Below are 57671 nucleotides of genomic sequence, written 5' to 3'. Positions count from 1 at the left end.
GCGCGCGTTGCCCGGCAACATCGGCCAACGCTATCTGGTGCACTCGAATTTCGCGAAGCCGTACATGGTGTTGAGCCCCTCGAGCAGCATCACCAAGGACTACACGATGGTGCCGATGACAGTGGCGGAAGACGGAACAGCGCAATGGCCGCGAGGCTGTGTGAATGTGGGCGGCAAGATGACCTTCTGCGCGCCGTTGGTGTTCGCAACCGGCAGCACCGGCATGATCCGCCTCGAAATGGACAAGGCACCCAATTGGACCGGTGACGGCGATGTCGGCAATGTGCTCGATCAGGGCAACTACGAGACGGCCATCGGCAGCGGCCCGTGGGTGCATCGTTACGAGAAGGCACAAGTCACGATCGTCAAGGCGAAGCCGGACGCGAACCGCATCGTGGTCGGTTTGATGGCGATGCAGAACATCGACGTGCTGTTCGATTTCCCGCGTGGGCAGTTCGGTTTGTATGCCGCGAAGGAGAGCGAAGGATTCGCCCCGTGATATGCATCGGTCGATAAAGAAAGGCCGTGCGAAAAATTTCGCACGGCCTTTTTCGTTTAAGCCGGCGTCACAAGCAAACGTACTCGCGTCACTCCATACTGAGCGGATTCACGTGCCAGATGTTGCGCGCATATTCGCCGATAGTGCGATCCGACGAAAACTGCCCCATCCCCGCGACGTTCTCGATCGCACTCTCCGCCCACGCGCGCTTGTCGACGAAGCGCGCATCCACCTCGTCCTGCGCTTTCGCAAACGCGGCGAAATCGGCGAGCACCATATAGTGATCGCCCCAATCCACCAGCGTGTGAAAAATGTCCGAGAAGCGCAACGGATCGTCCGGCGAGAAGTAACCCGTGCGAATCTGGTCGAGCGCCATGCGCAGCTCCGGATTCTCCTCGTACACTTGCCGCGGCCGGTAGCCGGTGGCGCGCAGGCTGTCCACTTCGTCAGCGGTATGGCCGAAGATGAAAATGTTCTCGCGCCCCACTGCGTCGCAGATTTCGATGTTGGCGCCGTCCATCGTGCCGATCGTCAACGCACCGTTCAGCGCGAGCTTCATATTGCCGGTGCCTGACGCTTCGGTGCCGGCCATTGAAATCTGCTCGGACAGGTCGGCCGCCGGAATGATCAACTCGGCCACGCTGACGCCGTAGTTCGGCACGAACACCACCTTGAGACGATCGCCGATCAACGGATCGTGGTTGACCTTCTCGCTGACGTCGCCGATCAGCTTGATGATCGTCTTCGCCATGCGATACGCGGACGCGGCCTTGCCGGCGAACATCACCACGCGCGGCACCCAATCGCGCTCCGGATTCGCGCGAATCTGGTTGTAGCGCACGATCACGTGCAGCACGTTCAGCAACTGGCGTTTGTATTCGTGAATGCGTTTGACCTGAAGGTCGAACAACGCATCGGGATCGAAGCGCAGTTTGGTGTGATGCGCGAGCCGTTGCACGAGCCGCAGTTTGTTCTGCCGCTTCGCTTCACGAAACGCGTCGATGAACGCGCTGTCGTTGCGCAGGCTGCGCAGTTGTTCCAGCTCGAACAGATTGCTGCGCCACTGCGTGCCGATCTGCTGATCGATCAGCGACGACAGCGACGGACTCGCCTGCGCCAGCCAGCGCCGCGGCGTGATGCCGTTGGTGACGTTGGTGAAACGGTCTGGGTAGATACGCGCGAAGTCGGCGAAAATATTACGCGTCATCAACTGCGAATGCAGCTTCGACACGCCATTCACCTTGTGACTCGCCACGATCGCCAGATACGCCATCCGCACGCGCCGCTGGCCATATTCGTCGACCAGCGAAATGCGGCGGATCATTTCGCCGTCATGCCCCGAATGCTCGCTGACATGCTTGAGAAAGCCCGCATTGATCTCGAAGATGATCTCCAGATGCCGCGGCAGAAGCCGCGCGAGCATCTCGACGTCCCACGTTTCGAGCGCTTCGGGCATCAAGGTGTGGTTCGTGTACGAGAAGATCTTCGTGACGTGCTGCCATGCCTTGTCCCACGGCTGATGATGAACGTCCACCAGCAAACGCATCAGTTCAGGAATCGCCAGCACCGGGTGCGTATCGTTCAGATGCACCGCGACCTTTTCGGAGAAGCGCCCGAACGTGCTGTGCGTGCGCTGATAGCGGCGAATCAGATCCTGCATCGTCGCTGAAACGAAGAAGTATTCCTGACGCAGCCTCAGCTCGCGGCCGGCCGGCGTCGAATCGTCCGGATACAGCAGCCGCGACACGTTCTCGGACATGTTCTTGGTGTCGACCGCGTTGCGATAATCGCCACGGTTGAATGCGCCGAGGTCGAGTTCTTCGGTCGCGCGCGCGGACCACAGGCGCAGCGTGTTCGTCGCACTGGTCGCATAACCAGGAATCACCGTGTCGTAAGCCGTGGCGTTGACATGTTCGGTATCGATCCACTCGACATGCTCGCCGCGCTGCACCGTGCGTCCGCCGAAGTGCACCATGTATTTGATCTCAGGCCGCGGAAACTCCCACGGATTGCCCGCGCGCAACCAGTAATCCGGCGCCTCGACCTGCTCGCCGTCGACGATCTCCTGGCGGAACATGCCGTACTCGTAACGGATGCCATAGCCGAAACCCGGAATGCCGAGCGTCGCCATCGAATCGAGAAAACAGGCCGCGAGCCGGCCGAGACCACCGTTGCCGAGGGCCGCGTCCGGCTCGATATTGACCAGCGTTTCCATGTCGACGCCGAGATCCGCGAGCGCCTCCTTCACCTGATCGTGGATGCCGAGCGCCAGCAACGCGTTCGTAAACGTGCGGCCGATCAGGAATTCCATCGACAGGTAGTAGACGCGTTTGACGTCCTGTTCGTACTGCAGACGCGTGGTCTTCATCCAGCGCGCGACCAGCCGGTCGCGCACGGCAAGCGCGGCCGCGTGCAGCCAGTCATGGGGATGGGCGGTGACGGCGTCCTTGCCGACGCCGTACATCATGCGATTGGAAATTGAGCGCCGTAGCGCGTCGACGGTACTGTTGAGCTGGTCGAATTCCAGATCGACGGCTGTCATCGAAGCCTCCGGGAAAAAACGACGCGACATACGCGAACCGCATAGGTGACGGACGGGAGGCGCGTGCCGGTCAGGCGGGTTAACAAACAGAGTACGACATTTTACGGCGCGCGCACACCGGGGAGCGCGAGCGGGTGCTCACGCACATGCCATGCCCGCCGACACGCGCCGTATCGCGGGTCTTGCGCACGTGCGCGGTGCAGGCGCGGCCCGTACGCGGCACCGCACGCGTGCATCGGCCCGCAAAACAGGCACGCCGTGGCAGACCGTGAAAGCCGACTGAATGGGAAAGGCAACACGATTATCTTTTTCGACCTGTGACGTGCCGATGAATGCGTTGACCGGTTTGACGCGTGATCAAATCGCCGCGCGCCGTCTGCTGAACTGTTATGTGGAAACGATATGCGACATGGCACCGCCGCGCCGATTTGAAGATGCTGTGCGGACTTGACCGTTAGTTGCATCATGGACCTCCAACCCGCGGCCCCGCCTTGCCGGCCTCCCAGCACGATTTCCACGTCTCTGTAACAATCGCTTCATTCGCCGCGCATGCAACCTTGGCCGCCCGACTCAGGCCCCGCGCGCTTCGCCACCCAACCCTGCCGCTACCCAGCCGCGCTGTCCCGCCAGCGCGCCCGGCGCTGCGGCATGCGTAACCCGACGAGCCACGCCTTGTCCGACAAACCCAGCGCCACGACCGCCCAGCCCTTTCCCGCGGACGGCCCGATGACCGCCGCCAACCGCCGCGCGATGGCCGCGATCATGCTCGCGGTCGCACTCGCCACGCTCGATACCGCAATCGCCAACACCGCCCTGCCCGCGATCGCCGCGGATCTGCACGCCGCGCCGGCGGCGTCGGTATGGATCATCAACGCCTACCAGCTGGCGATGGTCGCGACCCTGCTGCCGCTCGCCGCGCTCGGCGACATCGTCGGGCATCGCCGGATTTATATCGGCGGCATTGCGCTGTTCACGCTGGCGTCGCTGGCGTGCTCGCTCGCGTCGACGCTGCCGATGCTGGCCGCCGCGCGCGTACTGCAAGGTCTCGGCGCGAGCGCGATCATGAGCGTCAACACGGCGCTGATCCGCTATCTGTACCCGCCGCATCGGCTCGGACGCGGCCTCGGCACTAACGCGTTGATCGTCGGCGTGTCGTTCGCGGTCGGGCCGACGGTGGCCTCGCTGATTCTGTCCGTTGCCGCATGGCCGTGGCTGTTCGCGGTCAACGTGCCGCTCGGTCTGCTGGCGCTGACCTTCGCGTGGCCCGCGCTGCCGCACACCGGACGCGGCAGGCACAACTTCGACCCGATCGCCGCACTCCTCAACGTGATCACCTTTGCCGCGCTGATCTTCGCACTCGGCGAAGCGGCCCAGCGCGCCTCGACGCAATGGGTGCTGAGCGCGGCGGCGATCGCCGTGCTGTTCGGCGTGTTGCTGATTCGCCGTGAAGCCGGTCACCCCGCGCCGATGCTGCCGGTCGATCTGTTCAGGCGGCCTGTTTTTGCATTGTCGGCGGTGACCGCGGTGTGCTCGTTCGCCGCGCAAGGGCTGGCGTTCGTGTCGCTGCCTTTCTACTTCGAGGATGTGCTGCATCGCAGCCAGGTCGAAACCGGCTTTCTGATGACACCGTGGCCCGTGGTGGTCGCGCTGGCCGCGCCGCTGGCGGGCAGCCTGTCCGACCGCTATCCGCCGGGGCTGCTCGGCGCGGTCGGCCTTGCGGTGATGTCGGCGGGGATGGCGTCGCTGGCGTTGTTGCCGGTGCATCCGCATGTGCTCGACATCGGCATCCGGATGGCGATTTGCGGCGCGGGCTTCGGCTTCTTCCAGTCGCCCAACCTGAAAGCCTTGATGGCGAGCGCGCCGCCGGAGCGCAGCGGCGGCGCCAGCGGCATCGTCGCGACGGCCCGGCTGCTCGGGCAGACCACCGGCGCTGCACTGGTCGCGCTGAGCTTCGGCATTGCCGGCCGGCACGGGCCCACACTCGCGCTCAGCGCCGGCGCCTTCTTTGCCGGCGCGGCGAGCCTTGCGAGCGGACTGCGGCTGTTCGCCCCTTCGCATCGCGCGGGCGTGCACGCGAAAGCGTCGGCGGAATAAACAAAACGGGCGCACTGCTGTGGCAGTGCGCCCGCTATCCCGATCGATCAATGCGCGGCGAAATACCCCTTCACCGCAGCGATAAACGTATCGATATCCGCACGCGACACATCCTTGTGCGTGACGAATCGCGACGCATACAGCATCTGCGTGAGGATGCCGCGCTCCTTGAGCCACGCTTCGAGCGGCGCGCAATGCTGCTGCGGAAAGTGCGCGAACACCATGTTGGTCGCGATCGACTGCACCTTGACCTGGTCGATCGCCTCCAGACCGGCCGCCAGATGCGCGGCGTTCGCGTGATCGTCGGCGAGACGTTCGACGTTGTGATCCAGCGCGTACAGGCATGCCGCCGCCAGCACGCCGGCCTGGCGCATCCCGCCGCCCAGCACCTTGCGCCAGCGATGCGCCACGTCGATCAGCGCCTGGCTGCCGACCAACACCGAGCCGACCGGCGCACCCAGGCCCTTCGAAAAACAGATCGAGATCGAATCGAACGGCTCGCACAGCGCCGCGACCGGCTTGCCCGATGCGACCGCCGCGTTGTAGACCCGCGCGCCGTCGAGGTGAGCCGACAAGCCATGCCGGCGCGCCAACTGCACCGCCTCGTCGACGTAACCCGCCGGCAGCACCTTGCCGCCGATGGTGTTTTCCAGCGCCAGCAGCCGCGTGCGCGCGAAGTGGTTGTCGATCGGCTTGATCGCGGCGGCGATCTTCTCGAGCGGGATCGAACCGTCGGCGGCATTTTCGAGCGGCTGCGGCTGAATGCTGCCGAGCACCGCCGCGCCGCCGCCTTCGTACTTATAGGTATGCGCCAACTGGCCGACGATGTATTCGTCGCCGCGCGCGCAATGCGCCATCAATGCCGCCAGATTGCTTTGCGTGCCGCTCGGGAAGAACAGGCCGGCCTCCTTGCCGGCACGCTCCGCGACCGTTGCCTGCAGACGCAGCACGGTGGGGTCGTCGCCCCAGACGTCGTCGCCCACTTCGGCGGCCGACATCGCCGCGAGCATGGCCGCGGTCGGACGGGTTACGGTATCGCTGCGCAAATCGATCATGGTGAGAGCCTTGTGTGTCCCTGTTAGTGTCAATGCATGACAGCCTGCGATGGGCGGCCCGCGCACTGCGTCATCGGCTTCGATGGACGGTCGCGGCGCCAACTGCCGAGCCACACAGTGTATTCAATTAGTCAACGCTGCGCTGGGAATCGGGCTAACAGGCGACGCGCGGTGTTTGCGCCCGTCCCCGGCTCATGCCGCCCGACTCATCAGCCCGACTCATCAGCCCGACTCATCAGCCCGGCTTATCCACCTGGCTTATCCACCCGGCTCATGCCGCCTGACTCATCCACCTGACTTCGGCAGCCACGCAAGCGGGTCGACCGGCTGGCCGTTCTGGCGGACCTCGAACTGGATCGACGCCACGCCCCGGCTATCCACGCCGACTTCGCCGATGGTCTGCCCTTGCGCGACAGCGTCGCCTTCCTTGACCAGCAGCGTGCTGTTCTGCCCATAGGCAGTAATCAGCGAGTCGTCGTGCTTGATGATGATGAGCGGACCGTATGCCTCGATACCCGTGCCCGCGTAGACAACCCGGCCGGTCGCGGCCGCCTTGACCGGGTCGCCCGCGTGGCCGCCAATCACGATGCCGTTCGATTTGCCCGGCGCAAACGCCCTCAGCACAGGACCCCGCAACGGCCACAGCAGCACGCCTTGCTGCGCAACGCCCGGCACGCCAGGTGTCGTGGCCAGGCCATTCGGGCCGGCCACATTGGCCGGCGGCGTGACCACACTACCCGACGCCATCGGCGGCGCCACCCGCAGCACCTGCCCCGGGCTGACCGCCGCATTCGCTGCGAGGCCGTTCCATGCCGCAATCTCCTGCGGCCTGCGGCCGTACGCCGACGCGATGCCCGCCAGCGTGTCGCCCGGATTGGCGCGGTAGTAACCGGCCGGCACAGGGACCGTGGCAAGGGTAGTCGGGCGAGACGGCGCGCTGCTGTAGAACGGCGTGCTTTCCCATGGCATCGACGTACAACCGCTGAACATCACGCCGAGCGTCGCCGAGATCAGCAACCGGGTCGCCGTGAATTGCCATTGTCTGGTCATGTGATTTTCCTCGACACGTTGATTCAATCGGATTCAATCAGCCCCAAGCATTCGTCATGCCGCCGGTACGGGCGCCACGGCGCGTACACGTATCCATTATGACGCCGTGCGCGTCGGCAAAATCCTCAGCGCGGGCACAGGCCAAGGCCTGCGAACCGTCAGACACTGCCGTCGGCCTCGACCACCAGAATGCGCGCCACACCGATCGGATGCGCCACATGTATGCGCGCCACACCGATCGGATGCGCCACATGTTCGGTGCCCACCGACGCGTAGAACACGTCGCCCGTTTCCAGAATCGCCGACTGTTCGACGCCGCCCTCGCGATAGCGCATCTCCACGCGGCCATCCAGCACGGCAAACACTTCCTCGCCGTCGTTGACGTGCCACTTGTACGGCTGATCGGTCCAATGCAGGCGCGTCGTGATGCCGCCCATGTTGGCGATATCGAGCGCGCCCCACGGACGCGTCGCGGTGAAGCTCCTGCTGCGGATGATCTTCATGGTGAATAGTGGGTTGAGAAGCCGTCGCTGCCGGCGCGTTATCCGTGCCGCATACCGAACCGCCCGGCCCGGCGGAGTCACACGTTTCGACCGACCCCATTATAGGTGTTGCGACAGGCACGACCGCCGCCGCCCGGCCATGCGAGCGCATTCGTGTGATTATTGAATCGTTTCAACCCTCGCCTATACTCAGTCATGCTGCCGCAACGCACCGTACGCAAACGCCTGGATCCCGCGAGGAGTTGAGGATGAACAAAGCCACGTTTCTGGCCGTGCAACTCAACGTCGACGATGTTGCGGCGTCGCCCGGTCTGGTCGAGTTGCTGAACACGCATCTGGTTTTCGCGGCGGACGTGGCCGAAGCCGCCGACGCGCTGGTCCAGCTGGCCAGCATCGCGGGATTGTCGAGCGGCGTCGAAGCCAGCGTCGAGATTCCGGCGCTGGCGATCGAACGGCTGCGCGAGGCGCTCGACAATCTCAGCGGTTACGACGAATCCTGGTTGCTTGCCCTCGAACCCAGCCGTGCACTATTCGATGAAATAGGCCGCCGGCATCGCACCTTGCACTAAAGCCGCGCTCGCGCAAACGCATCCGCACTGCCGCGCACCCCGGTGCTCAGACGCTAGCGCCGCCGGTCCGCCACTTTTCGCTCACCGCCCGAACCGCCAGATTGTCCGGCATGCCTGATTGTCGGCGCTGTCCGAAGGTTTCGGGTGAGTCCACCGGAGGAACCGCCGTGAAAAGTCTCCTGAACCGCCGCAGCGTGCTGGCAGGCCCATCGCATCTCGTGCAGATCGCGCGAGAGAACGCCGCCGATCCCATAGCGCCCGACGACGGCGAGGAAGCAGCGCTGAGCGCGGCGGCCGGCGTCACGCCCGTTGCCGCCGGTGCATCGACCGCGCCAGCCGCTGAGCCGGCGCGGCCGGTGACGACCTTACGGCCGGTGCCGGTGGTGCCCTCGCAGGTTAGCGCGCGCGGCGTGCAGATGGCCGACACCGCCGAAATCGAATGGCTGGCCGGAGAAGAAGCGCTGACGCCGTTCCGCGTGTTCCGCAGCTTCGCCTATTCGGTCAGCCTGCTGTTCCACGCGAAGGACCTGGCGTACTACGTCGCGCTGTATCAGGACGGCTCGCTGTGGCGCGCGCTCAAGGCCGCCGACCTGGAAGCCGCGGAAGCGGCCTTCCATCACTTCGAGGAACAGGCGACCCGGCTCTCGGAAGGCGAAACGCGCCGCGCGCAACTCGAGGCGCAAAACGAACAGCTTGCGCGCCTGATCGCGCGCTCCGAGGCGCAGGCCGAACGGCTGCGCACGGACCTGCAGCGGCGCGGCGCGCAGGAACAAACGGTATCGAACCGGCAGCATCAGGTGCGCAAGGAGGTCTCGCAACTGGAAGCGCAACGCGTGGCCGCGCAGGCGCATCTGAACAAGGCGCATCGGCAGATTCATCAGCTCAACCTGACCAGCAACGAAGGGATTCCGCATTTGCCGAACCGTTGATTTTCGTCCGGAAGCGCCTTGAACGCACCTTGAGATCGATCTGACGGCTAAGCAGCGCCGTAAACGACGAAACGCCGCCCGGCAATCCGGGCGGCGTTTTTTTGTTACCCGCCGCCAGTCAGCGAGGCGGCATTTCCATCAGTTTCGGCGCGAATCAGTTGCCGAAGTAGACCGAGTTGCGGTCATTGCCGATCACCGGACGGCCAGACTGCGAGGTGCCGGCGATCGGTGCGCCATAGCCGCTGTTCACAGCTTGAGCGGTGCCGTTCTGTGCATCGACGCGTGCTTGCGCGGCCTGCAGGTTAGCCGGGTAGTCGACATGATCGCCGATCGGGTTGTAACCCGCCTTTTCGAGCTGCACCAGTTGAGCGCGCACTTCAGCGCGGGTAAGCGGCTGGTTCGATTGAGCAAACGAGGCGACGGGAGCGACCAGAGCGGCGGCGACGACAACTGCAGAGATAAGAGTCTTCATGATGTAAACCTCCAGAACTTGTATTAGTGCGCTTTGGGCTCGTTGTCCCGTAGCGCTTAAGTAGAAGTTTAGGAGCGTCGACATCTAGGGGAAACCCCTAAAACGACGAAACTCTATTCCGAATTTCGCAATAGTAGGCGGCACGGTGTGCCGCGCCGCTATCTGTCCGATAGCTATAGGCAATAATGGTCCATCTCGATTTCGATCGCTCGCGCAACCCGGCGCGCCTTACGGCATACGCGCGCCGGGCCACGATTCAAACGCTCAGCTCCAGTTCGCGTGGAAGCTGCCCGGCTTGTCGATGCGCTCGAACGTATGCGCGCCGAAGAAATCGCGCTGAGCCTGCACCAGGTTCGCCGGCAGGCGTTCCGACCGATACGCGTCGAAATACGCCACTGCCGACGCGAATGCCGGCACCGGCACGCCCGCATTGATGGCGGCGATCACCACCTCGCGCAACGCGGACTGATAGTTCTTCGCGATGTCGCGGAAGTACGGATCGAGCAGCAGATTGGCGATTGCCTTGTCTTTCGTATAGGCGTCGGTGATCTTCTGCAGGAAGCGGGCGCGGATGATACAGCCGGCGCGGAAAATCTTCGCGATCGTACCGTAGTCCAGATCCCACTTGTACTCTTCCGAGGCCGCGCGCAATTGCGCGAAACCTTGTGCGTACGAAATCACCTTGCTGAAGTACAGCGCACGGCGCACCGATTCGATGAACGCATCACGCTCGGCGCCGAGCGGCCTCGCGGCCGGCCCTTCCAGCACCTTGCTCGCGGCTACGCGTTGCGTCTTCAACGACGACAACACACGCGCGAACACGGCTTCCGTAATCAGCGGCAGCGGCGCGCCGAGGTCGAGTGCGTTCTGGCTGGTCCACTTGCCCGTGCCCTTCTGCGCCGCGCGGTCGAGGATCACGTCGACCAGATCCTTGCCGGTTTCCTCGTCTTTCTTGCCGAAAATCTTCGAGGTGATTTCGATCAGGTAGCTGTCGAGCTCGCCCTCGTTCCATTCGGTGTAGACCTTGGCCAGCTCATCGTTCGACAGACCGACGACCTGCTTGAGCACCGCGTAGCTCTCGGCGATCAGCTGCATGTCGCCGTATTCGATGCCGTTGTGCACCATTTTCACGAAGTGACCCGCGCCGTCCGGTCCCATGTAGGCGACGCACGGCTCGCCGTCCGGCGCCTTGGCGGCGATTTCGGTGAGGATCGGCGCGACCAGGTCATAGGCGTCGCGCTGGCCGCCCGGCATGATCGAGGGGCCCTTCAATGCGCCCTCTTCGCCGCCCGACACGCCCGTGCCGATGAAATGCAGGCCGGACTTCGCGAGATCCTGATTGCGGCGGATGGTGTCGGTGAAATGCGTGTTGCCGCCGTCGATCAGGATGTCGCCTTTTTCCAGCAGCGGTTTGAGCTGATTGATCGTGGCGTCGGTGCCCTCGCCTGCCTTGACCATCAGCAGAATGCGGCGCGGTTTTTCCAGCGACTCCACGAACTCTTCCAGCGTGAAGGCCGGCACCAGCTTCTTGTCCGGATATTCGGCGATGAGTTCGTCGGTTTTCTCGCGGCTGCGGTTGTACACCGACACCGCGTGGCCGCGGCTTTCGATGTTGAGCGCCAGATTGCGGCCCATGACCGCCAGCCCCACCACGCCGATTGCCTGTTTGCCCATGTGAATTCTCCAGAGTCCAAAAAATGTCGAGGCGCCGCGCCGGAAAGAACGTCGGCGGGACGTCGAGGGTGAAAGGATAAAAGAAATGCCGGCTTGCCGCTCGTTGGCGCGCATTGACGCTCGGCGAGCGGGCTTGCCACTGCGTGCGGACCTCACGAAACTTCGTGCGGCGCCTGGCGATGCGTGTCATGACGCATCGCGTCTCACCACATTGCGCATTACATTGCGCACTGCGTCATGCACCGCATCACGCACCGCGCGGTGCCACGCCGGCACCGCGCGTAACCGAACGTCTGTCAGACCTTCGCCGCGCCCAGGCGTTTCCTGAAAACCAGACTGAAATTGTTGGCCGGCATCGCGATCGGCTCCTCGCACGCGAGTCCAACCGATGCGCCCAACGCCACCACGGCCTCCATATCGCGCACGCCCCACGCGGGGTCGCGGCTGCGCAATTGCTGATCGAACGCATCGTTGCTCGGCGAGGTATGCGCGCCGCCACGCTTGTAAGGGCCGTACAGATACAGTACACCGCCCTCGGCCAGCCGGCGGCTCGCTCCGGCGAACAGCGCTTGCGCCGCGCTCCACGGCGAGATGTGAATCATGTTGATACAAACCACGGCGTCGAGCTGAGCCAGCGTATCCAGCGTTTGTACGCCCCAATCCGGCTGATGCACATCGAGCGCGAGCGGCGCGTGCACGTTCGCCAACCCTTCGTGCGCGATCCACGCAGCAATCGACGCACGCGCATCCGCATCGGGATCGCTCGGTTGCCAGTCGAGCCCGGGCAACGCGCGGGCAAAGCAGACAGCGTGCTGGCCCGTGCCGCTCGCGATCTCCAGCACGCGGCCAGTGGCCGGCAACACCTCGCGCAACACAGCAAGGATCGGTTCGCGATTGCGTTCGGCGGATGGCGAGTGTTGCCGCAGCGCCGGATGGAAATCAGTCATGTTCACTTAGTTTAAGTACAGGGCGGTGCGCACGCGTACGGCGCGTCCGTGGGGCTGACCGTAGATTGCTTCGAGCTGTTCGATCGTCGTCAACATCGGCGTTCCTTTTGCGTGGCGGTTGCTCTTCGTGAGAGCGGCGCCGGGTGGGAATGCGATTATCGGCGATTTACGCGGGCCGCGCCTGACTCGGTCGTCCGCTCAGTCCAGTGCGAGACGGCTCGCCAGCGCGGTCAGCGTGTCGGCGCAGGACGCGGCGATTTTCAGCGACAGCAGCGGATCGGCGCGCGTGCGCCCCAGATTGATCGCGACGATCGGCTTGTTCTGCTTCTGCGCCCACACGCAGAAGCGGTAGCCCGAATAGACCATCAGCGACGAGCCGACCACCAGCACCGCGTCCGCTGCGTCGAGCGCGTGCGAAGCCGCTTCGACACGCTCGCGCGGCACGCTTTCGCCGAAGAACACCACCGCGGGCTTCAGCAAACCGCCGCAGTTCGTGCACGACGGGATGCGGAAAGCGTCGAGATCGTGCCATTCCAGATGTGCGTCGCCGTCGGCGGCGGTTTCGGCGGTGACGTTCAGCAACGCGGGGTTGTCGGCCTCGAGCGTCTGCTGGATCGACGCGCGCGAATGCTGCATCCCGCAATCCAGACACGTCACGCCGTCGATGCCGCCATGCAGTTCGATCACTTCGCGGCTGCCCGCCCGCTGATGCAAACCGTCGACATTCTGCGTGACGAGCGTGGGCACGTGGCCCGCCGTCTCCAGCCGGGCCAATGCGGTATGCGCGGCATTCGGCTGCGCGTCGGCCACCACCGGCCAGCCGACCATGCTGCGTGCCCAATAGCGCCGGCGCATCGCGGCCGTGCCGAGAAATTCCTGCAGCGTGATCGGCGGCGAACGTTTCCATTCGCCGTTGTCGTCGCGGTAGCCCGGAATGCCGGAGTCGGTGCTGATGCCCGCGCCGGTCAGCACGAACAGACGCGGAAAGCGCTGCACGAAGGCATGCAGGTCGTCCAGCGTGTGCGCTTCGTTGAAGGGTTCGATGGGTGCGGACTGAAGGTCGGTCATGACGGGAACAGGGTATGGCTGCGGCCTTGGCGTCAAACCTGAAACGCCGTTTAGCGGCGCCTGCGCGGTTTGCTCTGCCGTGCGTGCGCCTTTTGCGCAGTTCGTGCCTCTTGCGCCTCTTGCGCCTCTTGCGCCTTCAGCGCAGCTTGCCGCGCTTGCCATTCGGCGAGCGCTGACTGATAGCGCTCGAGCGCTTCATCGTAGAGATCGAAGACACACGGATTGCAGCCGCTATGACAACAATCGTCGAGGTCGGGCTGCACGGGCGGCACTGGCTGCGGGTCGTCGCTCGGTATGGCGCGGGGCACGGCGAATCGCTTTTTCCAATGGGCGGGAAGCGTCCAGTATAAGTTGATCTTCCGCGATGCGCGCGGCGGCGGTTCGACATCGACTCGCGAGATGAACCGTGCCTTCGATTCACATTCTGCGCGCCCCCTTCTTTCCACCCGCTCACGCCATTGGCGCCTGGCGCGGCCCTCAACCCCTGCCGACGAACGGCATCTTGCTCGCCATGATGGTCATGAACTGCACGTTCGCCGACAGCGGCAATTCGGCCATATGCAGCACCGCGTCGGCGACGTGCTGCACGTCCATCAACGGCTCGACCGCGATTTCGCCGTTCGCCTGCGGCACGCCGCGCGCCATCCGCTCGGCCATCTCAGTCGCGGCATTGCCGATGTCGATCTGCCCGCACACGATGTCGTATTTGCGGCCGTCGAGCGAAACCGCTTTCGTGATGCCGGTAATCGCGTGCTTGGTCGCCGTGTAAGCGATGCTGTTCGGCCGCGGCGCATGCGCGGAAATCGAGCCATTGTTGATGATGCGGCCGCCCCGCGGCGTCTGCGTTTTCATCAGACCGAAGGCGGCACGCGTGCAAAGAAACACGCCGGTGAGATTGGTGTCGACCACCGAGCGCCATTCATCGATATCGAGTTCGTCGATATCCACCGGCGAGCCGTTGCGGCCCGCGTTATTGAACAGCACGTCGAGGCGGCCGCGCCGCGCGCGAATCGTGTCGAACAACGCGGCGACGCTGCCGGCGTCCGTCACGTCGCAGGCCACGGCAAGCGCGTCGCCACGCAGTTGCCGCGCTTCGTCGACCACGGCGTCGAGCGGCGCCTGGCGACGGCCGGCGAGCACGACGCTATAGCCGTGTTCCAGCATCTTGAGCGCGCAGGCCCGGCCGATGCCGCTGCCCGCGCCCGTCACCAGCGCGACCTTCCTGATTCCCGCTTCTGTCACAACGCCCCTCCCGCTCCGTTTTTGGCCCTAGCACCATACAACAGCGGATCGCCCATCACAAATGAACGGCGCGGCCGTCGCGAGGGCATCGTGCCTTTCAACGTGCTTTCAATATTTGCCGTTCCTGTCCGCGTCCGCGCCGAACCGCGCATCAATGGTATCGTTTGCCGTTGCGCGTCACGCGCGCGATTCAGGTCCTTCCCGGGACGGAGGAAGGAAGACAGGAAGCACGCTTTATGAACGAACTCTTCACGCCGCCGCAAGGCGATGAGGCCACACCCCGGCGCCGCTGGCCACGCACCGGCTATCCCGCGATGCTCACCGCCACCGCCGCATGGCACGTATTCGTGGTGGTCGGATGGCTGCTGGCGCCCGCCGCGTGGCCGTGGTGGCTCGCCGCGATCTTTGCGAATCACGCTATTTTCACGGTGGCCGGGCTGTTGCCGCGCACCTCGCTGCTGGGCCCGAACTGGACGCGCCTGCCCGTTGACGCGCGCAACGCAGACGCGATCGCCCTGACCATCGACGACGGTCCCGATCCCGTCGTCACGCCGCAGGTGCTGGACCTGCTCGACGCCTTCAACGTGCGCGCCACCTTCTTCTGCATCGGCGCGAAGGCGCAGCGCTATCCGGAGCTCGCACGCGACATCGTCGCACGCGGGCATGCGCTGGAAAATCATTCGCAGGTTCACGTGCACACGTTTTCGATCACGTTTCCGGGCGCGCTCACACGCGAGATCGACACAGCACAGCGCACGCTCGAAGCATTGAGCGGCGAGCGGCCGATGTTCTTCCGCGCCCCGGCGGGATTGCGCAACATCTTTCTCGAACCGGTGCTGGGCAAACTCGATTTGCGGCTCGCGGCATGGACGCGGCGCGGCTATGACACGCGCGAGCGCGATCCGCAAGTGGTCGCGCATCGGCTGCTCACCGGCCTTGCCCCGCGCGACATCCTGCTGCTGCACGACGGCAATGCCGCGCTCACCATCGAGGGCAAACCGCTGATACTCGCCGTCCTGCCGCGCGTGATCGACGCGGCGCGCCGCCAGCGCCTGCGCTTCGTGACGCTGCGTGAAGCGCGGGTCGACGGCTGAACTGAGCACCCTTCACGCGCGGCACACCCGCGGACACGCAGCCCGCACGTCGACCTCACTGTTACACGCGGAAGTCCGCCGCCATGTCTTCGTCCGTGCGCGCCTCCAGCTCGCCGCTGCGGCAAGCCTTCAAGAAAGCGTCATAATCACGCTCCACCTGATCCGCGTAGCTGGCGGCATAGGCGGCGAGCGATTCCGCGAACTGATCGCCACGGCCGATATAGGCGCTGACTTCGATCGCCTGGCCGCTCGCCTTGGCATGCGCGCGCGCCATGATCCAGCCGCAGAGTTTCGCGTAACCTTCCAGCAGGTCGGTGTCGAACAGTTCGATGTTCGCCGACAGTTTCATATCGCGCAGTTGCCGGAAGTAAAAATGGCGCCCTAACGGCCCCGTCGCCCATCCGAGAAAGATATCGCTCGCGGCTTGCAGCATGCGCTGCCCTTGCACGACGCGTTCACCCTCGTGCTTGATGGCCGGCGACTTGTAGTACTGAGAGATCACCGAGGGCCGCGCCTCCTTGAGTTGCAGGAACAATGGCTTGCCCATGTGATCCACGTTGAGCACGACCATGCAGCGCGTGCCGACGCTGCCAACGCCCACCACTTTGAAAACGATGTCATGCACGGTGAAATGCCCCAGCAACTCCCGCCGGTCGTGCGACATCGTCTTCAGGTAATCGCCCCACATGCGTTCGAGCATCTTGCGCCAATTGGCGCCCTTGTACGCTTCGGTTTCTTCCTCCGTGAACAGCGTGTTCGCGCCGAGCACGTGGAACAGCGCCGGCGGCGCATCGCGGATCGTCCAGTGGGCGCCGTCGTAATCGGCCATTTTCTCCAACAGGCTTTCGTGGGTACGGTTCGCCGCCTTCTCCATGCCGCGGCGCACTGCGCGCCGGCGCTCCGGTGTCAACGCCGTTTCGGCCATCAGCTCGAAGGTGATCCGGTCGTACCAAAGTTCGAGCGCACCGCACTGCGCGTATTGCGCCATGCGGTCGCGGTATTCGGTGACGGCGGTCATCACCAGGTTCTCGGCCGCGCCACGGCTCAAACGCATATGACGCGCGGCGACCACGAGGCTTGCAGTCAGGCGCTTCAGGTCCCATTCGAAGGGGCCCGTCGCGACTTCGTCGAAGTCGTTCAGATCGAACACGAGCTGACGCTCCGGTGTCGCGAACCCGCCGAAATTCATCAGATGGCCGTCGCCGCAAATCGGCATGGTGAGGCCGGTATCGGGAATCCGGCTCAGGTCGTGCGCCTGAATGATCGCCGTGCCGCGGAAGAAGGTGAACGGCGACGCCGACATGCGCCCGTAGCGTAGCGGCACGAGCCTTTCGACTCGCCCCTCGCTGCTTTGCTTGAGCAATTCGATCGGGTTGCGATGCAATTCGCCTACCGTACGATGGCTCGAACGCTTCGAGTGCTCACGGGCGGCACGGCCACGAGCCTCCCGATCGGCGATGGTGCTGGCTTTCATGCTCTTCTCCGGTTTTTTTGTGCGAGTCTTTACTATCGGTTCTGGAAGACTGCTTCTGCCGGCATGGTGAGCCATCACCAACGGTAGCCCACACCACCGAAAATCACATCCGAATCGCGATCATAGCGTGTCACGACACGATTCCATTCGATCCGCGCATCCCAGTGATCGGTCAGGCGATACGCACCCGCGATCGTGACGAGGCCGGAAAACTTCCCGGCGCCCGGGCCCGGCGTCAGGCTGTTCTCGTTTTCGTTGCTCGCATAGTAAGTGCCGACGCCGAGCGCCAGCGTGACCTTGTCATCGAGGAACGCGCGGGTCGCCCACAATTGACTCGTGATACCGTCGCGGCGCGACACCTTGCTGCTGCCTTCGTGGAGGTAGCCGACCGTCACATCGAGGTATTTCGCAAGGCCGCGGCGGTACTCGATCGCGCCGCCGAGCGCGGTCGGCGAGCTGGTTGAATTGATGATGGTCTCGCCGAGATACAGCGCCACTTCGTTGTTGGTGACCTTGTGCGTGCTGCCGCTCGCCCAGTCGCGCGGACCGGGGGAGCCCGGCGCGTCGAGCTGATAGCCGACGCCGAACATCACGCTTGTCGCATCCGGCCCGCGTTGCACATGCACGCGGTTCAACTGCAGTTGCGTGATCCACCGGCTCGACGCGTAGTACGCCGCGCGCACGCTATACACGACACCCCAGCCGTGCGTATCCGAATAGCTTCCGCCTTGCACCGCCGTGGTGGTGTCGAAGTAACGATATGGACCGACGCCCGCCTGCAGCACGAACTGCGGGTTCCCCACCGGAATACGGCCCCATAGCTGGATCATCTGGCCGTCGCGATGATGGTCGGGAATGTGTCCTTCATTGAGCCACGTGAAGCTCGCGGCAAAGTATGGCCCGAGCCCTTCCTGATAGTTGATTGCCCACGTGTAGGTGTTTGTGCTGCCCGCGCGCGAGCCGCCGCCGAATAGGGAAAACTCCTGAGCGTGAGCCGCATTGGACGCAAACAGGAATCCGAGACCGGCAATGCAGGAGGCCGCCTGGATTGCCAGGCGGCGGCTCGCCACAAAATTCAGATTCCGCATGCTGTTCGCATCTCCGGATGGGGCGCTCCTGCTGTCGGCATTCATGATCCGACGTGGAGCCGGACGGCGGCTATGCGCGCCGGAACCGGCTGTCGCTACACATTGTTGGTCATGCTAGCAGACGCTGGCAGGCCACCCGGTAAAAATGTTGCGCCATGCGTTTTGAATAGCGCGGCCACGCCGCGACATTCCTAATCATCTGACCTGAGCATGCTCATGCCCGCGAATGCCCGCAATTGGTTGCAGTCGCAACGACTGGTCACAACACGGCGGACAAAATTACCGGAAGTCGATCCGCTCGATTAACCAGCTGGTGAATATTCTCTTTTCCACGGGTTCCCCCACTTCAGACATCGCGAATCTGGCCGTTTACCGGTACATACAGAACTGCTGCTGCACACCCGAAAAGTCCTTGAAATAGGGCCTGTTCTATCGAACGTGTGTTGCGCAAGGTAAATGGAGAAAGCATGTTCGTCGCAATCGGCTGGATCGTGGTAATCGCGTCTGTCATCGGTAGTTTTGTCGGCGTGGGCGGGCATCTTCCCGCGCTCGTTCAACCGTTCGAATTGCTATGCATTTTCGGTGCGGCAATCGGCGCGTTTGTCGTGAGCAATCCGACTTCCACGCTGAAGAAAACCGTCAGGGCGATTCCGTCCTGCTTCAAGAGCGGGGGTTACACAAAAGAAAAGTATCTCGAACTGATCGCCCTGCTCTACGAGTTGCTTCAGAAGGCACGCAAGGAAGGCATGATGTCGCTCGAAGCCGACGTTGCCGCGCCGGAAGAAAGCGTGCTGTTCCAGAAGTATTCGCACGTATTGGAGGACCATCACCTGCTCGACTTTATCGTCGATTATCTGCGCATGATGTCCGGCGGCAATGTGAACGTGCTTGAAGTGCAGGATCTGATGGACGAAGAACTGGCCACGCATCACGCGGAAGCGTCGATCGCGGCCAACGCGATTCAGAAAATGGCCGACGGCTTGCCTGCATTCGGCATTGTGGCCGCCGTGATGGGCGTGGTTCATACGATGGGCTCGGTCGGCGCGCCGCCCGCCGTGCTCGGCGAAATGATCGCCGGCGCATTGGTCGGCACCTTCCTCGGCATTCTTCTCGCTTATGGATTTATCGGCCCTGTCGCCGATCTGCTCAATGCCAAGGGCCGCGCCGAGGCCAAGCCTTACCAGTGCGTGAAGGCCGTGCTGCTCGCCTCGCTTTCCGGGTATGCACCGCCGATCGCCGTCGAGTTCGGCCGCAAGGTGCTCTTCACCGCCGACCGTCCGAGCTTCCAGGAACTCGACGACGCCGTGCGCGCCACCAAGATGCCGAAATCGGCCTGACGCGGAGCGGCATCATGAACGGAAGAAGATCGCGCGCATCGCAGCAGGTGGACACGCCCGCTCCCGTGATCGTGCGCCGCTCGAAAAAGGGCGACGATCACGGTGCTCATCACGCCGGCGCATGGAAGATCGCCTACGCCGACTTCGTCACCGCGATGATGGCGTTCTTCCTGCTGATGTGGCTGCTCGGCTCGACGTCGAAGTACGACAAGCAGGGCATCGAGGATTATTTCAACACGCCGCTGTCGAGCCTGCTCGGCGGCAACGAGGGCACCGCAGCGGCGCGTCCGAGCGTCGTACAAGGCGGCGGCCGCGACATTGCCGACACGCGGCCGGGCGACGGCAGGAAGAGCCAGGCCGAACCCGCACCACCGACCACCGTCCCACCGATCGTCTCGCCCTCGGACGCAGCGCGGCTTCAGCAATTGAAAGAGAAGCTCACCGTGTTGATCGAACAGAGCCCGGCGTTGAAGGCATTCAAGGATCAGATCCGCATTTCGATCACGAACGAAGGTTTGCGCATCGAGATCGTCGATTCGCAAAACCGGCCGATGTTTCCATCCGGCAGTTCGAAATTGCAGCCTTACGCCGTGACGATCCTGACGCAGATCGGCGCCGCGCTCAACGACGTGGAGAACCGCATTTCGATTGCCGGCCACACCGACGCGGTGCCTTACACGGCTGGACCAGACGGCTATTCGAACTGGGAACTCTCGTCCGAGCGAGCCAACGCCGCGCGCCGCGCGCTTGTGGCTGGCGGCATGCACGGCGAGAAGCTCCTGCAGGTGCGCGGGCTTGCCGACGTGTTGCCGCTGAACAGCAATGTCGCCGACGAACCGACCAATCGGCGCATCAGCATCCTTGTACTGAATAAGGCTGCGGAACTTGCTTTCTTCCACGACGGCGGCCGTACTTCGATCGACGAAACGTCGCCCGCGAGTTCAGCTATTCCCGAGGTAGTTGGCCGTCTGCAGCCGGTCAATATGTCGCGTAGCACGCCGTAGAATTTTTATTGGACGTAGGGCCGGATTGGCTTTGGCTTTGGCTTTGGCTTTGGCTTTGGCTTTGGCTTTGGCTTACGCGAAATTGTCGTGCTTGCTGCAGAGCGGATGCGTCGACGTGCTCGGGACACGGCACGTTGCCACCAATTCCGCTCTACTATCTGGCGGATTTCCGATGTTGATGGCGGCATTCACGGGAATCAACTTTCGCCGGAGAAGTTGAGAGAAGTAAACCGCTGCATTCCGACCGCAGCTAGATGGAGACAGGCTCCAGGTAACCAATGGTTTCTGGAGTACTGGTCGGCGCGCGCAGCGCCGCCGGAAGAATGACGCCCTTGTCACCAGGGCAAGCAGGTGCACGAACACAGATTCCAGATGCACCACTACCGTGTGCGGGCTACGGTGCCCACTTAGCAGGCGTGGTGTGAGCTGCTTTCTTTTGCCTACTTTTCTTTGCAGCCGGCAAAGAAAAGTAGGTGCCTGCCCCGCACAGGGGCGACGCTAATAGACCACTAACAAATCAAGAAAAGGCACCAACATCAGACCAAGGAAAACCCCAAAAAAGCCAGATCGATAAAAGGCCGCCGTAGGCCCACAACCCCAAAAACCAGCTCAAAGAAAACGGAAAACGGAAACCGTAAACCGGAAAGCCAACCGCCACCGAGCAAACACCCCCGGCGGCGCCGACCAATCAAACATCAAACATCAAACAGCAACCACAACCCTGCGTGGCGACAAAACCGACACAACAAAACTAACCACAACATTAGCCGCCAACGCAATCAACCCAATATAAAGCGGATAAGTAGCATCACCGATATGCAAAGCGAACACCGGCTTAAGCCCTTGAGAAATAGCAAGACCGGTCCCCAGCACGATCCCGACCAGCCACCCAGTAAACAACCCTGACGTATTCAACCGCCGCGTGTACAACGTAAACACAATGGCCGGGAAAATCTGCAAAATCCAGACCCCACCCAGCAACTGCAGATCAATCGCATACTGCGTCGGCAAGAACACGATAAACAACAGCGCACCAAACTTCACAACCAGCGAAACGACCTTCGCAGTCGAAGCCTCCGCCTCGGGCGTGATATCCGGCGAAACGAGAGGACGCCACAAATTCCGGGTGAACAGATTAGCCGCACCAATCGACATGATCGCGGCAGGCACCAACGCGCTAATCGCAATGGCCGCAGCCGCAAAGCCGACGAACCACGACGGGAACAGCGTATTGAACAGCGCCGGTACCATATCGGACGCCGACTTCACATGCACGCCGGCCGCAATCGCCATATAGCCGAGCAACGCAATCAGCCCAAGCAACAGCGTATACGCAGGCAGGAAAATCGCATTCTTGCGCACGGTGTTAGCCGACGAGGACGACAACACCGCCGTCATCGTATGCGGATACATGAACGCCGCCAGTGCCGAACCCAACGCAAGCGATGCATAAGCGGTGAACTGCGCCGGCTTCAGAATGATCCCGGTTGCGCCGCCCTTGGCCTTGAAATACGTATCGGCCGCATCGAACACATGCGCATAGCCGCCGAGCTTCGCCGGAATCAGCCAGACGGCCGCGATCACGACGATATAGATCATGATGTCCTTGACGAACGCGATCATCGCCGGCGCCCGCAAACCGCTTGCATACGTGTACAGCGCAAGAATCACGAAGGCGACGATCAGCGGCATTTCACCGGTCACGCCGAGCCCCTTGATCACCACCTGCATGCCCACCAGTTGCAGCGCGATATACGGCATCGTCGCGACAATACCGGTGATCGCGACCGCCGCAGGGAACCACTTGCCGCCATATTCGCCTTGCACGTAATCCGCAGCCGTGATGTGATTCTTCGCGTGGGCGATCTTCCACAGCTTCGGCATCACCGCGAACACGAACGGATAGACAATGATCGTGTACGGCAGCGCAAAGAAGCCATACGCGCCCACCGAATACACCAGCGCGGGCACCGCGATCACGGTATAGGCCGTATAGAAATCGCCGCCCACGAGGAACCACGAAATCACCGTACCGAACTGGCGGCCGCCCAGGCCCCACTCGTGCAATTGCGTCAGGTCGCCCCGCTTCCAGCGCGCGGCAAAGAAACCGATCACGGTGACGAGAACAAAGAACGCGATAAAGACCGTCATCGCAACCGGGTTCACAGGATTGGCTTCGCTCATTTGACACCTCGATACACGACGTAAATCAGGAGCGAGGTCAACGGAACCCACAGGAACTGATACCAGTAGAAGAACGGAAAACCGGCGAACGAGGGGCGCGTGTCGTTATAGAACGGCAACCACAACAACGCGATGTACGGAATCAGCAAGATGAGCCATAGCCATGAACGGCCGGCGGATTGGGAGGTCTCCACAAACGTCTCCTAGGTCTATTATTGAAACCGCGCGCCATGGCTTATGGCCGGACACGCGGAAAACCGGCTGCCTGATATCAGGCGGGAAAACCGGAGTTTGCATTTGCAATGTGCGCCGCACCAACGCGCGCCGGAAGGCGCGGTGCGTCGTGGGGATGTAGTATTCGCCTTCGTGAGCGCTCTCACAAGCGCGCAACTACGTAAGCCGGCTACGTAATACCACGTAGTCCGTCGGTCGTCCTGTCTACGATGAAACTGAAAGCAAAGATTGTCCTGCTGGCGATCGTGCCCTTCCTGGCGGCTATCGCCAGCATCGAAACCGGCGTACGCCGGGAAGCCACGGCGCTCGCCGAAACGCAGCACGCGACCACCCAGGCCGCGTACATGGCCAGCAAGGAAATCGAGCTCAAACACTACGTCGAGCTCGCGACCACGGCCATCGCTCCGCTCTACAACGCCGGCCACGACAACGCGCGCGACGATGCCATGCTGCGCACTCGCGCGCTCGATATCCTCGAGAAGATGGATTTCGGCAAGGACGGCTATTTCTTCGTCTACGACATGCACGGCCGTTCGCTGATGCATCCGCGCGAGCCCGATCTCGTCGGACGCGATCTCTGGACGCTGCGCGATCCGCAAGGCACGCCGACGATCCAGCAATTGCTCGCCGCGGCCTCGCGCGGCGGCGGTTATGTGCGCTACGTGTGGCATCGTCCGTCGACAGGCAAGCTCGCATCGAAGCTGGGTTACGTGGTGCCGCTCGAACGCTGGGGCTGGATGATCGGCACCGGCATCTACCTCGACGATGTCGACGCCACGCTCGCGGACATCGATCAGCGCGCGGCGGCCAACATCGATCGCACGATGCAGTGGATCGATGTCATCGCACTCGCCGGACTCGTCGTGATCGCTTTGTGCGCCCTGGTGCTCAACGTCACCGAATATCGCAGCGCCGACGCGAAACTGAAGCGCCTCGCACAGCAGGTAGTCGACTCGCAGGAAAACGAACGGGCGCGTCTGTCGCGTGAGTTGCACGACGGCATCAGTCAGATGATGGTCTCCGTCAAGCTGCTGCTCGAATCGGCGTTGGCGCGCTTCGAACGCAGCGACGTACGGGTGCCCGCAGCGGAAACCGCGCTGTCGACCAGCATTGCGCGCATCGGCGATACCTTGCGTGAAGTGCGCCGTATTTCTCACGCATTGCGGCCGTCGATGCTCGACGACCTCGGCGTCGCCGCCGCACTGGAGCAACTCACGCGAGAGTTGAGCGACGAGTCGGGTATTCAGATCGGTTTCACGCAGATCGCCCACACTCATGCAGCGGTTTTGCCGGAAGCAGTGAACACGGTGCTGTTCCGTATCGCCCAGGAAGCACTGACGAATATCGTGCGGCACGCACAGGCGTCCAGCGCGGCGTTATCGCTGGAGGTATCGAGCGACGCCGTCACGCTGACGATTTCGGACAACGGGCGCGGTTTCGACGTGGCGCACGCACTCGTGAGTCCACGCGCGGGCGTGGGTCTGCGCAATATGCGCGAGCGGCTGGACGCACTGGGCGGCAAACTCTCGCTCGGCTCGCAAACCGGTCATACGATCGTGACCGCGCACGTGCCGATCGCTGCGTCCGCGACTCAATCGCCGGCCCTGCAGGAAAACTCACTATGAACGACATGTCACTCGCCATCGCACGTTTGATTCTGGTCGACGATCATCCGCTCGTACGCGACGGATTGCGCGCCCGGCTCGAAGCCGTGCGCAACATCGAAATCGTCGGCGAAGCGGGCAACGCGCAGGAAGCGCTCGCGCTCGCCGCCAGCCACGAACCGCATCTGGTGCTGATGGACGTCGGCATGAACGGGATGAACGGCATCGCGCTGGCCGGCATGTTTCACGAGCGCTTCCCCGCGATACGCGTGCTGATGCTGTCCATGCACGACAACCTCGAGTACGTGACCCAGGCGGTGCGCGCGGGCGCCAGCGGATATGTGCTCAAGGACTCGCCAGCCACCGAGATCATTCAGGCGATCGGCGCGGTGCTGGAAGGCAAAACGTTTTTCAGCGCGGGGCTGGGTGCGCGATTGATTCAGGCATCGGCGACGCAATCGCCCATCGAAAGGCTCACGCCGCGCGAGCGCGATATTCTCGATGCGCTCGCGGAAGGCCTCTCGAGCAAGCAGATCGCGCAACGCAACGACCTCTCGGTGCGCACCGTGGAAACACACCGGCTGAATCTGAAGCGCAAGCTCGATATCGAAGGTCAGGCCGAGCTGATCAAGTTCGCCGTCGAGAATCGTCGCAAGAGCCGTTGAGATTTTGAGCCGCCGCTGCCCAATCTCGACTGGGTAGTCGAAAACCAGAATTGCCGATCCGTCTGCCGCACACTCAATATCCCGGAGCTCAAGACGATGAAGCGCCTGATCCAACAGCAGCTGGCGAGTCTGCTGATCTGCATGGCCACGACGCATGCCTATGCCCAGGCGCAACGCGTCAATCGCGGCCACGATCCGTTCTTTCAGATATCCAGGGCAATCGGCGAATGCCCGGTGCCCTTGGGCCCTCTCGAGACCGAGCAGGAATGGCTCGACGACAGTCACTACCGGATCGAGCGCGGCAATAGCTGCTGGGTGGAAGGCCGATGCCGTCTGTCGAACGCGTACCTCTACGACGCGGAAATCGCGGAGGCCGTCCAACGGCGTCTCACCAATATCAACTACGCGACCCACTGGCGCGAACAATCGACACTGTGGCTCACGCTGCAACGCCGTTTCATCTACGTGCAGGGCTGCGTCGCGCCGGGCTTCGACAAACACACATTCCTCGCGGAACTCGCGAAAACCGCGGACGTCGATCGCGTGATCGACGACACCACAACCAACCCGCACGCAGCATCGTTACCCTATAAGACGCTCGCGGATCCGGACAGGCCCGTGGTCGATCCAGGCAACTAGTCACCGTACACGGTGGCGCCAATCTAGTCGGCAGCACCACCACGGTCGCTATTGTCCCGAACGATCTGCGCGATCAGCGCATCGGCATCGCGCGACACGTTGTCGTGAACGCGGGTGCTTTGCGTGGCCGCCGGCATATCGTTGCCGATCGGATGGCCACTGCGCACATGCGTATCCACCGACACCTGCATCGACAGTCCAAGCCGCAACGGATGCACCGCGAGTTCGGCCGGATCGAGCGAAATCACGATCGGCACGCGCTGCACGACCTTGATCCAGTTACCGGCCGCGTTCTGCGAGGGCAACATCGAAAACGCACTGCCTGTGCCTGCGGAAAAGCCCTCCACGCGCCCCCGGTACACCACTTGCGAGCCGTACACATCCGACACGATGCGCACCGGCTGCCCTACCCGCATACTGCGAATCTGGCCTTCCTTGAAGTTCGCCTCGACCCACAGGCGCTCGAGCGGAATGATCGACATGAGTGCGAGCCCCGGCCCGACCTGCTGGCCGATCTGCACCGAACGCTGTCCTACCGTGCCGTCGACGGGAGAAACGACGGTGGTGCGCTGCAGATTCCGATAAGCAAGGCGTAATTGCGCGGCGGCTTGCAGCACCGGCGGACTCGCTTCGACCGGGAATTTCCCGCCGAGCGCGCGGGCGGCGTCGAGCTGGACTTGTGCCGAGGCGAGATTCGCCTGCGCGACGGCGACCGCTTCGCGGGCGCGCGCCAATTCTTCCGGCGACACGACTTCCACCGACGCATGATCGCGCGCCGCCAGCGCACGTTGCGCCAACGCGAGCTCGGCGCGGCGCGCGTCGATCGATTGGACGTAGAGCTTGCGCGAGATCGTCGCGTTCGCGACTTGACGTACCGCGAGCGTCAATTGCGCCTTGGCTTGCGCGAACGCGGCCGCCGCCTCTGCATCGTCGAGTTTGACGAGCGGCTGGCCCGCGCGCACCTGGCGCGTGTTGTCCACCAGAATATCGGTGACCGTGCCGGGTATCTGCGCGGCGATCTGCACGATGTTGCCGGCCACGTACGCGTCGTCGGTCTCTTCGTAGAAGCGCGCGCTTAAGCCCCAGTACGTCAACCACGCCACACCGGCGAGCGTCACCACCCCGAAGAAAACGGCAAAACGGCGCCGGCGCGCCGCCCGTTTCGAATCGTGCGTGTCACGCGTTATGCTTGCCGCGTTTGCCGCGTTTGCCGCGTTTGCCGCGTTTGCCGCGTTTGCCGGGTTTGTCGGGTTTGCCTGTTCCTCGGCCCAGCCCGCGGCACGTTGTGCCTGTTTATCGTTGTGCATTCAATCGAAGTGCGTATCCGTGATGCGCGCGTGGGAGGGAAAGGTGGTCTGATAGTGAGAGATCGGCGCGCCGGCCACCTTGCGTACGTCGAAGCCACCACCGAGTGCGCCGACCAGCGCGACCTGCAACATTCTGCGGCGGCCCTGCAAATCCACCTGCTGCGCGCGCTCGTCGAGCAAAGACAGGTCCGCCAGCGTCACGTCCTTCTCCATGCCGATACCGCGGCGATGCCGCTCTTCGGCGATCGCGACGATATGCGAGGCTGCTTCCACCGCGCGAGTCTGCCCGGTAGCGAGCGTATCGACCGTACGCAAGGAAGTCAGCTGACGCGCGACCTCGCCGAGCGCCTCGTCGACGGTCTTGTTGTAGAGGCCGATCGCAGCGTCGACGTTGGCGTAATCGCCGCCTAATTGCGCGTGCAAACGGGTGCGGTCGAAAATCGGCAAGGAGATCGCTGGTCCCACCGAACCGGTCATCGCCGCTCGCGAGAAAAGCGCGCCGGGCGTCAATGCTGTCAGCCCGGCAAAGGCCACCAGATTGACGTCGGGATAGAACTGGGCTCGCGTGGCATCGGTGTTGGCGAGGGCCGCTTCGGCCCGCAAACGCGCCGCCACGATATCAGGGCGGCGGCCCAGCAGATCGACCGGCAATTGCGCGGGCATCGGCGCATCGGCAGTCGTGCCGAGTTGCGGACGATGCAACGACAAACCTCGCTCGGCGCCGCGCCCCGTCAGCACCCCAATCTGCAACTCGGTCAGCTTGATGCGCTCGTCGTTGAGCGCCTGCTGTGAAGCGAGCCGGCTTCGCTTGAGTGTGGCGTCGGCCGAGTCGTACGCGTTATCGATGCCACGCGCGCCCCGCTCGCGCAACACCGCATCGACCTTGTCCGCAGCCTGCTGTTTCTGCAGCAGAATGTCCTGCATCGCAAAGGCGCGGTCGAGTTCACAGTAGAGCGTCACGAGCGCGACAGTCAGCGTAAGCCGCGCCTGCTCCGCATCGATTCGCGCGGCGTCGCGCGTCGACAACAGGCTGCCGGTCAGCGCCGCATTCTTCCCCCACAAGTCGAGTTGATAGCTCAAGCCCGCAAACAACGCAGCCGGCGACACTACCGGATCGTTGAACAGCTGCACCGGAATCTGCTGGCCGCCAACGGACACGTTGGCCACATCGTTCGGCTGCGGCAAGCGCGCCTTGCTCACCGTCGCGCCCGCTGTGCCAGTAAGGCCGGTGAGCGAAGCAAACTGCTCGAGTTGCGCCTGCGCGGCGCCCACTCTCGCCTTGGCGATCTGCAGATCGGGATTGTTTTGCAACGCTTCGGCGGTCAATTCATCCAGTTGCGGATCGCGGTAGCGCTTGACCCAATCGGGCGCGGGCCACACGCCGTTGGCGCCTGGGCCGACGGTCTGGAGAAGCGCATCGGCGGATGGCTTGACCGGTTTGACGTTCGCGTGCAAACCCGAATCGCTCACGCAACCCGTCAGCGCCGCCGCGATGAGCAGCAGCGGCCAGGCGCGCGGCATGGGAAATCGCATAGGCTGCCTCATGAGTGCCGGGGGCGATGCATTGCGCGCTCACCAGCCGTCGGCGTGTTGCTCTCTCCAAGCCGTACCGGGTCAGCCACATTGGCCGCATTAGCCCACTTGGCGGTTCTGGCCACCTTCGCCGCGAGCCGCGGACGCGTCCGCTCGAGCGGCCCCATTCGTCCGAAGAACCCATCGAACAGGCCTAGCGCGATCGCATTGAGCTTCGCCAGCTTGCCTTTTTCCAGCAGCACGATCTGCACGACCTGCCAGAGCGTCAGTACGTTTGGCACGATCGCCACCGGCAACCGAGGCCCGTATTGCAGCGCCAGTTGCATGGCATTTCGCGCGCTGTAGTAGCGGCGGAAACCGGGGTGGTTCATCGTCGTCAATTCCAGAGATCCCAGTTTGTGACGCCGCCGTGAGCCGATCCGATGCAGGAGTACGAGCGACGGCACCACGTACACGGGCACATTGCGCAGCAGCGCGCGCAAACAGTATTCGGTGTCGACGTGGTCGATGAAAAGCGTTTCGTCGAAGCGGCCGAGCTGCGCGAACGCCTCGCGGGAAATGACGCAGCCGGACGAAATCAGAAACGCGCAGCGCTGCATCGCGGCGTCGGCGTGTATCGACAGCCGCTCCACCGCCAACCCGCTCGTCGCGAGTTCGGGCAGGAAACGTTGATCGTTTTCATCGAAGATACGCGGGCCGGCCAGAAACGCCCGGCCACTCATCGACGTGCACCGGTCGCGCATCACAGCGAAGTAAGCATCCGGCGCCTCGGAATCCTGGTCGAACAGCGCGACCGCATCCGCACCTGCGTCGAACAGCGCGCTCAGGCCGCAATTGAAGGCGCCGGCAATGCCGTTGCGATTGCCGTGATGCAGCAACGCGACGCCCGCCTCGCCCAGCATCTTCGCGGCGCGCAGATCCGGCAGCGGCGAGTTGTCGACCACCAGCAAGCGGTCGCACGCCGAATGCATCGCCCCCGCACGCGCGAGCTGCTCTTCACTCGGATGAAACAGGATGATCAATGCGCCCAGGATCGTCATTCGAAGTTCCTCAGTGACCTAACGCCATCACCGCGCCGCGCTTCGGACGCGTAAGCCACATCATCGCGGCGAGCACGAGGCAGGTGACGCTTGCCATGTAGAACATGTCGCCGGTGGCCATCATGTAGGCCTGTTGCTGCACGACGTGATGCAAGGTGGCGAGTTCGCGCGCGCCGTCGATGCCCATGCCGTGCAGACTCTGAACGAAGCGCTGCGTATTGCCGGACGATTTCGTCACGGACTGCGCGACGACGTCGTAGTGATACAGCGCGCGGTTGTCCCATAGCGTCACGCTCATCGCCGTGCCGAACGCCGCCGACAGCGTGCGCAAGAAATTCGACAGACTGGAAGCCGCGGCGAGCTTGTCGTCGGACACCCGCGAGAGCGTCGCCGCCGTCAACGGAATGAAGAAGCACGGCAAGCCGATGCCCTGGATCAGACCCGGCGTGATGATCTGCGTGAAGGTCATGGTCAGCGTGAAATGCGCATCCCACCACAGCACGGCCGCGAACACGAGAAAACCGAAAGTCGCGAGCACGCGTGCGTCGAAACGGGCCGCATGAATGCCGACCAGAATCGAGAACACCAGTGCGAGCACGCCGAGCGGCGCGGTGGCAAGCCCCGCCTGATACGCGGTGTAGCCCATCACGGCCTGCAGCCAGAGCGGAAAAATCACGCCGACCACCGAGAAGCTCATCATGCCAAGCGAAATGATCAGCACGCAGAACGAAAACGTGCGATCGCGGAACAGGCTCAGATCGATCACCGGATGCCGTTCGCCCGCCTCCCAGATCAACAGCGCCCCGATCGCCAATCCGGCGACGATCGCGAGCGTCAGGATCAACGGCGAATCGAACCAGCCGCGGTCGTGGCCGAGATCGAGCACCGTCTGCAGCGAGCCGACGCCGACGACGAGCAGCAGAATGCCCGGCAGATCGATCGGTGCCGCCTTGCCGGCGGATGCATCCGGGCGCAGCAGGGTCATGCACACCGCGAACGAGAAGATGCCGATCGGCAGATTGATCAGGAAGATCCACGGCCACGAAAAATTGTCGATGATCCAGCCGCCGACCACCGGGCCGAAAATCGGCGCGAGCAACACCGTCATCGCCCATAGCGCGAGTGCCACGACGCGCTTGTCCGGGGGAAAGGTTCGCAGCAGGATCGTTTGGGAAAGCGGCACCATCGGCCCGGAAAAGAGGCCCTGCAAGGCCCGGCATACCACCAGCAGGTGAAAGTCGCGGGCCACCCCGCAAAGCAGCGACGTCAACGTGAAAAGGATCACCGCGCCGAGGAACAGGCGCGTTTCGCCGAGCCGTCGCGAGAGCCAGCCCGTCAAGGGCACGGCGATGGCCGCGGCCACGGAGTAAGAGCTGATCACCCACGTGCCCTGGCTATTGGACACGCCGAGGCCGCCGGAAATAGCCGGTACGGCGACGTTGGTTACCGTCGAGTCGAGGACTTCGATGAACGTGGCCAGCGAGAGCGCGAACGTCAGCAAGGCGAGTTGCGCACCTCGCATAGCGGGCAAGCTGCGCTCGCTGCCGGGGCCGGTGCCATGCGCTTCGTCGGCCGACGCGGCGCGCTTCGGCAATGACGTAGCGACGCTCATACGCTATGCCCCGCAAACGCCGGCAAAGACGCGCGGCCGACGGTTTGCGCGCGCATGCCGGTGGGCATGAACCCTTCGATATAGCGCGCGGCCGCCTCGCAACCATCCGGCGACGATGCGAGCCGGTCCTGCACGCGTCCGCACTGTGTCGCGATCGACGGGCTGCTGAGCAAATGCCTCAATGCACGCGCAAGCGCCTGCGGCAGCAGCGGTTTATCGAGCCGAACACCGCAACCGCTGACGACGACACGCTGCGCGTTATCGAACTGATCGTGCGCGAACGGCGTCACTATTTGCGGAATGCCGGCGGCATAGGCAAGCGCCGCTGTGCCGATGCCGCCGTGATGCACGAGCGCCCGGCAGCGCGGCAACAGCTTCTGCAGCGGGATGTAACGCCGTTTGAGCAGCACGCCTTGCGCATCCGCCAACCCGTCCGCCGAAGCAACGGCGGTGTCTGCGTCGGCTCGAGGCGCATCCGGCGTCAAAAGAATCCCCCGTAGCCCGCTTTCCATCAACGCCGCGCTCACTGCAGCCGTGTAGCGCGCCTGATCGATCAAGGTCGAGCCCGCCGTGAAAACGACCGGCCGCTCGCCCGCAGCGAGAAAAGCGTCGAGTTGCGGATCGGACGCGTGCACGCCCGTGTCGTTGAACAGCGGGAAACCGGCGAGGCAGCGAGGCGCCGGCCAATCCGGCTGGGCTTGGGCGAACCACTCTGGAAAGAGACACAGCACGCCGTCGGTCGAATGCAGCCACTCGCCGAAAATGCGCCGCGCCGGCGCGAGCGCCAGCTCCGTGCGCAACGCATTCAATGCGGGGCCACAGACCTTGTCGAGCACCTGCCGCTCGATCAACCGCAGCAGCGCCGTTTTTACGGCCAGCGGCAAGCCACGCGGAATCGTCAACCGCGGATGGGTCGGCGGCGCATGCGCCGAGAGCAGGGTCGACGGCGACACCTGCACCGACACGAACGGCACGCGATACAACTCCTGCATCAACCGGGCGGAAAAAGCCCACAACGTGCCGACCAGCACAGTGTCGTTATCGATCAATGCGGCCAGCGCGTCGAAATGCGGTCGCAGCGTCGGCGCAATCACCGCCCACAGCGTACGGAACGACGTACGCGGATGCCATAACGCCGGGTTTGCCATCGCCGCCTCGTATTCGGCGGCGGTGCCGATCGGCACGAATGCGAAACCCTGGCGCGAGACGGCTTCCGCGAACGGCGGATGTGTGCAGAAGACGACCTCGTGGCCACGCGCAGCCAACGCCGCGCCGATGCCCAACAAGGGATGCACGTCACCCGCCGAGCCGATTGCGGTGATGATGACTTTCGTCATTCAGATCGCTCAGAAGAGACCGGGAATCAGCGCGGCGACGTCGCGACGATACTGCGAATACGCGCGGCCGAAGTGACCGGTCAGCCAGCTCTCTTCGACCCGCACCTTGTAGGCCAGCGACGCGAAAATCAGTACCAATCCGGCCATACCACGCCATTGCGTGCCGATCAGCACGGCGCCGAGAAGCGCCAGCAGGCAACCGGTATAGATCGGATGACGAACCAGTCCATACGGTCCGCTGCGCACGAGCTCATGCCCTTCCTTCAGCGTGACCGACACGCTCCAGTTGGTGCCGAGATGCAGCCGCGCCCACACGGAAAACGCGAGCCCGGCCAGTAGCACGGCGAAACCGGCAAGCTGCAGCGGTCCGATCGCATGCGGATCGACGGACAACGCCGCCGTGTTGAAGTCCGGCAGCACGATCAGCGCGCCTCCGCCGATCAGCGGAATCGATTGCAACGTGCGCGACAGCGAGGCCTCCTTGCGTGCGGTCTCCTTGACGCGGTTCGACGTCGCGATCCAATACAGCAGCCACAGCGTCCACGGTACGACGATAGCGATGCTCTGAGCGATATTCACGGTAGTTCGACCTGTTGGAACGAGTGATCGGCGGTGGCTTGCAACGCAACGTTTGCGACGTTTGCAATGGCGGGTTGCGGCACCGGCATGATGGGCGAGCGGGCAGCGAACGCGTCGAAGCCGTCGAGCGTACGGCCCGCCGCCTGCACCCGCGCAGCGCCGAAGTAATCGAAAATAGCCGTCCGAACCTGACGCAGCGCGGCCCGCCCTTCGAGATCGAGGAAATGCCCGGCCTGCTCGATCGTAAGAAACTCGGCGCGCTTCAGATGCGCGCTGAGCGAGCGGGCGTCCTCAGGCGTGGTGTAGTCGTCGAGCTCGCCGTTAAGGAATTTCAAGCCGCACTCGATATTGCGGAACTCGTGCAGGTAGTCCTCTGGACGGATGGCCAGAATCTGGTCGACGTGAAACGCCACCTGGTCCTGCTCATCGCGTGGCAGCGTGGAGAGGTAGCGGTAGTTATAGAGCTTCATGATGCGCGGCAGATGCTGGCCAACGGTATCGTTGAGCAGTTGCGCGGCCTTCAGGTTTTCGCCGGCGGCGATGTGGTCGCGTGCCGCGGTCACGTACGCGGTCATCGCCTGATTGAGCCGCGGCGAAAACGACGCAATCACCGCGCGCCTCACGCTGGTTCGCGCACGAGAAAGCGCAAGCAGCGACGCCACCCCGCCCCACGACACCGATAACAGGAAGCTCGGCTCGAATAAGCCTATTAAATGCAGCAGGATGTCGACTTCATCGTCCTTTGTCAGAACGAAGTCGCACACGTTATGCGCTTTCGATTGACCCGCATAAGGTAAATCGAAGCAAATTGGGTTATAGCGTTCGCCGAGGTATTTGATTGTCTGTCCGAACGACGCCGTGGTGGCCAGCGCGCCGTTGATCAGAATGACACTCTCGAAGGCCGGATCGAATACGTGACGTTCAACGTAGACTTTCAGGCCCGCCGGTAGCGGAACAAGGAGTTTTTCGATGGGCATGGCGTATTCGCATGCACTTGCGCGAAGCAAATGCGTACCGATACCGCGCCCGCGCTTGCGGACGCCTTGCGACCGTACTACCGCGGATCAGGCCCATGCGACTTGCCTTTACGTATCTTTACGCCGGCAAGTCCGATCCGCGACGACCGCTGCTGCACCGAAAACATGTACCACTCGATGTGATACCTGCCGGCTCTCCGTGACGCGCGCCTGGATTCAGACCCGCTTCAATCGAGCGTTCGATGCCTCGTAATATATTTATATGTAATTTCGAAAGCGTTGCTTCAATCGCTGCAGCACGCCATTCGTTGATGCCAGTCTGCCCTCATCGCGTGAAGACTTCATGTCAATATACGATGACGGAAAGCTTTTTAACATGTTTCAAAAATAAAAGCTAAAAAAAGTCATTGAGCATATGTTCGAAATTGGCGGGAAAATGTTATTGAAAGGAAACAGCAACGGGATGCGCAGCCATTGCCTCAGCGCTGCGCATCCCGCAGCGACGCGACTCACCGCTCATACCGCTAGCGGACCAGCGCGAAGGCTTCCCGGCTGGCAATCTCGCCCGCGCCATATACGCCGATCACCGTATAGTCCGACGCCACGCATTCGAACGTCGCGCCCTGAAACGTGATGACAAAATGGCGTTGCGCAGGACCGGACGAGGTAACAGCCGAAATCTCCGCGGCCAGCGACGAATTCATGACTTCGTGAACCGAGTACCCACTGAGCCCTTGCGGCGCAAGTGGGTGGATCTCGAGATCGACATCGCCGGGCGGCCCAAGCCGATGAAACACGGCGTCGGGAAAGAGCACCGTGCAAAATGGATCGTCGTCGGAATCGAATGGTCCGAACCGTTCGAAGTCGGATTCAGCAATCGGATACGCCAGAATCACCCGGCGGTCGCTGGCGACAATGAATGGTTCGGCGGCGTCGGCTGCCGGATGAGGAATAGAGTCCAGCAGGACGACACGGTCCTCCTGCTGGGGTACGTCGAGCATGCTAGTCATCTACTTCGCGACTCCGTTGCACTCACGCGCCGGCTTCCACCGTCGAGGTTTGTGGCGCTGCGGCAGCGCTCGTCACGCCGGCTTTACCTTTACTACCCGCCTTGCGGCCCGGTGCTTTCCTTGCTGTTGCGGCTTTCTTCACAGCAGCCTTCTTTGCCGCGGCTTTCTTCACAGCGGGCCTGGCTGCGCTCTTCTTCGCAGCAGTCTTTTTAGTCGCCGCAGTACTCTTCTTTGCAGCCGCTTTGGACGCCACTGCCTTTTTCGCCGGCACGACTTTCTGGGCAGCGACATTGCCGGTAGCCGCAGCGCTATCGATCAGAAATTTGGTTCGGTCTTTGACCGTTGCGAGCCATGCCGGCGCCGGACCGCGTCCGCTCCAGGTCGCGCCGGTTTTCGGATTGAGGTACTTGGGCGGCTGTGCGCCTTTAGGCTGGCCTTTTTTTCCGGCTTTCGCGTGAGTGGCCACTGCCTTTGCTGCGGACTTCAATTCAGTTGCGCCTTCAATCAGGAATTGAGTGCGGTCTTTCACTGCGGCAATCCACGCCGGCGCACGCCCGTGACCTGTCCATGTCGCGCCGGTTTTATGGTCGCGGTACTTCGGCAACGACTTACCCGCAGCAGCGGCTTTTGCCTTGCCACTTGCAGCATGGCCATTCAAGCCGCGCGCAGCGCGTCTCGCCTTTGCCTTGGCTTCGATATCCGCGGTAGTCAGACCGTGCTTGAGCATCAGGTCGCGAATCTGGTCGACCGCGGCTTGTGCTTTCCTGGCGATAAGGACGTCAGCTTGCGCCTGGAGCTTCTTAAGCTTCGCCTGGATTTGCTCTAACGTGGGCATTTGATTGCTCCTTATGTGGTAATCGATCGCACTATGCCATGAATAGCGCGAGAAAGGCAGATCTACGCGCCTATAAACGGCATCCGATTTGCGCGGGAACGCATCCCGTGGAGTACGAACCTTTCGAGTCCGCTACTCGCTCGCTACTCTTCAACTACTCGCCGGTTGCTTGTGGGCTATTCGTCCGCTACTCAATAGCCGCGTTCCCTGGCTTTTACCATTGTGAACCCACCGCTTAAGTCGGCGTAAAAACGACAACCTGGCGGTCGGCGATATACCGCACACTGCGCACGAACCGGTACTGTTGATCGTCGGCGGTTATCCGGTTGAGTCCCAATTGCGTCAGTGCAAGCATCTCGTCGGCCTGAAAAGCGGCCACTACACCGTGATCCGTCAAATCCTCCAGGGTGCCGGACGGATTGCCGACATAAATACTGCGCACCTGCGTGCCGATCCGCATTAGAACCACGCTTTCTCCTTCGTCGAGTGCCAGTTCGAGATAGGCGGCGAGTGTTCGCAATGAGTCCGGCGTACAAGCCTGGGCCTGATAGATCGCAGCATTCGATGGCGTCATTTCTGTTTCCCCGTCACGTATGTCAAGAGAAGCCGGCCGCCGTGCAATGCGGCAATAGTCGCTTCTACTATAGGCAAGCATCCGGAGATTCAAAGGGCGGCAGTTCATTTTTTTCCGGTAATCGCGCGTTACCAATCTCGCAGCGCTGTTTCACCTGTGTCCGAACTGTCCTTCTACACTCCGAACCGTACTCAGAAGCAAAGCCGTGGCAAGCCAGTCGCAATCGGATACATCGCATCCGGACGTGCAAGGAGAAGGAAAATGAATAAGAAGATCATTGGCGCGGCACTCGGTCTGACCATTCTGGCGGCATCGTCAGTGGCATCGGCACACGTGGACGTGGCCGTTGGAATCGGCATTCCGGTTGGCGAATATACGCCGCCGCCCGTCTATGTTGCGCCGCCGGTCGCCTACGGTCCGGCTCCGGTAGCAGTTGCCTACGGCGGCTATGACGACGGGCGCGCACGCGAGTGGCGCGAACGCCGCGAATGGCGTGAACGTGAATGGCGTCGCGAACAATGGCGCGAGCATGAGTGGCATGAACGCGGCCGTTGGGGCGGCTATTGAAACGGCGCGCAAAAGCGCGCTCTCTTTACGCAATCCGTAGTCCGCGAGCCGGCAGAATCTCCTGCGTAATCACGAAACGGTGCTCTTTGACCGCGTCGTGAAAGCGCCGGTAATCGCTTTTCTCGAAGATATCGCTCCACCGGGGGCGGTCCCCGCTGTCGTCGTCGGACTGCAAACCGGTGGCTTTGTATTTCCAGGAGCCGAGTCCCTTGGGCACATAGTCCGGAATCGACTCTGACAGGCCGGGAATGACGTCGGTTTTCACCGCTTCGCAAATGGTCTGCAGACGCTTGTTGTCGTCCAGGTTCCGGTTGGTGTCGAGCAGCTTCGTGAGCGCGGCTTTCGCATCTTCCGGCAAACCGGGCTGGCATTCAAAATCTTCCCGTCCCGCCACATAGCCGCGCACCGCGCGGCAAGTCATCTCGGCCGCCTGCATGAACTCCGGCAGATTGTGCCTTTTGACAGCTTCATTTCTGCCGTCGATGTAATGCCATTTCGCCCACGGCTGGTCGGGATAGTGCAACGCGGCCCCATGACCGACGGGCAATGCGAGCGTCAGTACATCTTCCTCGATGTGCTGGACAAGATGCCGCGTGGCGCGAGTAAGACGGGCAAGCCAGCCTTCCCGCGTGCAATCTTCTGCCTCCAGCATATGAACGCGGTTCATTGGACTTTCGATACCGGCAAAACCCTGGTGGGCCCATGTATCGACGTACGCATGAAGCGTCACGCCCAGGCGGTGCAGTGCCGTGTCGCCGCCCCGCTGCCTGATCGCCCGGCGAACCACCTCGCGAGCCACGGCGCTATCCGGCCGGCACACTGCCTTCTCTTCGAGCGTCTCCCCCTCGCCGGCGGGCAGAAAATGAAAGGGGGTCCATACGAGCCGGTTCTGGTCGTCTTCCGTGTTCGTATAGTCGAATAGCTTGTGCGCGGTGGCAAAACGCTCGAAAGTCTCGCCGCCGGAAAAACGCAGTATTCCTGAAGTGGTCGCGTCGTCGACATACTGGCAGGCATGCGCCACCGTGAGCGCCTCAGCGGGTGCCATTCCGCCAATGCGGGCGACGATATAGACCACCCCGTAATGAAAGTCGATGTTCATGGCAAACGCTCCTGACGCGCGACGAATAACGGCTGGATCTTCCGGAATGCGCAAAGCGGCCGTTGCAGTGTCGTCGCACGCGCAGAGGGTAAACGACCGAGTGCAACAGGACTTTAAAAAAGGCGCCGCGGCTTTTAGCGAAGCGCATACGCCACGCCGATTCCCTATGTGATCCGATTGCACGTGCCGCGCTGCCTGACGATCGGACTGTCGGCGCTCGAGCCCGTCAATCTCCGATAGTAGATCAATGCTCCGCCGACCCGGTTCTTATTGAATGGGTCGATCGCGGATGTTCTTCGGCGTCGGCTTTATTGCGGTCTCCACTAGTGCGTATGTGTCGATGCTATTTGCGCCGGCCGAGTAAGACCAGAACTTTCCTTCTTCCAGATAATTCGGACGATCGAAGACATGTCAGGCCCGATAGCCGCGCGAGCATCTCGATGCTTCATCGCAAATAGAATTCAGCGGATCAATGCAGCGCGGTAGTGCGCTGAAAAAGAAAAAACCCCGCTTCGATCTCCGGAGCGGGGTTCGGTCTCAGCGCACTTCGCGCGATATTACTTGACGATACCGACGAGCTCGACTTCAAACGTCAGGTCGCTATTCGGCGGAATCGGGCCGACGCCGCGCTCGCCATAAGCCGTGGCCGACGGGCAGGTCAGCTTGGCTTTGCCGCCGACCTTCATCTTTTGCACGCCTTGCGTCCAGCACGGAATCACGCGGTTGAGCGGGAAGGTTGCCGGACCGCCATGCTTCGCCGAGCTATCGAACTCGGTGCCGTTAGCGAGCGTGCCGCGATAGTTGACCTTCACGACATCGTCTGCGGCAGGCTGGGCACCCGTGCCCTGCGTAAGATGTTCCACGATTACGCCGGAAGGCAGTTTCTCAATGGTGGAAGCGGCCATCGCCGTGGAAGAAAGAACAGCCGCGGCGACCAAAGCAACGATAGATTTCAAGGCGAGTCTCCAGGTGGGTAGTGCGCGTCATTGTAGCGGATGACGTGCTGCATTCCGCCGCCCGGCGATGCCGGGCAATCACAGGGCAATGGCAGTTGAGCGACGCCGCCGTGCGATTAATCCAGACGACGCACCACGTAGCCACCCGCCGCCTCGTCGGCGTGCGCCATGAAATCCGCCAGCACCGTTTCGCGCTCGCGAACATCGGCTAGCACAGCCGGATCGAGTAGCGCGCTGATCACTTCTTCGCAATCGCGGCCGGCTTCCTTCACCACGTCGCCATAAGGGCCCCAGATCGCGCTCGCCCCGCACGTTTCCCAGCCGCCAGTGGTGCCGATGTGGTTCGACAACAGCACGTACAAGGTGTTGTCGAAAGCACGCGCGGGAAACCAGACACGTGACTGGTGATAGCCAGTCTTCACGCTGAAAAGCCCGCTCACCAGATACGCGTGCGCGCCGTTCACCGCGGCGTTGCGCGCGTGCTCCGGAAAACCGGCGTCGTAGCACACTCCGAGCGCGAGCCGCCATCCGTCGATCTCCAGCATGCAGCCTTGTATGCCGGGCTGGTAAATCTTCGTCTCGCTGCGGTAGAGATGCTGCTTGTGATACGGCTCGATCAGCTCGCCGGAACGGTTGAATACCAGCGACGAAATATGAAGGCCGTTCGCGTTGCCCATACTGCGCGTTGCCGCACCGACGATCACGGCGATCTCGCGCCGACGGCAGATTTCCCGAATCGGTTCGAGCCGCGCGTCGTGTTCGTCGAAGGCGTATTTCGCGGGGTCGCCGGCAATCAGGTCGGGTTCGTAGCCGCTCAGGAATTTTTCGGGAAAGACCACCAGTTTCGCGCCGAGGTCGGCGGCAATGCCGGTCAGTTCGACTGTCCTGGCAATGTTCGACGCGATATCGCCGGAAACCGGTTGCGCTTGAGCAGCCGCAATTCGCAAGGGGGCTTGCGGTAGCAAGGCCTGTTTGTTGTTCAACGCGAACTCCGTTCTGAGTGGACTGTTGCGATGTGCCCGCCGGGGCATGGCGCTAGCGTTTTACATGGCGAGCGAGGCCTCGGTATTTAATCACGGACTGCACGCTGGCAGGCGGGCGTTGTTTGTGTTTCCGTGGATCGGGTCGAGTGGATGCTTGCGGAGCTTGAGAAGGCACGTGATTGAAGCGGCACGGGCGGCCGTTTGCCGGCCGCCCGTGCGCTCGCTCAGGTTAGCAAGATGCGTTAATGGCCGTGGCCTCCGCTGCCGCCGCTGCCGCCGTTGCCTCCGTTGCCTCCGTTGCCTCCGTTGCCTCCGTTGCCGCTGCTGTGACCGCTGTTGCCTTTGCCGCCATCGCCGTGACCGCCGTCGCCTTTACCACCATCGCCGTGACCGCCATTGCCGTGGCCACCGTCGCCGTGACCGCCATTGCCGTGGCCACCGTCGCCTTTCCCGCCATCGCCGTGACCGCCGTCACCATGGCCGTGGCCGCCATCACCGCTGCCTGTCCCGCCACTCCCTGTCCCACCGCTGCCTGTCCCACCACTACCCGTCCCACCGTGGCCTGCCCCACCACTTCCCGTCCCACCGTGGCCTGCCCCACCACTTCCCGTCCCACCGTGGCCTGTCCCACCACTTCCCGTCCCACCACTGCCTGTCCCACCACTGCCTGTCCCACCACTACCTGTCCCACCACTGCCTGCCCCACCACTGCCTGTCCCACCACTGCCTGTCCCACCACTGCCTGCCCCACCACTGCCTGCCCCACCACTGCCTGTCCCACCACTGCCTGTCCCACCACTGCCTGCCCCACCACTGCCTGCCCCACCACTGCCTGCCCCACCACTGCCTGTCCCACCACTGCCTGTCCCACCACTGCCTGCCCCACCACTGCCTGCCCCACCACTGCCTGCCCCACCGCTACCTGCCCCACCGCTACCTGTCCCACCGCTACCTGTCCCGCCACTACCTGTCCCACCACTACCTGTCCCACCACTACCTGTCCCACCGTTCCCCGTCCCACCCTTTCCCCCACTGCCGCTCCCTGTATTCCCGGCACCGAGTCCCGCCGAGGCGGACGTCGATCCGCCTCCACCGCCGTTAGCGCTCGACCCAGTCGACGAAATCCCGCTGCCATTGCTGCCCTGCGAACCCGATGCCGATGTCGACCCCAGGCCCGCGTCCGCAGCTACCCCACTTCCACCGAATGTCCGCGATCCACTGTCTTCCAGCTTGCAGCTGAGCGCATCGAATAACGCACAATCAACCGGCAATACTTGCGCAACCATCAACTTCGCCGAACTTGTGGACGGCTCCGGCGGTGCAGCCGCGCTCGTTTGAGCACTCGTCATCGCCGCATAAAGACTCACGGCAACCGCCAATACCGCTCGTCCTGTCCTCAACGTCCGCGCGTCCCCGTTTTGCTTTTTCATTTTATTCTCCTAATCATATCGATCGAAAGATCGACCCAGATAGCGAGTGAATCTCTGTTCGCCGTAAAAAATGAAACTTCAAAGCCCGGTCGACATTGCCGGGCATCGCACGAAAACCACGCGATGCCCGGCATCTCATTCGCAGAGAAACCCTTTCCGATTCGACGTGATCCGGAAGAAGCGACTGGCTGTGCACGAACAAAGGTTTGAAAAGAGCACAGCAGGGGCCTGATGGAGGTTGAAGTTATGCGGAGCGCCATCCGATGACCGTGCGCTACCCAACGCAATACGGGATTGCCGGCCTTTTTTCGATTAATTGCGTTGCACAACTGTCAAAGAGCGTTAATTACCGTTTTTGACAGCGCCGCAAATTTCTATCTTTAGATATGCAGTCCAAACTATTATTGCCAATTCAATCCCGGATCGCTTCATCAGATGAACCGAGCGATCGCATGCGAACTCTTTACTCAAGAGTAAGCAGTTCCCGGGTAGATGAGTGGACCGCGACGCGAACAAACGTTTCGCCTATGTGTTTGCCCGGACACAAAAGAGAATTTAAAAAGACAGGAGTGAGGGCAATCACACAGACAGTACGACGCAGCCCGACCCACCACTCGCGCAAACAAGGCACGCTCCGTTACACACATCGACCATCACACCGCGTCCGCACAACGGTTATCCGTGCGCCGCCCCACTAAACAACTGTGAAAGCCGAATCAGGCAGTTACGGGTCGGAATCCGATCGTGAACGGCGGCCTCGCCGAGGGCCGATCCAAAAGCACGCAACAATACGCGCGTTCAACGTCGTGCTCAGCTCACCTCGACCACAACCTTGCCTCGCGCGCTAGCGTCGGCCAGTGCGTCGTAAGCAAGTTGCGCGGAACTCAAATCAAAGCGCCGTGCGTCGAGGCGGGGCGCGAGTTTGCCTTCTTCAGCGAGCCGTGCCGCCACATGCAGCATCTCGCCGTGATGCGCGCGGCCTTTGCCGGAAAGCAACGCATGCAGCGTGAACACGCCCGAATAGGTGGCTTCCCGAAACGACAGCGGCGCCAGCGCATGCGTGCCCCACCCGAGCGCGCTCACCACATGGCCGAAATGCCGCACTGCGGCGAACGATGCGTCGAGCGTCGCCCCGCCGACCGTATCGACGACCAGATCGAAACCCACGCCATCCGTCGCGGACTGGACATATTGCTCGACCGACTGCGCACGGTAGTCGATCGGCCTGGCGCCGAGCGCCTCAACCACACGACGGTCGCGCTCGCTGACCGTCGCTGAAACCTTCGCGCCGAGCGCGAGCGCCAACTGCACCGAGACGTATCCGACCCCGCCCGCCCCGCCATGCACAAGCACCGTTTGCCCTGCGCGTAAATGCGCGCGATCGACAATGCCCGAGTACGCCGTGATGAAAGCAAGCGGCAGCGCAGCGGCTTCGCGCATCGAGAGATTGGACGGTTTCAAGGCCAGCAGATCCGCATCGACGGATGCGAATTGCGCCAGCGAGCCTTGCAGGCCGCCCACGCCGCCCGTCATTCCGTATACCTGGTCACCTGCCTTGAACCTGTCGACACCTGCGCCCACTGCCTCGACGACGCCGGCCATGTCGATCCCCAGCACCGCCGGCAACGGATGTCTCGCGTGCCCGGCGGTGCCGGCGCGGATTTTGGTGTCGAGCGGATTCAGACCGCTCGCGGCGATTCGCACCAGCACCTCACCCCGCGCAGGCTCGGGGCGCGGCAGTTCGGTCAGTTCGAGCGGGCCGTTGTGCTGCTTGAGAACGAGAGCTTGCATGAACATGACGCCTCCCCTGCAATGGATTGCGAACAAGTCGATACGGGCATAATCCTCCGTGCGAAACAGCGTGTAAATCGACACTTCCGCACGCCACGTAACCGAAAATGCCACCGTTCGTCCGCGAAAGTGTCGCCGCGCGGCCACCACCACGGAGCACAACCAACACTTCCCCTCGCGGTCTTTTCCCGAAGCATTTCCACCATACGCAGCGGCGACGGCGCCATGACTCGTGCCGCGACGCGCGGACACTTGCCACGCGCGCGTTCGCGCGGCGTCGATCGCAGACGCGGGTTTACCTTCGTTTGACTTACGGAAGCGGGGCCGTTTACTGGACGCAGTTTGAACCTGTCCAGACGCTTTCAATTTACTTTGTTCAGCTGAATTGTGCTTCGAGAGCGTCGCCCATCACGTGTGGAGGTGTGTCATGGTTAGCGTGTCCAGCAGCGCCGCTGAAGAGCTCAAAGCCGCGATCCGGGGCGAACTGTTGCGGCCCGGCGACGCGGGTTTCGACAAGGCCCGCAGCATCTGGAATGCAATGATCGACCGGCATCCGGCGATGATCCTGCGCTGCGCCGGCGTAGCCGACGTGCGCCGTGGCGTGGCGTTCGCGCGCGACAACAATCTGCCGCTGGCGGTACACAGCGGCGGCCATAACATTGCCGGCACCGCGCTGTGCGACGACGGCCTCGTGATCGACCTGTTGCCGATGAAATCGGTCCAGATCGATCCGGTAGCGCGGCGCGCGTATGTCGAACCAGGCGCCACGCTCGGCGATTTCGACCATGAGGCGCAAGCGTTCGGGCTCGCCACGCCGCTCGGCATCAATTCGACCACCGGCGTGGCAGGCCTGACGCTCGGTGGCGGATTCGGCTGGCTGAGCCGCAGATACGGCATGACCGTCGACAATCTGATTTCAGCGGACGTGGTCACCGCCGACGGCGAGCTGCTACGCGCGAGCGCCGGCTCGCATGACGATCTGTTCTGGGCGATTCGCGGCGGCGGCGGCAATTTCGGCGTCGTGACGCGCTTCGAGTTCGCGCTGCATCCGGTTGGACCGCTCGTGTACGGCGGCCTCGTCGTGCTGCCGCTCGATCAGGCGAAAAATGCCCTGCTCCAGTACCGCAAGGCTGCGGAACAGATGCCGGAAGAGTTGAGCGTATGGGCCGTTTTGCGGCTTGCGCCGCCGCTGCCGTTCCTGCCGCCCGAAGCGCACGGCAAGCCGGTCATCGTATTCGCGATGTGCTACTCGGGTCCGGTCGAAAACGGGCCGTCCGTGGTGGAGGCCGTACGCGGCTTCGGCACGCCGGTCGGCGAACATCTTGGGCCGATGCCGTACGCCATGTGGCAACAGGCTTTCGATCCGCTGCTGACGCCGGGCGCTCGCAACTACTGGAAGTCGCACAACCTCGACAAAATATCGGACGGTCTCATCGACGCATTGATCGATGCGATCGGCAAGCTGCCCTCGCCGCAATGCGAAATCTTCTTCGGGCAGATCGGCGCACAGACGAGCCGGGTGCCGGTCGAAGCCACGGCCTATTCGAGCCGCGACACGCAGTACGCGATGAACGTGCATGGCCGTTGGGACGACGCGAGCGACGACGAGCGCTGCATTGCCTGGGCCCGCGCGTTCTTCGACGCGGCCGCGCCGTTCGCGCTGGGCAGCGTGTACGTCAACTTCATGACGCAGGAGGAAGGCGGCCGGGTGGCTGACGCGTATGGACCGAACTACGCGCGTCTCGTCGCCGTGAAGAACCGCTACGACCCGCGCAACCTGTTCCGCCACAATCAGAATATCCGTCCGGCGGCGTAAGGATCGAGGGATTCGCGACGTTGAACGCCGCGAATCCCTGCGAACGTCAGCGCATTACGGTTGTCTGACCCACGGGCTGTGGCGTCGGGCACGCGAAATGCTGGTTAGCGGGCATAGGGGCTGCCGGTGTACGGACAAGCCGCGCCACAGCACGCCCTGTTACACAAGAAAACGCAACCTTCATTACGCACAAGGAGAACGATTATGCGCAGACGACAATTCATCATGACCACGAGCGCCGCTTTGGCCACGGCGGGTCTTGGCCTCGCCGGCTGCACGACCACCTCGCCATCCTCGAGCGCGTCTCCCTCGGCGAACGCCGGCAAGCGCGACACGATCAACGCCGGCGTCGATTCCACCTTGTCACGCCTTTACGCGAACGTCGCCGGCTCGCGTGAACTGGTCGCGAAGGCGCGCGGCGTGCTCGTGTTCCCGTCGGTGATTTCGGCGGGCTTCTGGATTGGCGGGCAATACGGCGAAGGCGCGTTGCGTGTGGCTGGAAGCACAACCGGCTACTACAGCACCGTTGCGGGTTCGTTCGGTTTGCAGATCGGCGCTCAGTCCAAAGCGTTGATTTTCCTGTTCATGACACAAGAAGCACTCAACACATTCCTCAGCAGCCAGGGATGGGCGGCAGGCGCCGATGCAACGGTCGCCGTGCTGAAGGTCGGCGCGAACGGCGCGGTCGATACGTCGACCGCCACCAGCCCGGTCGAAGCTTTTGTGCTGACGAACGGCGGCCTGATGGCCGGTATCTCGCTCGAAGGAACCAAGGTCTCCCGTCTGATCATCTGAGCGAACGCTCGCCGGCGTGCAGCGAGGCGCTGTCAGGCGAGCGGCTGCGTGACGCCTCCATTCGGCGGCGTCACGCACGCCGCAACCCTTACTCGGCCGGCAGCGCAAGCGAAGCAACTTCACAGCGCGGCCACTGCTGCAGCACCTCGGGCGCCAACAACAACTTGGCCGCCCGCACCCCTGCGCCCATCACGATCTGAGCGCGCTCCATGACCGCCGCGTCGACGAGAATGCGCCAGTCTTCCGGCAGGCCGAAGGCCGTGATTCCGCCGAACTCCATGCCGCTGTGCTCCACGGCGGCCTCCCGTTTGGCGAACGAAAGGCGCTGCGCACCCAACGCCGCCTTCACGGCGCCATTGATGTCCAGACGCAGCGAGCCCAGCGAGACCAGCGCCGCGTAATGCTCGGCGCCCTCCTTCCTGTAGCGGACTACGATGGTGTTGGCGCAGTCCTCCAAGCCGAAACCGTAACGCGCGCTGAATTCAGCGGTGTCCGAAGCGTCGTCGCTAACAGCAAATACGGTCACGCCCTGGGCCGGCAGATTCCCGACGACATGCGCGGGCAAATGCGCGCTCAATTGTTCCGCGGGGATGACATCCAGTTGCTTGACGAGTTCGTGCGAGTGCATAGCGATAAAAGTGTGAAGGTCCAGCGGCATTCTAACGGCACAGACGCTTGCGGCGTGTCACACGCACGTGCATGAAGCGCTTGTTATAGTGACAGGCACAGGGTTTGTGAAAGACGTCGATGCGAAGGCGGTAAAGGCCGCATCGAGGCGACCTCAATGGCACGCACACGGCGCATCGCGCGCCAGTCTCCCCGTGAGAAGAACGACCATGGACATCGACACGCTTTCCGCCGAAAACCTCCAACTGGTAGCGCGCAAGCAGGCCAATTGGGCAATCGGCGCATTCAGGCAGTTCGCCGACGACCGCTGCGCAGCCATGGCCGCCAGCATCGCCTTCTATGCGGCCTTCTCGCTCGCGCCCACGCTGGTCATGGTGATTGCCGTGGCAGGCTGGTTCTTCGGCGACGCGGCCGCGCGCGGCGAGCTGTTCACCCACATCCACGGCCTGCTTGGCGACCAGGCCGCCGCGGGCGTGCAGACCATCGTCGAGAACGCGCATCACAGCGGCAGCGCCGGCGGCATCGCGGCAATCATCTCGTTCACGATGCTGGCGATCGGCGCCTCGGCCACCTTCTCGTCGCTCAATAGCGCACTCAATCTGGTGTGGCCGTATACCGGGCCGCGCTCGTCGAGCGTGATCGCGTTGGTGCGCGTGCGCCTGATTTCGTTCGGCCTGGTGCTCGGCGTCGCCTTTCTGCTGATCGTCTCGCTGGTGCTCGATACGGTCATTACGTTCATCGGCAAATGGCTGTGGGGCAACTCACCATATGTGGCGATCGGCAATCTGCTGCAACTCGCAGTCGGCCTGCTGGTGCTGGCCTTCGCCTTTGCCGGCCTGCTGAAGTTTCTGCCGGATGCCAAGGTGCAGTGGCGCGATGCGCTCGTCGGCGGGATTGTCGCAGCGGTGCTGTTCTCGGCCGGCAAGAAACTGTTCGCGCTGTATATCGCGCACGCCGGGATGGCGAGCTCGTTCGGCGCGGCCGGTTCGCTGGCCGTGCTGCTGATGTGGCTGTACTTCTCGGCGGCCGTGCTCCTGCTCGGCGCGGAGTTTTCGGCAGCGCGCGGGCGCATGCACGATCCGCGCGGCGGATGGGGCATGCAGGAAAACTCGCCGCCCGGCAGCCGCGCCAAGCTTGCCTCGGTGCTGGCGGCATCGACGGTATCGAAAGGATCGGCCGATGCGCCGCCTCGCACGGAAGACCACGCAGCCGGTGCAGAGGGACTGGCGCCTGCAACTGGAACAGCGGCGCGCGCCGCAGCAGCGCCGGCATCGGCTTTGCCGCAGGTGGAACCGCGAAGAAAGACTTCAGCGCGGGAGACCGCGGTCAAGATCGGCCGCACTGTCGTGCTTGCCGAAGCACAAGCGACGCGCGCCGCCGCGGTTACGCTGGCCGAAGCGGGCCGCACGGCCGTCGCCACCGATCGCTATGTCAGACGGCATCCGTGGACCTCGGTGCTGTTTGCGGCAGCGGCTGGACTGGCGGCCGCGGCCGTCGCGCGCCGCAACGGGGGACGGTAACGACCGTGGCGAATCAAGACTGAAGCGGGCGCCTTCACCCCGACACAGCCAGAAGAGCGTGCCCCGACGCGGGCATCACGGCGGCGGACCATGGCAGCGGGCCGAAACCGCCTGCCACGACGGCAAAGCGCAACGTCAGATCTCGACCGGAAGTTGCACTCGCAACGGTTGCGTCTGCTCACAACGCCGAAATCCTGTCTAGCACTTCAGTCAAGCGGGACACGGTTCCGGTTTTTATATGGACGCTCCAAAGCGGTAAGGAAAGCTAGACGACTAGATTACAAACGCCATTCAAACAAGTGTCTAAATCGCAGCTACCGAAGCCTTCACTGTCAACAAAACAACAATAATGCGAAGTCAACCAACTAATATTGCTGAAATAGCAACAATCGTTAACGGGCTTTAAATACAAGGCTTTGCGTCGTTTGTCGGTTTTTGGAGACACTCTTTTTTTTCCAGTTCTTGCCCATTGAGGCCGTGAGCTATTCTCCTTTCCGCAACAACAAACTAATCATCTGCGTGGAGAAATGGATGAAACGAATCGCCCTGTCTACCCTCTCGCTGGCGCTTCTTGGCGTCACCGGCATGGCACACGCTCAAAGCAGCGTCACCCTCTATGGCTTGATCGACGACTCGGTCCAGTACATTCACAACACCGTTGATGCCAACGGCAAGAACGCCAACTCGGTGGGCCTCGCTGCAGGCAATCTGCAGGGCAGCCGCTGGGGCCTGAAGGGTACGGAAGACCTGGGCGGCGGCCTGAAGACGATTTTCCAATTGGAAAGCGGCTTCAACCCGAACAACGGCAAGATGGGCAGCTACAACGGCACGAGCGCACTGTTCGGCCGTCAAGCTTATGTTGGTCTGACGGGCGACTCGTGGGGTACCGCGACGATCGGCCGTCAATATGACCCGGTGGTCGACCTGGTTCAGCCGCTGACGGGCGACAACTACTTCGGCTCCACCTTCACCACGCCGGGCGACGTCGACAACAACGACAACTCCTCGCGCACGAGCAGCGCGATCAAGTACACCTCGCCGGTGTGGAGCGGCTTCCAGTTCGAAGGCATGTACGCACTCGGCGGCGTGGCGGGTCAAACGGGTTCGGGCCAAACGTGGTCGGCTGCAGCAACCTATGCAACGGGTCCGTTCAGCATCGCAGCAGGCTACTTCCTGGCAGACAACAATTCGTCGGCAACGTCGCGCAAGGTCAACTCGGCAACGGGCGCTTCGTGGAGCAGCACGTCGGACGGCACGTTTGACGGTTCGCTGATCAACAACACGTACTCGTCGGCCAAGTCGATCGGTATCGCTCAAGTTGCAGTGCAATACGTCGCGGGTCCGTTCACGGTCGCAGCGCGTTACAGCAATGCACAGTACAAGCCGGACGGCGCATCGACGGGCTTCACGTCGAGCGAGAAGTTCAACGTTGGCGGCGCGTACCTTGGCTATCAGGCAACGCCGGCACTGCTGTTGGGCCTCGGCTACATCTACACGAAGGCAAGCGGCGATACGTCGGCGACGTATCACCAGGTTTCGCTGGGTGGGGATTACTCGATCTCGAAGCGCACCGACTTCTACCTGGTTGGCGCCTACCAGCACGCAAGCGGCAACCAACGTGCTGCAGACGGTTCGCTGGTGACGGCGACGGCTTCGGTCGGTTCGTACGGCGCATCGTCGGCTTCGAGCTCGCAAGAAATCCTGAGCCTGGGTATCCGCCACAAGTTCTAATCGAACTTGACGGACTGCTGAAGCTACAGGCAGCTGAAGACCAGCCACAGGCGCAAGCCTGTGGCTGGTTTTTTTTCGCCTCCTGATTTTGGTGCTCGCGGCGAGGACAGGCCCGTCCGGGTCACGCCGCACGTGGATGAACGAGCATGCACCGCGGGTTCAGCGTGACCCGCACAACGGGAACGCACAACAGGGACCCACAAAAGAAAAAAGCCGCCGGCAAGCCCTTAACAGGCTCGCGACGACCTTGGTGTGATGCTCCCGGCCCGCAGGCCTGTATCTCTACGCCGGACGCCCTAGCGCCGCTGCGCCTTGCCCTTCTCCGCCTGCGCCAACGTCTGCGCCGGCTTCGCATCGAGCTCATGCTCCAGGCCATCCGCCCCCACCGGCGCGCGATGCAGCACCAGCGCCCGCTCGCGCTGCAGCAGCGGCACATCGGGCGAATCCTGCCAGTCCGGATCGGGAATCTCGCCGAACACCTGACGCAGCCGCTCGCCCCACGTGCGGTGAATCATCTCGAAGTACGTATTGTCGTGGTCGATCGAGACGAAGCGCGTGACCTGCAGCGAATCCTTCTCGTACACCAGCAGATCCAGCGGCAGCCCGACCGAAAGATTCGAACGCAGCGTCGAGTCCATCGAAATCAGCGCGCACTTGGCCGCTTCGTCAAGCGGCGTGGACGGCGTCAGCACACGGTCGATGATCGGCTTGCCGTACTTGGCCTCGCCGATCTGGAAATACGGGTTCACAGCCGACGCTTCGATGAAATTGCCCGCCGCGTAGATCATGAACAGGCGCGGCCGGTTGCCCGCGATCTGGCCACCGAGAATGAAGCTGCAATTGAATTCGACGCCGAATTCCTGCAGTGCCTCCGCTTCGCGCTGATGCACGCTGCGTACCGCGTGGCCAATCACGCGGGCCGCGTCGGCCATGGTGGGCGCGTTCCAGAGCGTGGGCTGCGAAGGATCGGCAGGCTCGGACAGCTCGTGCAGCACCGCTTGCGTCAGCGACAGATTGCCGGCGCCCAGCAGCACGAGCATGCGTTCGCCCGGCTGCTCGAACACCGACATCTTGCGCGCGGTGCTGATGTGATCGACGCCCGCATTGGTGCGCGTGTCCGACAGGAACACGAGCCCGTCGTCGACGGACATCGCTACACAGTAAGTCATAAGGAAAAGTACCCGCAAAAAAACGACAGAACGGCGCTATTGTAATGCGGCGCGCACGCGCATTACCCGGTTTTACGGCCGCCGGGCGCCTATTCTGAACAGCTCTGCGGGCTAACGCTCACTTAAACGCTTCGCCGGTTGCCGGCAAGCCGCCCTGCAATGGGCCGCCAAGCCGCCCCTCTGCCGGCCTGGCGCGGCCCTGACGCCCTGCTGCCCAGCCGTCGCCGCCACTATTGCGGCTGCTGCGCGCTGACCGTGACGGATACCTTCAGCTCTTCCTCCAGCCCGCCGATCCGCCGGCCGCGCACCGGCGCGGCGGCTTCGTAGTCGCGCGCCACGGCCAGCCGGCAGTAGATTTCGCTGGCAAACGCGGCGTGTGTGACGTCGACGGAAATCCAGCCCTTGCCGTCCAGCCACACGTCGACCCATGCGTGGCTCGCGCCGTGCTCTCCCCCAAGGGGACCTCCTTCGGAGCGACCCTCGCCGGGTTCGATGTAGCCGCTCACGTAGCGCGCCGGAATGCCTCGCACGCGGCAGCAGGCCAGCATCAGGTGCGCATGGTCCTGGCACACGCCGTTGCCGAGCGCGAGCGCCTGGGCGGCCGTGCTGGTGACTTCAGCGGTGCCGGGGTTGTACTTCACGCGCTGCACGATCTGTTCGGACAACGCGATCAGATTGCCGGACGTAGCGAGGCTCGGCACCGATCCGGCCAGCTCGCGGATTGCCGCGTCGGCCTCGGTGAGACGCGTCGAGCAGGTGAAATGCTCCAGCGGAATCGGGCCCACTGCGTCGGGCAAGTGGCCATCCTTCAGCGGAATCGTGTCCACTTCGCCCGCGACATGCAGACGAATCTCGCCATGCGGCTTGTTGATCACGAGCGTATGCAGCACATTGCCGTAGGCGTCGAAGGTAGCGTCGAGCTTGCCGGGCGCATCGATGCTCCAGCGCCGCACCACCTGCGAGGCGCCGCTTGCCGGTGTCAGACGCAGTTGCTGGATCGAATAATGGACAGTCGCTTCATAGCGATAGGACGTGTCGTGGCGGATCGTCAGGTACATAAAAAGAACTCCGTCAGGCAACTGGCAGCATCAGATAGGTACGCGCAACCAGATTGCCGAGCTCGAACACGCGAGCAAGGAACTGTGTCAGATAGGCGTGCAGGCCGGTTTCGAAAATCTGCCGGATGTCGGAATACACCAGTTCGGCGCGCAGCTTGCCGGCAAACCGCTCGCACTGGTTCGAGCCCGGCGTGCGCAGCATCGCGAGATTCGCGCAGACGCCTTCGAGCGAAGCGAGCAGCGAGCGCGGCATCTGCTGGTTCAGGATCATCAGTTCGACGACCCGCGCCGGCGTGACGACATCGCGATACACCTTGCGATAAATCTCCAGCGCCGACACCGAACTGAGAATCGAGGTCCAGTAGTAAAAGTCTTCGAGCTGGCGCGCGGCATCGCGTGAATTCGGCTCGACATCGGCAAAGCGCACGTCGAGAATCCGCGCGGTGTTGTCGGCGCGTTCGAGGAACGTGCCGAGCTGCGTGAAGAAGAACGCGTCGTCCTGCAACGCCGTGCCGATCGTCACGCCGCGTGACAGATGCGAGCGGAACTTCACCCACTCGAATAGCGCGCCCGGATTGCTCACCGCCTGGCCGGACTGGCTCCGCTCGTTGAATTCGAGCCAGGTGTCGTTGATGGTTTCCCACCATTCGGTCGTCAAGGTGCCGCGCACGGCGCGGGCGTTTTCACGCGCGGCCTGCAGGCATGAGTGAATGCTCGACGGATTGGTCGCGTCGGCCACCATGAAATCGAGCACATGTTCGCGAGTCGGCTCGTCGTAGCGCTGCGCAAAGGCGCTTTCGAGTTCGGAAATGCGCAGCACCGAGCGTTGCGCGCGCGCCTCCTGGTCGGGCGTTTGCGGCAACAGCAGCGCCTTCAGGTTGATGTCGAGCATGCGGGCGGTGTTCTCCGCGCGCTCCATGTAGCGTGCCATCCAGAAGAGGTGATCGGCGGTTCGGCTTAGCATGACGGCGTTCCGTATCAGATGACGCGAGGCTCTGGCAAAAGTAAAAGGCCTCGCGCTGGTTATCCGTGTGCGCCGGCGGCGGTTTGATTCGTCTGCCGGTGCGTTGGGCTGCGGTCGCGGTTGCCTGCATCGCTACAGGAATGACTGCGTAAGCGGTTACCTGAGCAATCGCGGCGATCGCATTGGCAACCGCGTCAGTCGACCATCCACGTATCTTTGGTCCCGCCTCCCTGCGACGAATTGACGACGAGCGAGCCCTCCTGCAACGCCACGCGCGTGAGACCGCCCGCGCACATCGTCACGCTCTTGCCGGACAGCACGAAGGGGCGCAAGTCGATATGGCGCGGCGCGATGCCGGATTCGACAAAGGTCGGACACGCGGAGAGCGCGAGCGTGGGCTGCGCGATATAACCCGCGGGCCGCGCAATCAGGCGCTCACGGAACGATTCGATTTCGGCTTTCGTCGACGCCGGTCCCACCAGCATCCCGTAGCCGCCCGCGCCGTGCACTTCCTTCACGACCAGCTCGGACAGATGCGCGAGCGTGTACGCGAGATCGTCGGGCTTGCGGCACTGGAACGTGGGCACATTGTTGAGGATCGGCTTCTCGCCGAGGTAAAACTCGATCATTTCCGGCACGTACGGGTAGATCGATTTGTCGTCGGCGATGCCGGTGCCCATGGCGTTCGCCAGCGCCACACGTCCGGCGCGATACGCAGTCAACAGACCCGGCACGCCCAGCGCCGAATCGGCGCGGAAGGCGAGCGGATCGAGAAAATCGTCGTCGACGCGGCGGTAGATCACGTCGACTCGCTTCGGTCCCTGCGTGGTGCGCATGAACACATAGTTGTCGTCGACGAACAGATCCTTGCCTTCCACCAGTTCGACGCCCATCTGTTGCGCGAGGAAGGTGTGCTCGAAATACGCGGAGTTGTACATGCCCGGCGTGAGCACCACCACGACCGGATCGTCGACGCCTTCGGGCGCGACCGAGCGCAGTGTGTCGAGCAGCAGATCGGGATAATGCGCGACCGGCGCAATGCGGTTCTGCACGAACAGCTCAGGGAAAAGCCGCATCATCATCTTGCGGTTTTCCAGCATATAGGAGACGCCCGACGGCACCCGCAGGTTGTCTTCGAGCACGTAGAACTCGCCCTCGTCGCCGGCCCGCACCACGTCGACGCCGGCGATATGCGCGTAAACACCGAGCGGCACGTTGACGCCCTGCATTTCAGGCCGGTATTGCGCGTTGGTATAGACCTGGTCGGCCGGAACGATACCGGCGCGGACAATGTTGCGATCGTGATAGACGTCGTGGATAAACAGATTGAGCGCCTGCACCCGCTGACGCAGACCGGCCTCCAGTGTCTGCCATTCGCTGCGCGGAATGATGCGCGGAATCAGATCGAAAGGAATCAGCCGCTCGGTGCCGGACAAATCGCCGTTCACCGCGAAAGTGATGCCGACCCGGCGGAACAGCAGGTCGGCTTCCGCACGCTTGCGTGCGATCGCCTCATTGCCCTGCTTCACCAGCCACCGCTCAAAACGCGCGTAGTGTGGCCGCACGGCATCGTCATGATGACGCATCTCGTCATAGCATCGCATGTCACGCCCCGCTCTTGTTGTCGGATAGAAGGCGAATGCGCTGCGCATTCGGTGTTCGACAATCGTTCAAGCAAGCGCTATGCCATTGAGCTTTTCGCGTGCTCAACGCAGCGCATGCACGCAAAGAGCGCATCCCGACCGGCATGGCCTCGCTGTCATCGTACTGCGGCGGCCCATGATGCGCTAGTACGGTGCACAAACGGCACCGCGGCGGGCGGCGGGCGGCGGCGAGTTCGCCAGGACCACGGCGGGCACGCATAAAAAAATCCCCGAGGATTCTCATCCTCGGGGATTCGGACAACTCGCACTGCGGGTCGGCTCAAACGTTAACCACGGCTAAAGCGCACGACTAAAGCGCACGGTTAAAAACACACCGTTAAAAACGCCTGGCTAAAAACGCGCGGTCAGAAGCACATGGCTAAAAGACCACCGTTAAAAACCGTGGCAACGCGTGATGCACGATCAGCTTGCTGCTGCGTCTTTCAGCTTCTTCAGCGGACGTGCCTTGATGCGCACGCTAGCCGGCTTGGCCGGGAACCAACGCTCTTCGCCCGAGAACGGGTCTTTGCCGAAGCGCTTCTTCTTCGCCGGCACAGCTTGCACGACGATTTTCAGAAGACCCGACAGCGTGAATTCGCCAGCGCCCTTCTTGTGCACAGCGCCGAGGATCGTGTCTTCGAGCGCGGCCAGAACAGCCTTGGCGGTCTTCGGTTCCACAGCGGCGCGTTCAGCGACGTGTGCAGCCAGCGAGGCCTTCGTGAAGGTGTCCTTGATCGGCGACGGAGCGCTGGACGCCTTCACGGCGACCTTCTTAGCTGCGACGGCTTTCTTCGCAGGGACTTTCTTTGCAGCAACCTTCTTGGTCGGTACCGGGGCAGCAGCCTTCTTGGCCACCTTTTTTGCGGAAGTCGGCATGTTTCTCCTACCTGTAGTGGTCAGTAAATTGCACGAAGCGCACACGGTATGCGCACGCTTCAACGCCGGATTCTACAAGCGCTAATACGATTTGCGCGACTCTTTTGTGTATAACAGCGAAGGTTTGTTGCGCGGCGCAGACTGCGCAACACATTTTGATCCTTGTTTTAGCGGGTAAACGTGCGTCGACAGGTATCGGACGGGTCTGCAACACGAACACGTAACGTGCGTTACAAGCCATTTCGATGCTTGAAAAACGGCACTTTCGGCGCCGGACGATCGTCGTCGGATCGCGGCTCGATGGCAAAACCATGGGTCGCCGACGCGCTCGCCACGCCGATTCACGCGGCGGAAAAAACACGCCCCCTGCAGCGAAAGTCTCTGCAGGGGGCGGCTAACGTTATTTTGCGACAGAAAATCGCCGACCGTTTCGCCTCACGATCATGGCCGGCCGACGTGCTTCCGATCGTGCTCGCTCTCCTGGTTTTGAATGTGTGCTGGCCTGGGATCGTCAGCGGACGAGGCGCGGCATGACGTCGGCGAGTCTCGTCAGCGCCGCGTCGATATGTTCGACAGCGATGCTGCCGTAGCCGAACATCAAGCCGGGCTGCGGCTTCGCGCGCCGATAAAACGGCGCGAGTCCATACAAACCGATCGACGCCTCACGCGCGGCGCTCACCAGCGCCTCCTCGGTCAACGGCGCCCTCAGCCGCGTCGCCATATGGATACCGGCAGCCGGCACGATCGGGTCGAACCAGGGGGCGAGCTCGCCCTGCAGATGTTTCAGCAGCATCGCGCGGCGCTCCGCATAGGTCTTGTGCATGCGCCGCAGATGTTTGGCGAAGTCGCCATTGAGCATGAAGTTCGCGAGCGCGGTTTGCGTGAGCGTGCAGCCGTGACAGTCGGCGATCTGGCGGGCCTTGAGAAGCGGACTATAAAGGGAGGCCGGCGGCACCACATAGCCGACCCGCAGCTCCGGAAAAATCGTCTTCGAAAACGTGCCCACGTAAGCGACCAGACCGGCGCGGTCGAGACTTTTCAGCGGCTCCATCGGCCGGCCTTCGAAGCGGTACTCGCAGTCGTAATCGTCCTCGATGATCACGGCGCCGCGTTTCTGCGCCCATTCGAGCAACTCGACACGCCGCTCCAGACTCATCGCCATGCCGAGCGGGAACTGATGCGAGGGCGTCACGTAGACGAGCCGCGCCTTGTCCGGAAGCTTGCTCACGATCAGGCCTTCGGCGTCTACCGGCACCGGCACCACGCGTGCGCCCGTAGCCGTGAAGCACGCCTGAACCGGTGGATAGCCGGGGTCTTCGAGCGCGGCGATTTCGCCGGGCCGCAAGGTGATGCGCGCGATCAGATCGAGCGCGTGCTGCGCGCCTTGCGTGACGATCACATCGTCCCAGTTGCTCGCGACCGCCCGGTTGAACGCCAGGTAGCGCGAAATCGCGAGGCGCAACTCCTGCTCGCCGGCCACCTCGCGATACGTGCCGGGACCGCGCGCCTGCACACGCAATGCGTGGTTCACGCAACGGCGCCAGACGTCGAAGGGGAACAGCGATTTGTCGGTCGCGCCACCGACGAAATCGTGCGGCGAGGCCACCGTGGGCCGCGGCAATGGCAGCGTCTCGGGCATCTGCTCCCACAGCGGCTGCGCGCGCGCCGCCGCTTTCTGCTTTGCCTTCACCCGCTCGCGTGCCGACTCCCCGGCCAGTGCATGCGATGAGCGCCCCACCGGCAGCCGCTCCAGACCATCGGCGACGAAGGTGCCCGAACCGGCGCGGGCGCTCAGAAAGCCTTCGGAGAGCAAGCGTTCGAATGCGTCGAGCGTGGTTTTGCGCGAAACGCCCAACTGCGTGGCGAGATCGCGCG

At 62.8% G+C, this 57671-nt stretch carries 50 protein-coding genes and 1 pseudogene (2 of these 51 running past the window's edge); 15 read left to right on the top strand and 36 right to left on the bottom strand.

The features are described 5' to 3' along the window. Positions 1 to 499, top strand: partial view of a hypothetical protein gene (locus DSC91_RS03345; protein WP_115776820.1) — the 3' portion only. Its footprint begins 605 nt before the window's first position; the window shows 499 of its 1104 coding nt (coding positions 606-1104); the start codon falls outside the window, past its left edge; its stop codon occupies positions 497 to 499. An 88-nt stretch (positions 500 to 587) separates the two neighbouring features. Here DSC91_RS03345 and DSC91_RS03340 read toward each other — a convergent pair whose 3' ends face one another. Next, a complete protein-coding gene (locus DSC91_RS03340; RefSeq protein ID WP_115776819.1) occupies positions 588 to 3041 on the bottom strand; it encodes a glycogen/starch/alpha-glucan phosphorylase in 2454 nt (817 codons plus the stop codon). Between the two features lie 726 nt (positions 3042 to 3767). Here DSC91_RS03340 and DSC91_RS03335 point away from each other — a divergent pair. Next, on the top strand, positions 3768 to 5135 hold the full coding sequence (locus DSC91_RS03335; protein WP_175171882.1) for an MFS transporter: 1368 nt from the start codon (positions 3768 to 3770) through the stop codon (positions 5133 to 5135). A 47-nt stretch (positions 5136 to 5182) separates the two neighbouring features. Here the strand turns inward: DSC91_RS03335 and ltaE are convergent, their stop codons facing one another. The 3 genes from ltaE to DSC91_RS03320 form a co-directional block, all read right to left on the bottom strand. Further along, positions 5183 to 6190, bottom strand: a complete 1008-nt coding sequence (ltaE, locus tag DSC91_RS03330; protein WP_115776817.1) for a low-specificity L-threonine aldolase — start codon at positions 6188 to 6190, stop codon at positions 5183 to 5185. A gap of 285 nt (positions 6191 to 6475) precedes the next feature. Beyond that, positions 6476 to 7240 carry a peptidoglycan DD-metalloendopeptidase family protein gene (locus tag DSC91_RS03325; protein ID WP_115779667.1) on the bottom strand — a complete coding sequence of 255 codons (765 nt, stop codon included), beginning with the start codon at positions 7238 to 7240 and terminating at the stop codon, positions 6476 to 6478. A 158-nt stretch (positions 7241 to 7398) separates the two neighbouring features. Continuing rightward, entirely contained in the window at positions 7399 to 7743 is a 345-nt protein-coding gene (locus tag DSC91_RS03320) for a cupin (RefSeq protein WP_115776816.1), read from the bottom strand. 248 nt (positions 7744 to 7991) lie between these two features. Here DSC91_RS03320 and DSC91_RS03315 point away from each other — a divergent pair, with 248 nt between their 5' ends. Both DSC91_RS03315 and DSC91_RS03310 read left to right on the top strand, forming a co-directional pair. After that, a complete protein-coding gene (locus DSC91_RS03315; RefSeq protein ID WP_054041885.1) occupies positions 7992 to 8312 on the top strand; it encodes a hypothetical protein in 321 nt (106 codons plus the stop codon). A 167-nt stretch (positions 8313 to 8479) separates the two neighbouring features. Beyond that, the gene (locus tag DSC91_RS03310) at positions 8480 to 9241 is read left to right on the top strand and encodes a DUF2968 domain-containing protein (protein WP_115776815.1); all 762 of its coding nucleotides are present in this window, start codon (positions 8480 to 8482) and stop codon (positions 9239 to 9241) included. A 154-nt stretch (positions 9242 to 9395) separates the two neighbouring features. On the opposite strand, the gene DSC91_RS03305 is transcribed toward DSC91_RS03310, so the two are convergent. The 6 genes from DSC91_RS03305 to DSC91_RS03275 form a co-directional block, all read right to left on the bottom strand. Continuing rightward, positions 9396 to 9713 (bottom strand): DUF4148 domain-containing protein, encoded by a 318-nt coding sequence (locus DSC91_RS03305; RefSeq protein ID WP_115776814.1) that lies wholly within the window; start codon positions 9711 to 9713, stop codon positions 9396 to 9398. A 264-nt stretch (positions 9714 to 9977) separates the two neighbouring features. Beyond that, positions 9978 to 11387: an NADP-dependent phosphogluconate dehydrogenase gene (gene gndA, locus DSC91_RS03300; protein ID WP_115776813.1), complete on the bottom strand. Its 1410-nt coding sequence runs from the start codon at positions 11385 to 11387 to the stop codon at positions 9978 to 9980. Positions 11388 to 11683: 296 nt separating this feature from the next. Beyond that, positions 11684 to 12334, bottom strand: coding sequence for a DUF938 domain-containing protein (locus DSC91_RS03295; RefSeq protein ID WP_115776812.1), 651 nt, complete (start codon positions 12332 to 12334; stop codon positions 11684 to 11686). 198 nt (positions 12335 to 12532) lie between these two features. Then, a complete protein-coding gene (locus DSC91_RS03285; protein WP_115776811.1) occupies positions 12533 to 13402 on the bottom strand; it encodes an NAD-dependent protein deacetylase in 870 nt (289 codons plus the stop codon). Between the two features lie 50 nt (positions 13403 to 13452). Further along, positions 13453 to 13710, bottom strand: coding sequence for an oxidoreductase-like domain-containing protein (locus tag DSC91_RS03280; RefSeq protein WP_115779666.1), 258 nt, complete (start codon positions 13708 to 13710; stop codon positions 13453 to 13455). Between the two features lie 169 nt (positions 13711 to 13879). Beyond that, the gene (locus tag DSC91_RS03275; RefSeq protein WP_115776810.1) at positions 13880 to 14644 is read right to left on the bottom strand and encodes an SDR family oxidoreductase; all 765 of its coding nucleotides are present in this window, start codon (positions 14642 to 14644) and stop codon (positions 13880 to 13882) included. A 236-nt stretch (positions 14645 to 14880) separates the two neighbouring features. Here DSC91_RS03275 and DSC91_RS03270 point away from each other — a divergent pair, with 236 nt between their 5' ends. Further along, positions 14881 to 15738: a polysaccharide deacetylase family protein gene (locus DSC91_RS03270; RefSeq protein WP_115776809.1), complete on the top strand. Its 858-nt coding sequence runs from the start codon at positions 14881 to 14883 to the stop codon at positions 15736 to 15738. Between the two features lie 61 nt (positions 15739 to 15799). On the opposite strand, the gene DSC91_RS03265 is transcribed toward DSC91_RS03270, so the two are convergent. Continuing rightward, positions 15800 to 17212, bottom strand: coding sequence for a DUF2252 domain-containing protein (locus DSC91_RS03265; RefSeq protein WP_115776808.1), 1413 nt, complete (start codon positions 17210 to 17212; stop codon positions 15800 to 15802). Positions 17213 to 17286: 74 nt separating this feature from the next. Further along, a complete protein-coding gene (locus tag DSC91_RS03260; RefSeq protein WP_115776807.1) occupies positions 17287 to 18300 on the bottom strand; it encodes a hypothetical protein in 1014 nt (337 codons plus the stop codon). A gap of 467 nt (positions 18301 to 18767) precedes the next feature. Between DSC91_RS03260 and motA the strand changes: the two genes are divergently transcribed. After that, positions 18768 to 19637 (top strand): flagellar motor stator protein MotA, encoded by an 870-nt coding sequence (motA, locus tag DSC91_RS03255; RefSeq protein WP_115776806.1) that lies wholly within the window; start codon positions 18768 to 18770, stop codon positions 19635 to 19637. A gap of 14 nt (positions 19638 to 19651) precedes the next feature. Further along, entirely contained in the window at positions 19652 to 20641 is a 990-nt protein-coding gene (gene motB, locus DSC91_RS03250; protein ID WP_115776805.1) for a flagellar motor protein MotB, read from the top strand. Positions 20642 to 21343: 702 nt separating this feature from the next. Here the strand turns inward: motB and mctP are convergent. Continuing rightward, the gene (gene mctP / locus DSC91_RS03240) at positions 21344 to 22825 is read right to left on the bottom strand and encodes a monocarboxylate uptake permease MctP (RefSeq protein ID WP_115776803.1); all 1482 of its coding nucleotides are present in this window, start codon (positions 22823 to 22825) and stop codon (positions 21344 to 21346) included. After that, positions 22822 to 23019, bottom strand: a complete 198-nt coding sequence (locus DSC91_RS03235) for a DUF3311 domain-containing protein (protein ID WP_093634922.1) — start codon at positions 23017 to 23019, stop codon at positions 22822 to 22824. The genes mctP and DSC91_RS03235 overlap by 4 nt, the downstream gene beginning before the upstream one ends. A 249-nt stretch (positions 23020 to 23268) precedes the next feature. On the opposite strand from DSC91_RS03235, the gene DSC91_RS03230 reads away from it, so the two are divergent. From DSC91_RS03230 to DSC91_RS03220, 3 genes are all read left to right on the top strand, one after another. Further along, positions 23269 to 24684: a cache domain-containing protein gene (locus tag DSC91_RS03230; RefSeq protein ID WP_115776802.1), complete on the top strand. Its 1416-nt coding sequence runs from the start codon at positions 23269 to 23271 to the stop codon at positions 24682 to 24684. Continuing rightward, on the top strand, positions 24681 to 25328 hold the full coding sequence (locus DSC91_RS03225; RefSeq protein WP_115776801.1) for a response regulator: 648 nt from the start codon (positions 24681 to 24683) through the stop codon (positions 25326 to 25328). The genes DSC91_RS03230 and DSC91_RS03225 overlap by 4 nt, the downstream gene beginning before the upstream one ends. Before the next feature lie 96 nt (positions 25329 to 25424). Next, complete coding sequence (locus DSC91_RS03220) at positions 25425 to 25967, top strand: hypothetical protein (protein WP_115776800.1); 543 nt, start codon at positions 25425 to 25427, stop codon at positions 25965 to 25967. A 23-nt stretch (positions 25968 to 25990) separates the two neighbouring features. Here DSC91_RS03220 and DSC91_RS03215 read toward each other — a convergent pair whose 3' ends face one another. The 10 genes and pseudogenes from DSC91_RS03215 to DSC91_RS03170 all read right to left on the bottom strand — a co-directional run bounded on the left by DSC91_RS03215 (position 25991) and on the right by DSC91_RS03170 (position 36771). Beyond that, a complete protein-coding gene (locus DSC91_RS03215; RefSeq protein ID WP_115776799.1) occupies positions 25991 to 27274 on the bottom strand; it encodes an HlyD/EmrA/EmrK family protein in 1284 nt (427 codons plus the stop codon). Beyond that, positions 27275 to 28807, bottom strand: a complete 1533-nt coding sequence (locus DSC91_RS03210) for an efflux transporter outer membrane subunit (protein ID WP_229758269.1) — start codon at positions 28805 to 28807, stop codon at positions 27275 to 27277. 8 nt (positions 28808 to 28815) lie between these two features. Then, positions 28816 to 29847, bottom strand: coding sequence for a glycosyltransferase family 2 protein (locus DSC91_RS03205; protein WP_115776797.1), 1032 nt, complete (start codon positions 29845 to 29847; stop codon positions 28816 to 28818). A 10-nt stretch (positions 29848 to 29857) separates the two neighbouring features. Beyond that, complete coding sequence (locus DSC91_RS03200) at positions 29858 to 31459, bottom strand: DHA2 family efflux MFS transporter permease subunit (protein WP_115776796.1); 1602 nt, start codon at positions 31457 to 31459, stop codon at positions 29858 to 29860. Then, a complete protein-coding gene (locus tag DSC91_RS03195; protein ID WP_115776795.1) occupies positions 31456 to 32796 on the bottom strand; it encodes a glycosyltransferase in 1341 nt (446 codons plus the stop codon). The genes DSC91_RS03200 and DSC91_RS03195 overlap by 4 nt, the downstream gene beginning before the upstream one ends. A gap of 9 nt (positions 32797 to 32805) precedes the next feature. Continuing rightward, entirely contained in the window at positions 32806 to 33375 is a 570-nt protein-coding gene (locus DSC91_RS03190; RefSeq protein WP_115776794.1) for a methyltransferase family protein, read from the bottom strand. Positions 33376 to 33512: 137 nt separating this feature from the next. After that, positions 33513 to 34352 (bottom strand): annotated as a pseudogene (locus DSC91_RS03185) (alpha/beta fold hydrolase); the annotation flags it as partial. 524 nt (positions 34353 to 34876) lie between these two features. Next, positions 34877 to 35362 carry a hypothetical protein gene (locus DSC91_RS03180; protein ID WP_115776792.1) on the bottom strand — a complete coding sequence of 162 codons (486 nt, stop codon included), beginning with the start codon at positions 35360 to 35362 and terminating at the stop codon, positions 34877 to 34879. Between the two features lie 22 nt (positions 35363 to 35384). Beyond that, positions 35385 to 36197, bottom strand: a complete 813-nt coding sequence (locus DSC91_RS03175; protein ID WP_115776791.1) for an H-NS family nucleoid-associated regulatory protein — start codon at positions 36195 to 36197, stop codon at positions 35385 to 35387. Positions 36198 to 36432: 235 nt separating this feature from the next. Next, entirely contained in the window at positions 36433 to 36771 is a 339-nt protein-coding gene (locus DSC91_RS03170) for a hypothetical protein (RefSeq protein WP_115776790.1), read from the bottom strand. Between the two features lie 261 nt (positions 36772 to 37032). On the opposite strand from DSC91_RS03170, the gene DSC91_RS03165 reads away from it, so the two are divergent. After that, complete coding sequence (locus DSC91_RS03165; protein WP_115776789.1) at positions 37033 to 37338, top strand: hypothetical protein; 306 nt, start codon at positions 37033 to 37035, stop codon at positions 37336 to 37338. Between the two features lie 25 nt (positions 37339 to 37363). Here the strand turns inward: DSC91_RS03165 and DSC91_RS03160 are convergent, their stop codons facing one another. The 5 genes from DSC91_RS03160 to DSC91_RS03140 all read right to left on the bottom strand — a co-directional run bounded on the left by DSC91_RS03160 (position 37364) and on the right by DSC91_RS03140 (position 43603). After that, entirely contained in the window at positions 37364 to 38437 is a 1074-nt protein-coding gene (locus DSC91_RS03160; RefSeq protein ID WP_115776788.1) for a DUF6765 family protein, read from the bottom strand. A gap of 557 nt (positions 38438 to 38994) precedes the next feature. Next, entirely contained in the window at positions 38995 to 39342 is a 348-nt protein-coding gene (locus DSC91_RS03155) for an FKBP-type peptidyl-prolyl cis-trans isomerase (RefSeq protein WP_229758277.1), read from the bottom strand. Between the two features lie 167 nt (positions 39343 to 39509). Further along, positions 39510 to 40376 carry a carbon-nitrogen hydrolase family protein gene (locus DSC91_RS03150; RefSeq protein WP_115776786.1) on the bottom strand — a complete coding sequence of 289 codons (867 nt, stop codon included), beginning with the start codon at positions 40374 to 40376 and terminating at the stop codon, positions 39510 to 39512. Positions 40377 to 40605: 229 nt separating this feature from the next. After that, positions 40606 to 41112: a hypothetical protein gene (locus DSC91_RS37330; RefSeq protein ID WP_162831323.1), complete on the bottom strand. Its 507-nt coding sequence runs from the start codon at positions 41110 to 41112 to the stop codon at positions 40606 to 40608. A 1504-nt stretch (positions 41113 to 42616) separates the two neighbouring features. Then, positions 42617 to 43603 carry a zinc-dependent alcohol dehydrogenase family protein gene (locus tag DSC91_RS03140; protein WP_115779665.1) on the bottom strand — a complete coding sequence of 329 codons (987 nt, stop codon included), beginning with the start codon at positions 43601 to 43603 and terminating at the stop codon, positions 42617 to 42619. A gap of 421 nt (positions 43604 to 44024) precedes the next feature. Between DSC91_RS03140 and DSC91_RS03135 the strand changes: the two genes are divergently transcribed. Together DSC91_RS03135 and DSC91_RS03130 are read left to right on the top strand one after the other, a co-directional pair. Then, on the top strand, positions 44025 to 45413 hold the full coding sequence (locus tag DSC91_RS03135; RefSeq protein WP_115776785.1) for an FAD-binding oxidoreductase: 1389 nt from the start codon (positions 44025 to 44027) through the stop codon (positions 45411 to 45413). Positions 45414 to 45617: 204 nt separating this feature from the next. Further along, positions 45618 to 46208, top strand: a complete 591-nt coding sequence (locus tag DSC91_RS03130) for a BPSL1445 family SYLF domain-containing lipoprotein (RefSeq protein ID WP_115776784.1) — start codon at positions 45618 to 45620, stop codon at positions 46206 to 46208. Positions 46209 to 46296: 88 nt separating this feature from the next. Here DSC91_RS03130 and DSC91_RS03125 read toward each other — a convergent pair whose 3' ends face one another. Continuing rightward, complete coding sequence (locus DSC91_RS03125) at positions 46297 to 46836, bottom strand: YbaK/EbsC family protein (protein ID WP_115776783.1); 540 nt, start codon at positions 46834 to 46836, stop codon at positions 46297 to 46299. 208 nt (positions 46837 to 47044) lie between these two features. Between DSC91_RS03125 and DSC91_RS03120 the strand changes: the two genes are divergently transcribed. Both DSC91_RS03120 and DSC91_RS03115 read left to right on the top strand, forming a co-directional pair. After that, complete coding sequence (locus DSC91_RS03120; protein ID WP_115776782.1) at positions 47045 to 48355, top strand: YihY/virulence factor BrkB family protein; 1311 nt, start codon at positions 47045 to 47047, stop codon at positions 48353 to 48355. 531 nt (positions 48356 to 48886) lie between these two features. Continuing rightward, complete coding sequence (locus tag DSC91_RS03115) at positions 48887 to 50086, top strand: porin (RefSeq protein WP_115776781.1); 1200 nt, start codon at positions 48887 to 48889, stop codon at positions 50084 to 50086. Between the two features lie 296 nt (positions 50087 to 50382). Here the strand turns inward: DSC91_RS03115 and DSC91_RS03110 are convergent, their stop codons facing one another. The 6 genes from DSC91_RS03110 to pdxR all read right to left on the bottom strand — a co-directional run. Then, positions 50383 to 51255 (bottom strand): proteasome-type protease, encoded by an 873-nt coding sequence (locus tag DSC91_RS03110; RefSeq protein ID WP_115776780.1) that lies wholly within the window; start codon positions 51253 to 51255, stop codon positions 50383 to 50385. A 230-nt stretch (positions 51256 to 51485) separates the two neighbouring features. Further along, the gene (locus DSC91_RS03105) at positions 51486 to 52313 is read right to left on the bottom strand and encodes a transglutaminase family protein (RefSeq protein WP_115776779.1); all 828 of its coding nucleotides are present in this window, start codon (positions 52311 to 52313) and stop codon (positions 51486 to 51488) included. 13 nt (positions 52314 to 52326) lie between these two features. Then, positions 52327 to 53277, bottom strand: coding sequence for an alpha-E domain-containing protein (locus DSC91_RS03100; RefSeq protein WP_115776778.1), 951 nt, complete (start codon positions 53275 to 53277; stop codon positions 52327 to 52329). A gap of 194 nt (positions 53278 to 53471) precedes the next feature. Further along, positions 53472 to 54881 carry a circularly permuted type 2 ATP-grasp protein gene (locus DSC91_RS03095; RefSeq protein WP_115779664.1) on the bottom strand — a complete coding sequence of 470 codons (1410 nt, stop codon included), beginning with the start codon at positions 54879 to 54881 and terminating at the stop codon, positions 53472 to 53474. 462 nt (positions 54882 to 55343) lie between these two features. Then, on the bottom strand, positions 55344 to 55796 hold the full coding sequence (locus DSC91_RS03090; RefSeq protein ID WP_115776777.1) for an HU family DNA-binding protein: 453 nt from the start codon (positions 55794 to 55796) through the stop codon (positions 55344 to 55346). Positions 55797 to 56307: 511 nt separating this feature from the next. Continuing rightward, positions 56308 to 57671, bottom strand: partial view of a MocR-like pyridoxine biosynthesis transcription factor PdxR gene (gene pdxR / locus DSC91_RS03080; RefSeq protein ID WP_115776775.1) — the 3' portion only. It continues 115 nt past the right edge of the window; 1364 of the gene's 1479 nt are visible here — the last part of the coding sequence; its start codon lies off the right edge, out of view; its stop codon occupies positions 56308 to 56310.

Origin of the sequence: Paraburkholderia caffeinilytica (assembly GCF_003368325.1) — a bacterium.
GTDB lineage: Bacteria > Pseudomonadota > Gammaproteobacteria > Burkholderiales > Burkholderiaceae > Paraburkholderia > Paraburkholderia caffeinilytica.
The sequence above is the reverse complement of the archived record's forward strand: the minus strand, read 5'-3'. Positions and strand labels throughout refer to the sequence as shown.

What these genes read in the sequence shown, in the direction of transcription:
- DSC91_RS03200 (WP_115776796.1), bottom strand. Translation starts at nt 31,459, where the DNA reads ATGAGCGTCGCTACGTCATTGCCGAAGCGCGCCGCGTCGGCCGACGAA.
- DSC91_RS03325 (WP_115779667.1), bottom strand. Translation starts at nt 7,240, where the DNA reads ATGACCAGACAATGGCAATTCACGGCGACCCGGTTGCTGATCTCGGCG.
- DSC91_RS03335 (WP_175171882.1), top strand. Translation starts at nt 3,768, where the DNA reads ATGACCGCCGCCAACCGCCGCGCGATGGCCGCGATCATGCTCGCGGTC.
- DSC91_RS03285 (WP_115776811.1), bottom strand. Translation starts at nt 13,402, where the DNA reads ATGACCGACCTTCAGTCCGCACCCATCGAACCCTTCAACGAAGCGCAC.
- motB (WP_115776805.1), top strand. Translation starts at nt 19,652, where the DNA reads ATGAACGGAAGAAGATCGCGCGCATCGCAGCAGGTGGACACGCCCGCT.
- DSC91_RS03220 (WP_115776800.1), top strand. Translation starts at nt 25,425, where the DNA reads ATGAAGCGCCTGATCCAACAGCAGCTGGCGAGTCTGCTGATCTGCATG.
- mctP (WP_115776803.1), bottom strand. Translation starts at nt 22,825, where the DNA reads ATGAGCGAAGCCAATCCTGTGAACCCGGTTGCGATGACGGTCTTTATC.
- DSC91_RS03195 (WP_115776795.1), bottom strand. Translation starts at nt 32,796, where the DNA reads ATGACGAAAGTCATCATCACCGCAATCGGCTCGGCGGGTGACGTGCAT.
- DSC91_RS03340 (WP_115776819.1), bottom strand. Translation starts at nt 3,041, where the DNA reads ATGACAGCCGTCGATCTGGAATTCGACCAGCTCAACAGTACCGTCGAC.
- DSC91_RS03230 (WP_115776802.1), top strand. Translation starts at nt 23,269, where the DNA reads ATGAAACTGAAAGCAAAGATTGTCCTGCTGGCGATCGTGCCCTTCCTG.
- DSC91_RS03160 (WP_115776788.1), bottom strand. Translation starts at nt 38,437, where the DNA reads ATGAACATCGACTTTCATTACGGGGTGGTCTATATCGTCGCCCGCATT.
- ltaE (WP_115776817.1), bottom strand. Translation starts at nt 6,190, where the DNA reads ATGATCGATTTGCGCAGCGATACCGTAACCCGTCCGACCGCGGCCATG.
- DSC91_RS03170 (WP_115776790.1), bottom strand. Translation starts at nt 36,771, where the DNA reads ATGACGCCATCGAATGCTGCGATCTATCAGGCCCAGGCTTGTACGCCG.
- DSC91_RS03130 (WP_115776784.1), top strand. Translation starts at nt 45,618, where the DNA reads ATGCGCAGACGACAATTCATCATGACCACGAGCGCCGCTTTGGCCACG.
- DSC91_RS03175 (WP_115776791.1), bottom strand. Translation starts at nt 36,197, where the DNA reads ATGCCCACGTTAGAGCAAATCCAGGCGAAGCTTAAGAAGCTCCAGGCG.
- DSC91_RS03135 (WP_115776785.1), top strand. Translation starts at nt 44,025, where the DNA reads ATGGTTAGCGTGTCCAGCAGCGCCGCTGAAGAGCTCAAAGCCGCGATC.
- DSC91_RS03295 (WP_115776812.1), bottom strand. Translation starts at nt 12,334, where the DNA reads ATGACTGATTTCCATCCGGCGCTGCGGCAACACTCGCCATCCGCCGAA.
- DSC91_RS03315 (WP_054041885.1), top strand. Translation starts at nt 7,992, where the DNA reads ATGAACAAAGCCACGTTTCTGGCCGTGCAACTCAACGTCGACGATGTT.
- DSC91_RS03090 (WP_115776777.1), bottom strand. Translation starts at nt 55,796, where the DNA reads ATGCCGACTTCCGCAAAAAAGGTGGCCAAGAAGGCTGCTGCCCCGGTA.
- DSC91_RS03320 (WP_115776816.1), bottom strand. Translation starts at nt 7,743, where the DNA reads ATGAAGATCATCCGCAGCAGGAGCTTCACCGCGACGCGTCCGTGGGGC.
- DSC91_RS03205 (WP_115776797.1), bottom strand. Translation starts at nt 29,847, where the DNA reads ATGACGATCCTGGGCGCATTGATCATCCTGTTTCATCCGAGTGAAGAG.
- DSC91_RS03115 (WP_115776781.1), top strand. Translation starts at nt 48,887, where the DNA reads ATGAAACGAATCGCCCTGTCTACCCTCTCGCTGGCGCTTCTTGGCGTC.
- DSC91_RS03125 (WP_115776783.1), bottom strand. Translation starts at nt 46,836, where the DNA reads ATGCACTCGCACGAACTCGTCAAGCAACTGGATGTCATCCCCGCGGAA.
- DSC91_RS03110 (WP_115776780.1), bottom strand. Translation starts at nt 51,255, where the DNA reads ATGACTTACTGTGTAGCGATGTCCGTCGACGACGGGCTCGTGTTCCTG.
- DSC91_RS03100 (WP_115776778.1), bottom strand. Translation starts at nt 53,277, where the DNA reads ATGCTAAGCCGAACCGCCGATCACCTCTTCTGGATGGCACGCTACATG.
- DSC91_RS03210 (WP_229758269.1), bottom strand. Translation starts at nt 28,807, where the DNA reads ATGCGATTTCCCATGCCGCGCGCCTGGCCGCTGCTGCTCATCGCGGCG.
- DSC91_RS03260 (WP_115776807.1), bottom strand. Translation starts at nt 18,300, where the DNA reads ATGCGGAATCTGAATTTTGTGGCGAGCCGCCGCCTGGCAATCCAGGCG.
- DSC91_RS03215 (WP_115776799.1), bottom strand. Translation starts at nt 27,274, where the DNA reads ATGCACAACGATAAACAGGCACAACGTGCCGCGGGCTGGGCCGAGGAA.
- DSC91_RS03165 (WP_115776789.1), top strand. Translation starts at nt 37,033, where the DNA reads ATGAATAAGAAGATCATTGGCGCGGCACTCGGTCTGACCATTCTGGCG.
- DSC91_RS03265 (WP_115776808.1), bottom strand. Translation starts at nt 17,212, where the DNA reads ATGAAAGCCAGCACCATCGCCGATCGGGAGGCTCGTGGCCGTGCCGCC.
- DSC91_RS03095 (WP_115779664.1), bottom strand. Translation starts at nt 54,881, where the DNA reads ATGCGATGCTATGACGAGATGCGTCATCATGACGATGCCGTGCGGCCA.
- DSC91_RS03305 (WP_115776814.1), bottom strand. Translation starts at nt 9,713, where the DNA reads ATGAAGACTCTTATCTCTGCAGTTGTCGTCGCCGCCGCTCTGGTCGCT.
- DSC91_RS03225 (WP_115776801.1), top strand. Translation starts at nt 24,681, where the DNA reads ATGAACGACATGTCACTCGCCATCGCACGTTTGATTCTGGTCGACGAT.
- DSC91_RS03155 (WP_229758277.1), bottom strand. Translation starts at nt 39,342, where the DNA reads ATGGCCGCTTCCACCATTGAGAAACTGCCTTCCGGCGTAATCGTGGAA.
- motA (WP_115776806.1), top strand. Translation starts at nt 18,768, where the DNA reads ATGTTCGTCGCAATCGGCTGGATCGTGGTAATCGCGTCTGTCATCGGT.
- gndA (WP_115776813.1), bottom strand. Translation starts at nt 11,387, where the DNA reads ATGGGCAAACAGGCAATCGGCGTGGTGGGGCTGGCGGTCATGGGCCGC.
- DSC91_RS03270 (WP_115776809.1), top strand. Translation starts at nt 14,881, where the DNA reads ATGAACGAACTCTTCACGCCGCCGCAAGGCGATGAGGCCACACCCCGG.
- DSC91_RS03105 (WP_115776779.1), bottom strand. Translation starts at nt 52,313, where the DNA reads ATGTACCTGACGATCCGCCACGACACGTCCTATCGCTATGAAGCGACT.
- DSC91_RS03120 (WP_115776782.1), top strand. Translation starts at nt 47,045, where the DNA reads ATGGACATCGACACGCTTTCCGCCGAAAACCTCCAACTGGTAGCGCGC.
- DSC91_RS03180 (WP_115776792.1), bottom strand. Translation starts at nt 35,362, where the DNA reads ATGACTAGCATGCTCGACGTACCCCAGCAGGAGGACCGTGTCGTCCTG.
- DSC91_RS03140 (WP_115779665.1), bottom strand. Translation starts at nt 43,603, where the DNA reads ATGTTCATGCAAGCTCTCGTTCTCAAGCAGCACAACGGCCCGCTCGAA.